The following is a 57,671-nucleotide window of genomic DNA, read 5'->3' on the forward strand; positions in this document are numbered from 1 at the left end:
AAGGCTGTCAAATCCCGGTCCAAGATTTGCCGTACTTGCTGGAACCTTGATTTGAAGCATCTCACTTTCCATCATATATGAACGACTCCCTTAATATGAGCCGCCACTGCCTTTTCATCGTTCGGCAGAACAACAGGCTTAATTGGACTTACATCTATAGCTGTGTTCGGATCTTTTAAGCCATTTCCTGTCAGTACAGCAACGATCTTGCTGCCTTTAGCAATCTTACCGCTTTGCAAATGCTTGTAAACTCCAGCGATAGAAGCACAAGAACCAGGTTCTGCAAATACGCCTTCTTTAGCTGCAATCGTACGGTAAGCAGCGATGATTTCTTCATCTGTTACTTCATCAATAATACCTTCTGATTCCTGCTGGGCTTGTACAGCCAGCTTCCAGCTCGCCGGATTTCCAATGCGAATTGCTGTTGCGATTGTTTCCGGATTTTCAAACACACGATTATGGACGATTGCTGCTGCTCCTGCTGCTTCAAATCCATGAATCTTTGGCAGTCCTGTTTGTTTTGCTTCGTTATATTCCTTAAAGCCTTTCCAGTAGGCGCTAATATTGCCTGCATTTCCGACTGGAATTGCCAAGATATCAGGTGCTGTGCCAAGCTGGTCACAAACTTCAAATGCAGCTGTTTTCTGGCCTTCTAATCTGTATGGATTGACAGAATTCACTAGCGCAACTGGTTCTGTTTCGCTGATTTTCCGAACCATTTGCAATGCTTGGTCAAAGTTTCCTTCAATCGATATAATCTCAGCACCGTACATAACAGCTTGAGCTAGTTTACCCATCGCAATTTTACCTTCTGGAATTACAACGATACAGCGCATGCCTGCACGAGCTGCATATGCTGCAGCTGCAGCCGATGTATTTCCAGTAGAGGCGCAAATAACAGTGGAATTGCCTTCCTCCTTAGCTTTAGCGACAGCCATCACCATGCCTCTGTCTTTAAATGAACCAGTCGGGTTTGTACCTTCTGTTTTTACATACAGCTCTACTCCCCATTCCTCTGAAAGCTGTTCAAGCTTTATTAAAGGAGTGTTACCCTCATTTAAAGTCAGACTTGGTGTGTTATCGTTAATTGGCAAATAATTTTTATATTCTTCAAGCAGGCCTTTCCATCTCATTACTTAGTTCCTCCTTCTACACGGTAAGAGCTTTTTACTGTACGGACAGATGATAAGTCTCTTAATTGAATTAGTATATTTTCATAGTTTAACAAGGATGCATGATGCGTAATTAAGACTATTTCTGCCATGCCTTTTTCTTTTACAGGCAATTGCAGAATCTTTTCAAAGCTCACACCATTTTTGGAGAAGATTGATGTAATTTCAGCAAATACACCTACTGCATCTTCTACTTGCAGACGAAGGAAGTATTTGGAGTACATTTCGTCCGGTTTCTTCAAGTTCTTTTTAAATTGTGGTGTAATAGCGGTTTTTCCGTTTACACCCAATCTCATGTTTTTTAGGACATTCACTAAATCAGAAACGACTGCAGTTGCTGTCGGCATGCTGCCGGCACCAGGCCCGTAAAACATCGTTTCTCCTACTGCTTCACCGTATACATAAACAGCATTAAATTCATTGTTGACTGCCGCTAGCGGGTGACTGTCAATTAAGAAGGCTGGCTGTACGCTCACTTCTACTTTTCCGTCCTGTCTATGGGCAAAACCAATCAATTTCATCGTATAGCCAAGCTGCTTGCCATACTGAATGTCTTCTTCCGTGACCTGAGTAATCCCCTCAACCTTCACATCTTCAAGGCTGATGTTCATAGAAAAGCCTAATGTAGCCAATATCGTCATTTTCCGAGCTGCATCAAGACCTTCCACGTCAGATGTCGGATCGCTTTCGGCGAATCCGAGTCGTTGTGCTTCTTCCAAGACTTCGTCGTACGCTTTTCCTTGCTTAGTCATTTTTGTCAAAATAAAGTTTGTCGTTCCATTCACGATTCCCATCAGTTTCGTAATGTGGTCTGATGCTAGGCCATCGACAAGTCCTCGAATGATAGGAATCCCGCCAGCAACGCTTGCTTCGTAGAATAAATCACAATTATTTTCTGAGGCAACTTGTAAGAGGCGCGCCCCGTAAACAGCCATTAAATCCTTGTTAGCTGTTACAACGTGCTTGCGATTTTTAAGGGCTTGGAGCAGCCTTTCTTTTGTCTCCTCTACGCCGCCCATCACTTCAATAATCACATCTATTTCTGGATCATTCAGAATCTCATCTGGATTTGTTGTTAACATGTCAGTTGCAATGGATACATCCCGGTCTTTATCTATATTTTTTACAAGTATCTTTTTTACTTTGACGGGACAGCCGATTTGGTGCATGATTTTATCTTGGTGATTTTCTATGATTTTTACAACACCTGTGCCGACAGTGCCCAATCCAAGCAGTCCAATTGATATTGTCTCCAATTTGCTATTCCCCCTAAGATGTTCTCTTTAAAAAAACAACTGTCTTTGTATAGTAGACATTATAGTGTTAGATCTGATTTTTTACAAGAGGTGAATTATATATTCTTTGAAAATTTATTCAACTCTTATTTTTGTCATTTTACTGTTTTTTCTATTATAAAGTAATTTGTAAGAAAAAGGGGAACTATTTTGGACAAGAATACCCGGCTAGAAAGCGAGCCGGGGAAAGGGTAATTGTATAAAAAGGAAGGTTAATAAAGCCAGCTTAATGTGGGGATTTTTGATTTTTTGACAGGTGCTTCAACCATCTCAAAAAAAACGCGCAGGAACTCCTCTGAATCCTTTGACTGATTTAAATATTTCTTTAATTGATCCTCTAAATAATGCCGTTGTGCCTCACTTGAGCTTGAATAATAATTTTCGACACACTCCACAAAATGGAGAGGAAACAGCAATCTCGCATAGATCAGCCTCCAGGAAAACGGGCTTAATGGTGCAATGCTTTGATAGTCATTGTAAAAATTTCGAACATCCCGATAATAGGTTTTAATATTAAGAAAATATCTTTCTCTTGTCCATTCTGCTAAATCTCTGCCGCAATGATCGAATACCCAATCAAATGGATTCTTTACATAATACTCTCCCATCCATGTTGATTTCATGAAACGGTTATGGCAAATCGTCCCGCTGTCAATCGGTGAAGGTTCATCATCAAGCTCTGTATCGACCAAATACTGAATCGCATTTTCAGAAACTCCCATATAATATGGAAATGCCTCGAGAAACAGTTTATCAAATTCGCTTTCAGGTTCCTGGTACATCTTTGTATTCCAAAAGGCCTCCATCTGGTCAATCCTCTTTTCCCACAAACCTTTCCATTGTCCCATTCGCGAAATTTTCTCGACACCAAATTGGACCGATCTGCCCCGATAATGAAACTTTCCTAATTTCCTTCCTAATTGCTTTGATTGAAAAGGCTGAACATGCTCATTCAGCATAATACAGTACGCCTGTCCTTCCACCTCTTCTCTAATATTGCCATCCTTTGATTCCAGAAATGTCCCAACTCTGTAATCACCCAAATTTGTCATATGATTTACAAGCTCATGAAGCTCTAATATCTCTTCATCCTCTTTGTTGTCTACTGGTATAAGCGTATACAGCTTGCCATCCTTTCTGCAGGCTTCATAGTGACCAAACCTCATTTCATCTGTGACCTCTACGCCATAATGACTGTGTAAGATTTTCCGAATCATCATACTCCTCCTTTTCAAAGAACGAATCTGAAAAACACCTTATAAGAAAATATATGTCGTTAAGTGATAATCTTGAGTTTTTTCTTTTATAACCTGTTGCTAAAGAAATTTTCAGTAAAGAATGACACATACCTTTATAGAAGTCCTACATATACTAACAAGTATACAGCTATTATCACAGCCTGCCTTTTACGCAATGCTCGGTAAAGCGTACAGCCAATATTGGCATAGTAAGCAATGATGACCACTGTGTTTAGATAGTGAATACAATTAGAAAAGGTGATAATATGTCAGATATTACAGAAAAAACAGCGAGAAAATGGCTTCACGAGCGCGGAGTTACCATAGAAGATATTGGAGAACTAGTTTATTTATTACAGGAAAAATATCACGAGAATTTAGAAATGGCTGAATGTATCCATAATGTAGAGCGTGTATTGTCCAAAAGGGAAGTACAAAATGCCTTGTTAACTGGCATACAATTAGATGTGCTTGCAGAAAAGAAAATGCTCGAGGCACCGCTTCAAGCCATTATCGAAAGTGATGAAAGTCTTTACGGCGTTGACGAAGTACTGAGCTTTTCCATCGTAAATGTATATGGCTCAATCGGCTTTACTAATTACGGATATGTAGATAAATTAAAACCTGGCATCCTTAAGAAGCTTAATGATAAATCGACAGGGAAATGTCATACTTTTTTAGATGATATAGTTGGTGCTATTGCTGCGGCAGCATCAAGCAGGCTGGCACATAGTGTCAGGGGTGAAAAATAGATGAAAATAAAAAAGGAAGAACACACTAAGTGCTTCTTCCTTTTTTGTTATTCCCACTCAGAAAGACTGTTAACGGAATATGTAGGTTTTTGCTCATAAGTGGCTAAATGCTCTGCTGTTGTGACACCAGAATGAACTAACAATGTATCAATTCCTGCATTTACCCCAGCTAATATATCGGTATGATAATTATCGCCTACCATAATAGCCTCATTCTTATTTACGCCAAGCAGTTTCAATGCTTGTTCCACGATGATTGCCTCTGGCTTGCCCATATTAAGTGGGGCTGTGTTTGTTGAAACTGTTATGACTGATGTAAGGGCACCGTTTCCAGGAAGAAGTCCCCTCTCCGTCGGCAAAGCTGTATCACCGTTTGTGATAATGTATTTAGCTCCGCTGCGGACAGCAAGACATGCCTGCGCCAGCTTTTCATACGTGATTTGCTGGTCCATGCCTGCTACTACATAATCAGCCTCTTCATGGTTAGCCAGTATTTGAATGTCTTTTTCTGTAAGTGCATGGCGCAAGCCTTCTTCACCTATCATATAAACACTTGCTGATTTGTTCTGTTCGTATATATATCCAGCTGCAGCCATAGCGGAAGTAAACACTTCCTCTTTTTTTGCAGGTATGTGGAAATCTCTTAACTTTTGGGCTACTTGCTCTGGTGTTTTTGTCGAGTTGTTCGTCACATATAAATATGGGATACCAAGGGCAATTAAGCGTTTGACAAATTCAGCCGCTTCTTGAATTACTTCTGTCCCTTTATACATAGTCCCATCTAGATCGATTAAGTATCCTTTATAGTTTTTCATGAATATAAAAGCCCTTTCTATTCCATTTATCATGCTAGTTTTTGAAGGCAGTAACTGGACCGAGTTCATTAATCAAGTAGTTTTTAACAGATAACGAGAAGGATTCAACAGAAGGTATTCCCTTCTCCAATGCTTCCCTGACAATCTCATGAGAGATATTCGTATAATCATGCACCAGTGTTTTTCTCAAACCTAGCAGCTCTTTAATTTCACCTGCAACGCTAACTGAAAGTACTTTTTCGTCAGTAAGAATTTCCATAATATCCTCATAGCTGCCTGGATCTCGCATGATAAAACCGTCAATCATACTGTTGCCGACATCAAGCATTGCCTCAATCATCATATGTGCAAGTCTTTCTAATGCCAATTTCTCAAGTTTGGATTCAAACGAATCCTGTTCTTTAAACATCTGAACCAATTGCTGTAAATATTGTAATTGCTGCCCGATTTTTTCCCGATCCACAAAATACATTTGAATGCCTCCTTCATTTTTTTTTTAGTATAGACAAAACCTCACACAATCGTTTGCAGATTATTGCTTAAGCTTGTCGGCCTCGCATAAAAATAGCCTTGTGCCAAATCAACCTTATTTCTTGAGAGAACAAGCGCTTCTTCCGCACTTTCAATCCCTTCTGCTACAACTATTGAACCTACTTCCTTAGCTATTAGCAGCAAGCCTTTAAGCATCGATTCTTTGACAGAATTTTTGTCAATATTCTGGATGACAGAACGGTCTATTTTAATGATATCAGGCATGATTTCACTTATCGAGTTCAAGCTTGCATAGCCTGCTCCTGTATCATCTATAGCCACTCTGAATCCAATTAGGCGCAAAAGCTTCAAGTTAGAAATGAAGTATTCTAATCCCTCAATTGAATCCCGTTCTGTCACCTCAATGGTAATCCTGTTTGGAGATATCTCTTTATATTTGTTCATCAGCTTTTTCAAGTCTTTCACAAAATGCTGATTACCTAATGTTAACGGTGTAAAATTAATAAAAATATCGAACTTCCAGGTAGTTAATTTTATTTGTTCAAGCGCTTTTTCCAATACGACCATTTCAAGGTCATAAAGATGGTTGGTTTGCCGTGCAACAGAAAACAGTTGGAGGGGATTTTCAAGCGATGTGCCGACAGGTCCTCTTGTCAGCATTTCACATGCTTTAACCTTATTTGTTTCCACATCCAAAATCGGCTGTGCTAACAAGCGAATATCTTTATTTGCTACAATTTTCCCTAACGCAAATGACATTTCATTAAATTCGGACGTTAAGCCTTTTTGGGCCATCGATAAAGCCTGCTGATAAGCAAGATAAATAGCATCCCTTAATTGGTCGATTTGCCTGTCAATAAATATATAGCCTGTGCAAAAAATCGGCTGTACCGACTGCTGCAGAGATCTCCAAACTTTTGTTTGCAGCTTTTCCAATATTAACTGGATCGTAAAATCTATGTTAGGAACAGTGTCCATCTTGTGATCAATCTTCAAGAATAAGGCAATTCCATCCTGATAATAGGCACGGACTGCTGCAATTTGGTCAGAAGGTATTTCTTCTCTAATAACGGTATGGAATGCTTCTCTCACTTGCTCCCATAATCTTTGGGATGCTGCGCTGTCCATTTCCCGTTTTAAGATGGCCAAGTTATGGATGGAAAAGACAATTACAGCCACTTCATTTCCTTTATGAAGGGCCGCACTTACGTTTTGCTCCACAGGATCCCTCAAAATAAATTGAGGAGGATAATATTTTAATTTACTGGCAGGAAAAATAATCTTCCCCCAGTTCGTTAAGCTTTTTATTTTGTTGACATACACATGGACCATCTCTTCATTTCCTCTCATACAGCAAACCTGATAAGTAATAGCAAAACAGCTCTAAAAAAAACATTTATTTTTATTAGTAAACGTTTTCCTTATTTATGAAGAAGTGCTGCAAAAAGAGTCAGCACTGTACTTACATTATTGTTTTTTTATTTTCTTAACGACAAAATAAGGACATCCGAAATTGCAATATTCATACAAATATTCTGTTAACGTACTGATTTTTGTATCAAAGCTGGATTTCTGATTTTGGTCATCAAAAAATCCTCTGAGTCTAAGCTGACCATAGCCCCAATCACCGACAATATAATCATACTTTGTTAAAATATCACTGTATCTTCCTTTAAATGCCTCCTCATTGAAGCCCTCTTTTCGTTCTTCAATAAGTTCATAACAATGATTATTTATGCAAACCAAAACCTTCACCCCACTTTTTTGAAGCTTCCTTTTTCATATGTATATATGTATGACTTTATATGTAATCCTAAATAAGTCCTATTTAAGATAAACGTGCATATAACCTAATAGGTACTATATCTCACCATTTCATTATAACCCGACAATAGACAATTTACATAGTGCTGGCAAGGAAAAATTATAATAATTATGACAAGAAATAGGAAAGGCCCTCCATTTATAACTGATTATTCAGGAAAAACAAAAACAGAGTAAACTATGCTTCCTAAATAGCAGCAAGATTTACTCTGTTCCTTTACATTATGCTTCTTTCTTTTGTCCTGAAAGCATTTGGTTTTTCTTTGCCTCACTGACTTGTTCATCCGCATGATACGAAGAACGGACAAGCGGACCTGCTTCACAGTGACTGAAGCCTTTGCTTAAAGCAATTTTCTTTAGTTCCTTAAATTCATCTGGATGATAATACTTTTGTACTTTAAGATGCTTTGCTGTTGGCTGCAAGTATTGTCCTATTGTCATGATATCAACGTTGTTTGCTCGCAAATCATCCATCGTTTGAATGATTTCTTCCTTCGTTTCCCCTAATCCAATCATCAAGCTTGATTTTGTAGGAATCTCAGGATACATTTCTTTTGCTCTTCTCAAAAACTCAAGCGATCTTTGATATTTAGCACGTGCACGTACTCTTGGCGTCAGGCGCTCTACTGTCTCAATATTATGGTTCATAATATCAGGCTTCGCATCCATTAATTGGCGCAGATTCTCCTCTATTCCTCCCATATCAGACGGAAGGACCTCTATGCTAGTAAATGGATTTTTCCTGCGGATTGCCCGTACCGTTTCAGCAAAAACAGCTGCACCGCCATCCTTCAAATCGTCTCTTGCGACAGCTGTGATAACAACGTGCTTTAAGTTCATACTAAAAACAGAATCAGCAACTCTTTCCGGCTCTTGCCAGTCAAGCTCTGTCGGCAAGCCTGTTTTAACTGCACAGAATCGGCATGCTCTTGTACAAATATCTCCTAAAATCATGAAGGTAGCTGTTCGTCTCACAGCCCAGCATTCATGAATATTCGGACATCTTGCTTCTTCACATACTGTATGCAGCTTTTTTTCTCGCATCATTTTTTTTAAACCAGTGTAGTTTTCATTCGTGTTAAGTTTGATTTTCAGCCATTCAGGTTTTCGTTGGTATTCGTCTTTTCTTTCTGCCATTTCGATTCATCTCCTAGTGATCCTTTTTTAGAACTCGTATCTTCTAGTCCTCTCTTTTCTTTGTATTTCGAAAAAAGAGACAACTGTTTGTAAACAAGTGTCGCCAGCAGCTTAAAAATGCTGCAAAGCTAGCTATACTACAACACATGTCACAATGATTTAGATGTATCTTATACACAAATACTAGGCTTGTTATTGTTCCAATGTCACTTTAACATAACCAAATCTCACCTACAAGCTGGTTATTACCATTTATTGATATTCATTTATTTTGCTGGTTGCACACAAAATAAAACGACTAGTTTTAGGAAGGAGGGATTTGATGCGAAAAATATGTTTCTTAGCTGTCTTGCTTGCATTTTTGGCGCCTAATATTGTATCTCATGCAGCGGAAAATAAATCCTCTGCTGATGATACATATTATAAAAGGATGGAGCTGTATGAAAAGATTGAAGCGGTAACACAGCTGCCATGGTATTATATAGCTGCAGTTGACCAATATGAACGAAATATACGAGCTTCACGTAGGGATCTTCCTAAAGCGACCGGCTTGACCGGCATCTATTTCCCAAAAGAAACATGGGCTGGCATCATAAATCCAGACAGTGATGATACAAATCCTAAAAGCATTGCTTTTTTCGGAGGACTTGGTGTCGATGGCAATGGGGATGGAAAAGCAGACTCTTTAAATGACGAGGATGTGCTATTTACATTTGCCAATCATATTCTTAAATTTGGCGTTGATGAAGATAACTTCCGAATTGGACTTTGGGATTATTACAAACGAGATAAAACAGTAAGCATTATTATGGGTAAAGCTGCCATTTACCGGCATTTCGGCCGCTTAAACCTCGACGATCATGCATTTCCAGTTCCGTTAAGAAGTAATTACAGTTATCGGAGTACTTGGGGAGATGCACGAGGATGGGGCGGAAAACGAATACATGAGGGAACAGATATTTTTGCCGACTACAGTGTTCCTGTCAGGGCAACATCTTATGGCATCATAGAAATGAAGGGCTGGAACAGATATGGCGGCTGGAGAATTGGAATCCGCGATATCAATAACAATTATCATTATTTTGCCCATCTAAGCGGTTTTGCGAAGGATGTGCATAATGGCATGATTGTCGAACCGGGAATGCTTATCGGCGGTGTCGGCAGTTCAGGCTATGGACCTCCAGGAACTTCTGGAAAGTTCCCGCCTCATTTGCACTATGGCATGTATAAGGATAACGGCAAGACAGAATGGTCTTACGACCCGTTCTCCCATTTAAAAGTGTGGGAAAGGCAAGAAAGAATTAAATTAAAAGCAAAAAAATAGAATATTGGCTCATGTGTCCCGCTGCTTTTAAAAGGACCTTGAGCCAATATTCATTCTTTATTATCTGCCGGTAATTCTACAGCAGGAATACTGCTCCCGCTTCCATTATAAAACTCAGGCACATCTCCTTCAAATCCTGCCATCGCAATTAATATATCTTGTTTGACAGTCGTCAGCTCTGTTGCAAACGGGATAATAATTTGAATGTCTACCTTTAACTCCACGAATGCTTTTACTACAACATAATTAATGCCGACATTCTCTGTCTCTGTCTTTAAATCTGATTTAACACTGCCGACAACATTAAATTTAATTGGTACATCAGGACCAAGATTTGCGAGCAGTGCATTATTTGTTGCTTGGCCGATCGGGACATTATAAACTATTCCTTCATCTCTTGCAGTTAAATCTTTATCTAATTTAATATCCGTTAACTCTGCTGCTGCAGGAATATCGCCCTTTTCCATCCTGTTTATGTTGTCCTGTACTAAGCTCGTAATTTCTTGTTGTTTTTTTACAACTTGTGCCGTATTGAATACAAAATTATTGCCATCTATCATTAAATTATTCTCTTCTTCTCCTGTCTCGCTTTTAAGTGCATCATTAATCACCAAAGTTGCCAGCTTCTTTGTCTGTGACTGTGCATAATAGGCCAGCGTAGGCTTTAAGCCATTATTGATAATCCAGAGGCTCAATATGGTGGAGAAGATAAAAAACACTGCTGTAATTACAAGAGTCTGCTGAAAGGTCAACGGTTTTTTCCGAGTCATCCTTTGACGAAAATAAAATTTCCGCAAAAAAATATCCCTCCTTCCCATGCTAATGTATATGCAGAAAGAGGGACATGTAGAAGGCTAAACCACATGTGAATATTCGATATTTTGCTTACCCTAAAGCCTCACAATCAATAATTGTAATTGCAAGGTTTTCCTTTAAATCAAGATCATATGGTTGTATTGCTGTTCCATTCTTTTCAATAACGCGGATGACAGGACGTTCATTAAATCCTTTGTTCTGCCTTGAAACAATGCCTTTTTCACCGCTGCTTAACATAACACTTACTCCATTTGGGTAAAGAATGATGGCATTGCGGAATGCTTCGACAATTTTCGCGTCAAAGAGTGTATCGATCCCTGTATACAGCACTTCCAACGCCTCATGCGGAAGCATTGCCTGTCTGTAAACACGATTGGAAGTTATCGCATCAAAAACATCTGCAACAGCAATGACCTTGCCGAACAGATGAATTTCTTCCCCTGTAATTCCTCTCGGATAGCCTGATCCATTCAGTCTTTCATGATGTTGATAAGCACAGTGCGCTACAATTAAAGGCATATTATGGACTTTCCTAAGCATATCAAATCCAGCATTTGCATGCTTTTTAATTTCCGTAAATTCATCTAACGTCAGCTTTCCAGGTTTGAGCAAAATCTCCAATGGAATATCCATCTTGCCGACATCATGCAGAATCGCACCAAGACCGAGAGTCTCGAGCTGCTTCCTTGGCAGCTTTAACTCCATTCCTAACGCTAAAGAATAAAGAGTGACATTCAAGCTATGTGAAAAAATATAATTGTCATACAAAAACACATCGCTCATAATAGAAAACAGTTCTTGATGTCCTTTTAGTTCCTCAAGGACTTTGTCAATAAGCTGCTTAAAAGCAGGAGCTGATTTTTCCATGATGAAGGATTTTTCCTTACTGCTGGAACCCTTCAGTTCCTTAAAGCTTGTTTCAATTGTCTGCATTGCCTCTCTCTTTAACCGATCAGAGATCGGAGCAACCGGATAGATATCATCGGTTAATTTATCATCTATATATAAATAAGCAACGCCTAACTGCACTAATCGTTCTATTAATTGTTTATCAAGCCTCACGCCGTTGTTGACGAGAATATTTCCCTGTTCATTATGTATTGGTTTCGCTAATATTGCTCCTTCTGAAAGGTATTTTGTTCTTACTAATCTCATTCCATACTAGCTCCTATTGTCAACTTGATATAAGAAAATATGTGCCATGATTACATAAAAGACATAAAAAGGAGGGAATGGTTTTCCCATCCTTTTAGATTTAATAAAAAGCTTGCACAATCTGCTACACCATCTTTAGTAATGCTTCCTTACCTATCATACCCTTATGAATACCAAGGTTTTCTGCTTCATAAGTTATCGATTCCAGCGGGGCATCAAGCAGCTGCTCGATTGTCTTTACACCGACAGCCCTCCCGGCAATTACTTTTCGATCCTTTAATTTTTCATTTAATAAACCAACATCCAATGCTCCGCACATGATATACCCTTTATCATTTTTTACTACAAGCAGGTTTGTCTTGGGCAGCTGGACGCTTACTGCTATGAATGTCTGCTCCTCTATCACAATAGGATAAACTTCCACCATGACATGTCACCCCTCTCTTTTTCCTTATATACTATTCAGCGAAAGAAAGAGGCGTGTATTACAAGAAGTCCATTTTTAACAGCTAAACGGCCATTCTCTGCAAAGCTTCTGCCAAAATATTTCTCATAAACTCAGGCAAAAAATACTGTTTTTCTGGTGCGCGATATATAGATGGAAAGAAATCGCCGAATGTGAACATATCCGGTATTGCTACAATATATTCTGCTTTCGGGTCAAGTTCTTTGCCGCCTATCCAATAGGTAATAACTTCACCATTGGTTTTTGTCTGTACACCCCTTGAAATCATTTTGCCCATTAATGTTCCTCTAAACCCTAGTCCTTTTACATGAAGGGTTTCCCATGAAGGCTGCTTCATATCTGTGAGAACTTCTTTCAATTCTGCTCCTGACAAAGTAACATTACAAGGATTGATAGGATGTGGACAGATGCTTAAAAGGTCAAAATAGCTGACCGGGCCCTTGTTTAGATTGTCAAGAATCAAACCTTCATTAAGGATAGCTATATCTGCATTACACCATGCAAGCACTGCCTCACATAAAAGGCCCGCTGTTTCCTGTTTCGTAAGCTGCTTAGACAGTGAGATCACTTCCTCAGAAAGTGCTTTTTTGCCTTCTAAATAAAGATTCTCAATATATTCCGCTTCGTTTTCTGCTGGAGGCAGCTTGCTTGTTTCATATACCTCTGCCTGTTTTGCCAGCACTTTTTTTGCATGAGGATCATATTTTATTTCAATATGTCCAGCAAATTGTCCATATTTACCAGCAGCTCCTAACAGGCTGTTATTAATGAGTTTTCCTTGATGAAAGATATGGTGTGTATGTGCTCCTAAAATTATATCAATTTCCGGATAGTTTTCAGCCATCTGCTCGTCATCATTAATTCCTAAATGCGACAAGACGATAATGATGTCTGTTTTATCTTTTAACAAACCCAGCTGTTCCTCTAAAGCCTGAAAAGGAAGTGTCAGCTTCCAGCCAAGCAATTCATATAAAGTGTGAAAATAGGCAGTCAAACCAATAACACCAATGCGTGTCCCTTTATTCGTTTCATATATCTTATGTGGGATGCACCAATCTGGCCTACTCCCATTTTTATGAAAGAGATTGGCTACAATCACATCGTAGGAAGCATCTTGATAAAGTTGATCTAGTGCATGATAGGGCAGTGTGATTCCTTCATTATTACCGATTGTTACTGCATCGAACTGTTCTATCTCCAGCAGTGTAGCATTCGCTTTTCCTTGTGTTGCCTCAGTGTATGGATGAGATAAATCTAAATGGTCACCAATATCAAATAAGAAAACAGAATCGCCTGCTTCAGTATGCCAGTTTTTTCTTTTTTGGAAAAGCTCCTTGATTCTAGGCCAGTTCTCAAAATGACTGTGCAAATCATTAGTATGATATATATGGATATTTTCCATTGTTTCGCCTGCCTATCGTATTAAAAGATTCTAGAACTAAGATGTTAAAACAAATCCAGTTGTCTAGGTGCAAGATTTCTATATTCAATGCCAAGTATTTTCATTAACTGCAGTGCATTGTCTGCAGCATCCCCGCCAGAATTATTGTTGAAAAGAACATAAACATGTTCACATTGCTTCTGTAATCGTTTAATATTCTCTGCCCATTCCTCTAATTCCTTCTGATTATATCTGTAAAGATACCGAACCTCTCTCCAGTTTGGATTGTTTTTTTGTGCCCAGCCGTAGTAGTTCCTGCCATGGAAACGGATAAGCACCTTATCGGTTCGGACAGTTTCTAGGATAGCAGGAATGGATCCTGGCATTACCTGGGGTTCATCACAGATGCTATGAATCCAATTTTCTTCCTGCATAAAGGCAAGTGTTTGCTCTCTAAATTTCTCATCAAACCATGATTGATGTCGAAATTCTAGTGCACAAGGGATGTCCTTCATCTTCGCTTTGCATACCCTTAAATAATCCACATGCGCCTTTGTGCAGTCAAACCATGGAGGAAATTGGAAAAGCACCATACTCAGCTTATTATTTTCAATATATGGTGAAATAGATTCAATAAACGCATCAAACATTTCTTCCTTCGTTGCAAATGGAAGCTCTCCTCTTTGATGGCCAGTCATGCCCTGATATGCCTTTACAATAAATTGAAAAGCCTCTGGTGTTGTAGCTGTCCATCTTTGCGCATTCTTTATTGGCTGTATAGCATAAAAAGAAGAGTCTACTTCAACTGTCGGGAAATAGCTTGCATATTCCTGCAGTTTATTTCGCGGAGAAACATGGGAGCCATACAAAGAATCATGGTCGCCCCATCCAGTTAAACCAATCTGAATCAAATGACCACCTCTACTAACATTATGTACGAAAACGGTAAAAGTTCCTAGAGCTAATGACCTATTTACCGCTTTTAATTTTCTGTTTATACAGGTTTCTAATATTATTATCTTAACATACCCAATCGTAACTTTGCTTTTTATAAAAAAAATTCGTATCTAAACTAGATACGAATTTTTTTACATTAACCGATGGAGCCTTCCATTTCAAACTTGATTAGGCGGTTCATCTCAACGGCATATTCCATTGGTAGCTCTTTAGTGAATGGCTCAATGAAGCCCATTACGATCATTTCAGTAGCTTCCTCTTCTGAGATACCTCTGCTCATCAAGTAGAATAACTGCTCTTCTGAAACTTTAGAAACCTTCGCTTCATGCTCAAGTGAAATATTATCATTTAATATTTCATTGTAAGGGATAGTATCTGATGTAGATTTATTATCCATTATTAATGTGTCACACTCGATATTAGCACGTGCTCCGTCTGCTTTACGGCCAAAGTGTACAATACCGCGGTATGTTACTTTTCCGCCTTGTTTCGAAATAGATTTTGAAACAATTGTTGACGAAGTGTTTGGTGCTAAGTGAATCATTTTTGCACCAGCATCTTGGTGCTGACCTTTACCTGCAAGTGCGATAGACAATGTCATTCCTCTTGCTCCTTCACCTTTCAAGATGACAGCAGGATATTTCATTGTCAATTTACTTCCGATGTTACCGTCAATCCATTCCATTGTAGCATTTGCATCACATACAGCTCTTTTTGTAACAAGGTTGTATACGTTGTTTGCCCAGTTTTGGATAGTAGTATAACGGCAATAAGCATCTTTTTTGATGATTATTTCTACTACTGCACTGTGAAGAGAGTTTGTTGTATATACAGGAGCTGTACAGCCCTCTACATAATGAACATGTGCCCCTTCATCAACGATGATCAATGTTCTTTCGAATTGACCCATATTTTCTGAGTTAATACGGAAATACGCTTGCAACGGCGTATCTACTTTGATTCCTTTTGGTACATAGATGAAGGAACCACCAGACCATACAGCTGAATTCAATGCAGCAAACTTATTGTCAGTTGGAGGAATTACAGTTGCCCAGTGCTCACGGAAGATATCTTCATTTTCTTTCAATGCTGAGTCTGTATCCTTAAAGACAATTCCCATATTCTCCAAGTCTTCTTGCATGTTGTGGTAAACAACTTCAGATTCATACTGAGCAGAAACACCTGCAAGATATTTCTGTTCCGCTTCTGGAATACCAAGCTTATCGAAAGTTTGCTTGATTTCTTCTGGAACTTCATCCCAAGAACGTTCTGTCTTTTCAGATGGTTTTACGTAATAAGTGATTTCATCAAAATTCAATGAAGCCAAATCTCCGCCCCATTGAGGCATTGGCATATTGTAGAAATGCTCTAGAGACTTCAAGCGGAAGTCAAGCATCCACTGCGGCTCTTCCTTCATTTTTGAAATTTCTTCAACGATTTCTTTCGTTAATCCACGCTTAGAACGAAAGATGGAAACGTCTTTGTCTGAAAATCCATATTTATAATCCCCAATATCGGGTGCTTTTTTTGCCATTTCGTTTTCCTCCATTCTAATGCAACTCCTAAGATGGGACTAAAAAGACTGCAATTAGTTAAGACCTTCGTTGAAGCCCTTTTCCATCGCTTTCCATGCCAGTGTTGCACATTTAATCCTAGCCGGGAATTTGCAGACGCCCTGAAGCGCTTCAATATCCCCTAAATCTATATCTTCACTATAGTCTTTTCCCTGCATCATTTCGGAGAAAGTATTAGAAAGCTCAAATGCTTCTTCTACTTTTTTTCCTTTAATCGCTTGTGTCATCATTGAAGCTGATGACATGCTGATGGAACAGCCTTCTCCATCAAACTTTGCGTCTTTAACAATGCCGTCCTCCACTTGCAGTGTCAGCAGGATTCGGTCACCGCATGTCGGATTATTCATGTTAACCGTCAGACTGCCTTCTAAAATCCCTTTATTCCGGGGATTTTTATAGTGATCCATAATGACACTTCTGTAAAGTGTATCTAAATTATTAAAAGACATCGCTGAAATACTCCTTTGTTTTAACAATTCCGTCAACAAACTTATCAATATCATCTTCGGAATTATAGAGGTAGAAGCTCGCCCTTGCTGTTGCAGAAACGTTCAGCCATTTCATCAACGGCTGTGCACAGTGGTGGCCTGCCCTTACAGCAATACCTTCTGCATCAAGCACTGTCGCCACATCATGAGGATGGACATCCTCAATATTAAATGTAATGACACCTGCTCTGTTTTCGGCACTTTTTGGACCGTATATTGTCAGACCCTCTACTGTAGACATTCTCTCCATTGCGTATGCAGCAAGTTTATGCTCATGCTCTGTAATATTATCAAGACCAATCTCTTCTAAAAAGTCAATTGCTGCTCCTAGACCAATAGCGCCAGCAATGATTGGCGTGCCTGCTTCAAACTTCCATGGAAGCTCCTTCCATGAAGATTCATACAAGCCGACAAAATCAATCATCTCGCCGCCAAATTCGATTGGTTCCATGTTCTCAAGCAAATGCTTTTTGCCATATAAAACACCGATCCCTGTCGGACCGCACATCTTATGGCCAGAGAAGCCGAGAAAGTCACAGTCAATATCTTGAACATCCACCTTTAAGTGAGGAGCAGCTTGAGCAGCATCTACGACAAGCACAGCACCATGTTTGTGAGCAATTGCCCCTATTTCCTTCACTGGGTTGATGATGCCAAGAACATTGGACACATATGTCACAGAAACAAGCTTAGTTGAATCTGTAATTGTTTCCTCCACGTCGGCTAAGCTGATCGTGCCATCCGCTTGAAGTGGCAAGTACTTCAGAACAGCTCCTGTTCTTTTGGCCACTTGCTGCCATGGAATGATATTACTGTGATGCTCCATCGGAGAGATGACAATTTCGTCACCCTCCTTTAGGTTTTCCATCGCATAACTTTGTGCAACCGTATTAAGGGCAGTAGTCGTACCTCTCGTGAAAATAATTTCCTCTGTAGATGTCGCATTGATAAAGTTCTTGACCTTTTCTCTTGCTCCTTCATAACCATCAGTAGCTCTTGTCCCAAGTGTATGGACACCACGATGGACGTTGGAATTATATTCTCTGTAATACTTTTCTAATGCTTCAATTACTTGCACCGGCTTTTGCGAGGTTGCAGCACTGTCTAAATACACCAAAGGATGACCGTTGACTTCTTGGTTTAATATTGGGAAGTATGGACGAACATCTTTGATATTCATTATTTTACTTTCCTTTCAATTACCTCAACCAATTGCTTTTTAACCCCTTCAATTGGAAGCTGTTCCACTACAGGAGCCAAGAAGCCATGAATAACAAGTCTTTCTGCCTCATGTTTTGGAATACCGCGGCTCATCAAGTAGTAAAGCTGCAATGGATCTACTCTTCCGACAGAAGCAGCATGCCCTGCTGTTACATCATCTTCATCAATAAGCAGGATCGGGTTTGCATCACCACGAGCCTTTTCACTTAGCATAAGGACACGTGATTCTTGCTCGGCATTAGCTTTTGTAGCACCATGCTCGATTTTTCCGATACCGTTGAAGATAGAAGAAGCACTATCCTTCATAACACCATGTTTTAAGATATAGCCTTCTGAGCTTTTACCGAAGTGTACAACCTTCGTTGTAAAGTTTTGCTTTTGCTCACCGCGGCCAACAACAACTGATTTCGTATCACCAAATGAACCATCGCCCATTAGGTTTGTTGTGTTTTCACTGATTGTGTTTCCATCGTTCATGAAGCCTAATGCCCATTCAATCTTCGCATCACGATTAGCTACTCCACGTCTGTTAACATATGTTGTAACACCTGTTGCCAAGTTGTCTACAGCACCGTATTGCACTCTTGAATTAGCATTTGCTACAACCTCTGTAATGATGTTGAAAACTGCTTCTTTCGGCTCTGCAACAGAAAGATAGTTTTCCACATAAACAACAGAGCTATTATCTTCTGCCACAACCAATACATGGTTAAACAAGTTTGTTTCCTCATCATCATGAAGGAAGATTGATTGAATCGGTTCTTCAACCACGACATTTTTCGGAATATACAGGAATACTCCGCCGTTCATCAATGCTGCATGCAAGGCAGTTAATTTATGCTCATCAATCTTCACTGCATCCTTCATGAAATATTTTTGCAACAGGTCACCGTGTTCTCTAGCTGCTGTGAAAATATCTGTAAAGATTACGCCTTTTTTCTTAAGCTCGTTAGAAACAGCTATAAAAGTAGGGCGGTTGTTGCGTTGTATATAAAGAGTTTTATTGTTTTCCAGGTCGATCAATGCTTTTGCTTCTTCTGGAAGGTCGTTTACACTGTCGAAGTCCTGGCTGCTCACGATATGTTTATCTATTTGAGTGAAGTTCCAGTTCTTGATGTTTGTTTTGTCCGGCTTTGGCATCGGCAAGTCTTCAGCCAATTCCAATGCTTTCACACGCAATTCTGTTAACCAAGCTGGTTCACCCATATCTTTTGAAAAGGAAGTGATGTATTCCTGATCAAATGGTAATTTAATTTCCGTTGTCATGGTCGGGTCCTCCTAACTATTACGCTTCTTGTTCAACTGTTTCGTCTTCAATGCCAAGCTCTTGCTTAATCCAATCGTAACCTTCTGCTTCAAGGCGTGCAGCTAGTTCAGGTCCGCCAGACTTAACGATGCGGCCTTGCATCATAACATGGACAAAATCAGGTGTAATGTAGTTCAATAATCTTTGGTAATGCGTAATAATTAAGCAACCGAAGTCTTCGCCGCGCATTTGGTTGATACCTTTAGAAACGACTTTCAATGCATCGATATCCAAACCAGAATCGATTTCATCCAAGATTGCAATTTTCGGCTCAAGCATCATCAATTGAAGAATCTCATTACGTTTCTTTTCACCGCCAGAGAAACCTTCATTCAAATATCTTTGTGCCATATCTTGATCCATTTCCAAGAATTCCATATTGCTGTCCATTTTACGGATGAATTTCATCAATGAAATTTCGTTTCCTTCTCCTAATCTGCTGTTTAGGGCAGAACGCAAGAAGTCAGCATTTGTGACACCGCTGATTTCACTTGGGTATTGCATTGCCAAGAAAAGGCCAGCACGGGCGCGTTCGTCTACTTCCATTTCCAATACATCTTCGTCATCAAGCTGAACACTTCCGCTTGTTACTTCATACTTAGGATGTCCCATGATTGCAGAAGAAAGAGTTGATTTACCTGTACCATTTGGTCCCATGATTGCATGGATTTCTCCGCCTTTAACCTCAAGGTTTAAACCCTTGATAATTTCTTTCTCATCAATTGCTACATGTAAGTCATTAATTACTAATTTAGATTGACCCATTATTTAATACCTCCACAGTAAAAGAAGTTTTGTTCACAAAATTGTCGAAACTTCATTATCAATTTATTATCATTCTAATCTTATAACAAATAAAATCTAATGGCAACCTTTGTAGCCCCAAACTTATTTGTTCATTACACATAATAATACCAAATATTATGTATTTTTTAAAATATGGCGATTTTTTCATTTTGCTGTAGTACACTAGAGGGAATTATTGTAATTTTTTCACTGTCAAACTTGAGTAGTAAAAACAATTTCCTTCCTTATTATATATTCCAAAAAAACACATCATGAAGAAGGAGCCGGAAGACGCTTAACGCTAACCCCCGGCTCCTTACTTCCTGCGTATCTTCATGCTTATTGCTGGATTGATGTAAATTCTGCCATTGCTTCTTGCACCAATGTAACAGCCTGACTCATAACAGCTCCGCCTCCGAAAGCAGCAGTGACACCAATTGCTTCGAGGATTTCTGCTTCTGTAGCGCCTTGGTCGATGCAGCCTTTTACGTGATAGATAATGCAGTATTCATCTTGAGAATACAAGCTAATTCCTAATGCGATAAGCTGCTTTTCCTTTTGCGATAAATGTCCTTCTTGGAAGCATTTCTCCGTATATGCATTAAATAATTCAGCAAGCTCAGGCATTTTTTTCGTAAATGTTCCTAATCCTTCTTTATAGTGGTGAATTGCATTTCCTATTGAACCATGTGTTTGCATATCCATCAATCATAGCCTCCATTTTTCAAAAGTTAGCACTAAATTGCAATGTGAATCGCAAACTTAGTATTGATAAATGAAGTAATTCTTATTCCTTAAAATAAAGAAACGCTCTTTAGAGATAAGAGCGTTTCTGCGTATTATTCAGATACAGGGATAACTGCACCTTTATATTCTTCGTTGATGAAATCTTGAATTTCTTTAGATTGTAATACTTCAACAAGTGTTTTAATTTCTTCTTTATTTTCGTCTTCTTTGCGAACTGTGATGATGTTTGCATATGGAGACTCGCTGCCTTCAATTTCAATGGAATCTTCAACTGGGTTTAGGCCAGTGTCCAATGCATAGTTAGCATTGATTACAACAGCGTCACCTTCGTTGTTGTTGAAGATTTGCGGCAACAATGATGGCTCATAATCAGGTTTGAATTTAATATTTTTTGGGTTTTCTGCAATATCGTCAACCGTTGCGCTTACTTTATCTACGCCATCTTTAAGCTTGATTAAACCGCCTTTTTCCAATAGTGAAAGCACACGGCCTTGTTCTGCCACAGAGTTAGAGAAAATTACTGTTCCGCCATCTGGAAGTTCATCTAAGCTTTTGTATTTTTTAGAGTAAACAGCCATAGGTTCAATGTGGATTGCTCCAGCGCTGACAAAGTCATAGCCGTTTTCTTTAATTTGATTTTCAAGGTAAGGAATATGTTGGAAATAGTTTGCATCTAATTCTTTAGATTCTAAAGCTTTGTTTGGCAAGATATAGTCTTGGAATACTTCAATTTTTAAGTCAATACCTTTGTCAGCCAGGATTGGTTTTGCTTTTTCCAAAATTTCAGCATGCGGAACGTTTGAAGCTCCAACTACTAATTCTTTTTTATCGTCGCTGCCTGATGATGAATCTTCATCTTTAGATGAACCGCAAGCCGCTAAAGCCAACACTAAAGCTAGTGCAAATAGTAATGATAATAATTTCTTCATGCGTTTTACCCCTCTTTTTGTTTTTTTATTTATCTTGCATGATTTCCGCCCACATATACAGCAGGAAAGAAAATCAAGAAAATAACATTATCTTTTATCAATTTTCGATGTGATTATGTCACCAATAAATTGGATGACGAACACGATAATCAAGATGATAATTGTCGCAATCAAAGTTACATCAGATCTGCTTCGCTGGAACCCTTCCAGATAAGCAAGATTTCCTAATCCGCCTGCACCGATAACACCTGCCATTGCAGTAGAACCAACAAGGGCAATGGCCGTTACAGTAATCCCGGAAACTAATGCTGGCAATGATTCTGGGATTAAGACCTTTGCGATAATTGTCATCGGTTTTGCTCCCATAGCCTTAGCTGCTTCAATTACACCCTTGTCCACTTCTCTCAAACCAATTTCAACAAGTCTTGCATAGAATGGTGCTGCGCCGATAATCAATGCTGGCAGGGCAGCATCTGCTCCTATCATGCTGCCGACTAGCAGCTTAGTGAATGGAATAAGCAAAACGATTAAAATGATGAACGGAATAGAGCGAAAAATATTAACGATAGCACTGATGATTTTATTGATGACCACATTGCTCCACATATTCCCTTTCGCTGTCAAAAACAATGTAATCCCTAAAACTAACCCTAATACAAATGTGATAACGATTGAGTATCCAGTCATGTAGAGCGTTTCTACTGTTGCTGTCCACATTTTCTCCCAATCTACATTCGGAAATAATTGTGTCATCCTTCAATCACCTCCACACTAATTTCTTGTGATTGAAGAAATTGCAGTGCTTTGCCAACTTCTTCTTCTTGACCATCCAAATGGATATACAATGTTCCGTATGAACCATTTTGAGTTGGTGAAATTTTTCCTTGAATGATGTTTACTGTTATTTCAAATGAACGAATCAGCTGTGTAATAATCGGCTTTTCTGCGCTTTCGCCAACAAATCCAAGCATGATGATTTTGCCTGTTGAATAGTTCGCAACAAGATGCTCGATAGTATCTTTAGCATCATCCGGCTCGATTACTTGCTGTACAAATCTTTTTGTGATGTTTTGTTCCGGCTGCTTGAACACATCGATGACAGGTCCTGTTTCTACCACTCGGCCGCCTTCCATCACTGCGACACGATGACAAATTTTGCGGATAACATGCATTTCATGCGTAATCAGCACAATCGTAAGACCTAATCGTTTATTGATATCTACAAGCAAATCCAAGATCGCATCTGTCGTTTGCGGATCAAGAGCGGATGTTGCTTCATCACAAAGCAGAACCTTCGGATCACTTGCAAGTGCTCTCGCAATGCCGACACGCTGCTTTTGCCCACCGCTCAATTGGGATGGATAAGCATCTTCTCTGCCTTCAAGACCGACAAGCTTAATCAGCTCCAATACCTTTTTCTCACGCTCTGCTTTTCCTACACCAGCAATTTCTAACGGAAAGCTGATATTCTGTTTAACTGTACGGGACCAGAGGAGATTAAAATGTTGGAATATCATGCTGATTTCCTGACGAGCCTGTCTCAGCTTGCTGCCCTTTATTTTGGAAACCTCATATCCTGCAACAGAAACTGTGCCCTCTGAAGGAATTTCAAGACCGTTAAGCATGCGGATTAATGTACTTTTTCCTGCGCCGCTGTAACCGATAACTCCAAAGATTTCTCCTTTATCTATCGTTAAGTCTACACTGTCTACTGCAGTCACTTTTCCTTTTTTCGAAGGATATATTTTTTTGACCTTTTGAATATTAATCATGTCTTACTCACCTACTTTGCTGTCTTATCAAAAGTTCCATCTACTTATTATCGTAAATAGTGTTTTACGGAATTGTCTAATCCATACTTTGGGTACAAAAAAAGCCTTCCTGCTTATATAAAATGAGCAGAAAGGCATTATGATTTAACCTTCCTCTCATCTGTCAAAGCAATTGCTTTGTGTGAATTGGCACCATGTCATACTTTGACGGTTGCCGGGCTTCATAGGGCACATCCCTCCACCTCTCTCGATAAGAGTATAGAATATATAGTTATAATAAGTTTGCTGAATAAATTTGATAGTCGTAATGTAACATGGGAAAACAGAAGGTGTCAATCATTTTTTTTAAGTTCCTAATATAGTGTTTTTTCTGAATTATATGTTTATTTATTGTAATATTTTCTAACAATAATATATATGGTTAACTTTTCTAAAAATACTGTCAATATCCCACTCAAAAGTCTTACTCGACGATAATCCTTGGAAACACTTACAATTAATTAACATTATTTCAAAATAAAAACTTCCTTTAAATTAAGGAAGTTTTTGGTTAAGAGCAGCTTTTACACCAAGCTTGTTCATTAACATTCACTAGGTGAAACAGTGATTCTAATAGCAACAGTTTTCTCAAAGATGAATGAACTTCCACATCCTGCTCTTTCTTCGCACGTCGGAGCAGCACTCTGCCTTCAAAAACGTCTTCAATGGAGTTTCGGCTGCCTTTTAATAAAATAGTGTGGTTATCAGCAGTAGGCAGTACGGTAAAAACACCATTCTTTAATTCTAAATAAAAGCTGCTTTCTCCGCTTTCAACCTTAATAATAAAAGCTTCTCTTCTAAGCAGCGGTTTTATGACATGACTTTGATTCAAATTTTTCACTAACTGATTGAAAATATGCCCCATTGCTTCACACCCTCTATATTTTCATATAGTAGGTAATTCTGTTTTCTCCCATTATTCCCTCTAAAAACACCTAAATACTTTTAGACATGTTTCACCATTTCCCGGGAAATACAAAAAATCTTGTCGAATGGAATACTTGTTAGGAAGACATTTTCTCTAATAAATGTGGCACTGATTCGAAACGGTAGATTTTTTCTGTTAATTGTCCCTCCTGAAAAATTAACAGGCAGGGTACACTTTCTATTTTATACTCCTCTGCTAACTGAGGTGCATAGTTCAAATCCATTTTCCCTATCGATACATTATTGTTCATTGCTTCAACAACAGTAAGCATTTTGCTCGCCACCATGCATGTTCCGCACATCGGTGTGTATAAGTAAAGAAAGAACGGCTCCCTTTCCCGCTCCTTTAAGGCAGACCGCAGTCCGTCTTCTGTGCATTCAATCATGACTATCTCATCCTCATATCTAAAAATTTAGGGTAGATATCTATATTCGCCTGCAGCAATGCAGCCGCAATATGATGTTCAGGCGCACTTGCAACTTCCCGATACATTTTATCAATATATATATGCTCTGCTTCTGGCAATTCCTTTCTGAAGAGCTTTCTGATTTTTTCTCCAGATGCATCTGCATCAACAAGAATATAAACATCCTTGTCAAATAAGTCTTCAATAAGATCATCTAATTTCGAAATCCCGATTGTGCCATTCGTACAAATAATATCTACTGGTTCTCTTACAATATCCTTTACTTTCCGCTTATCTGATGTACCTTCGACAATAATAATTTTTTCCATTATAATCACCTGAAGTATTATTTTTGCAGCTAGTATCCCCGCATCTTGCAAGTTATATTATGTAATACTTTAACATATTGCTAATTGGAGTGAAAGTTATCGGCATTTGAAACGAAAAGAAGCACCAAAACGGTGCTTCTTTAACATCAATCTTCGTTTGTCATTTTATCATATTGTTCTGCTGTCATTAATTGCTCTGCATCGGCAATATTAGACGGCTCAATAATAACCATCCAAGCTTTTTCATATGGAGATTCATTTACGTATTCAGGATTATCACTTAAATCTTCGTTTACTTCTACTACTTTGCCGCTGATTGGCGCATATAGTTCAGAAACTGTCTTAACAGATTCTACGCTGCCGAAAGGCTCGTTCTTTGTTACTTCGTCTCCAACTTCTGGAAGCTCAACAAACACGATATCTCCCAATTCTGATTGAGCAAAATGTGTAATTCCAATACGCACATTTTCTCCTTCAACTTTTACCCATTCATGTTCTTCTGAATAACGCAAATCTTTCGGTGCACTCATGCAATATCCCTCCAAATAGATTAATATCCTTCAAGCGGCACAATTATGTCCAGCTTTCTTTAAAATCCTCTTCCTTAAACCCTAACGTAACCTTTTTTCCATCAGTTGTGAGAGGACGTTTGATCAGCATGCCATCAGAAGCCAGTATATCTAAAAGCTCTGAATCTGACATATCCTTCATTTTATCCTTCAAGCCAAGATCGCGATAACGCTGTCCGCTAGTATTAAAGAATTTCTTTAATTCCAAACCGCTGTTTTTATATAGGTCTTCAAGCGTAGAGCGTGAAGGAGGATTTTCAACTATATGTACGTCTTTGTAACTTACCCCGTTATCATCCAGCCATTTTTTGGCCTTGCGGCAAGTACTGCATTTAGGATACCAATAATATGTAAGTTCCATATGATCACCTTACTTACTTATGTATTTTTTTGAACATATAATTGAATATTATCATAAATTAGGACAAATTCATAACAATGTCTAATAAATATATCTTTATTATAAAGTAAAAAAGAGGAAAAACCTGCCGCAATTCAGGTTTCTCCTCTTTCTCGAACTTATACGACGTACTCATTGGCTTTAATAACACTTTCGGCAGCTTCACGCTTTAACGCAATCAGCGGCTTCGGCAGGAATCTAGTATATTTTTTTAAGATCGATAACGCAAAGCGCAAATCATCACCAGACTCCATATATGAAAGAGTATTAGTTGCTTCATTATGAATGATTTGGAAAGCCTCCTGGCAATATATTTCTGTATATAGAACCTTTTGTTTTTCTTCTGTATTTGATTTGGCTATAGCCTTCTCGGTCCGTAAAATACAGGATTCCATTGCATATAAGTGGGAAATCATTGTCGCAATATGAGCAAGCACCTCTTGCTGCTGGTCTGCTTCCATCATAAATTTTTTCGCCAGTAAGCCTAACAGCATGCTCACTGCTTTTTTACCATTTGTCACAAGCAGTTTTTCCTGGGAAAGAAGGCTGTCATCAGGCTCACTTGGGATAAAGGTGAACATTTCCTTTTCAACTGCTTTTGCAGCAGCTATTAACGGAACTTCCCCTTTCAGTGCTCTTCTTAAATAGTTACCTGTCACTGCCAACAGGTTAATTTCATTTGTTCCTTCAAAAATGCGGTTTATCCTGGAATCACGATACATTCTTGATATCGCATACTCCTCCATAAACCCGTTACCGCCATGAAGCTGCAGACATTCATCAACGATTTTATCCAAAGCTTCAGACGCAAAGATTTTATTGAGGCTGCATTCCATACTGTATTCATTGACAAGCTTGGCGGGGATTTTCCAATCTTCTGTCCCCTCCAATGGATCAAGAGCTTCAGACAATAAACCAGCAGTCCGGTAAACAGAGCTTTCAGAAGCATAAAGGAGTGCTGCCATTGTAGCAACTTTTGCTTTTGTTAAGGGAAAACGTGAAATGGGGGTTTGAAATTGCTGACGATTATTAATATAAGGTATAGTTACTTTCAATGCTTCCTTACTTGCGCCAATTGCTCCCATACCTAGTTTAAATCTGCCAAGATTCAAAACATTAAGGGCAATTAAATGACCCTTGCCTTTTTCCCCGAGCAGATTCTCCTTAGGTACAAGGACATTATCGAGGATGACAGAACAAGTAGAGGAGCTTCTAATGCCTAGTTTATTTTCTTCCTGTCCAATAGATACACCAGGAAATTCACGTTCCACAATAAAAGCTGAATAGTCTTTGCCATCTACCTTGGCATACACAGTAAAGATGTCTGCAATCCCGGCATTAGTAATCCATTGTTTCTGACCTTTTAATATATAGTGCGTGCCTTCTTCATTCAATACGGCAGTTGTTTTTATTCCGAGGGCATCAGACCCGGCAGTTGGTTCTGTTAAGCAATAGGACGCAATTTTTTCACCTGTAGCTAAGGAAGGCAAATATTTCTGCTTTTGCTGAACATTTCCGAATAAAATCAGGGGCAAAGATCCGATTCCGACATGAGCTCCATGTGTAATAGAAAAACCGCCGGCTATGGACATTTTCTCGGAAATAATGGCAGAGCTAATCTTATCAAGACCTGAACCGCCAAACATCTCAGGAACATCAGCTCCTAACAAACCTAGTTCGCCAGCTTCCTTCATTAATTCAAGCACCTTTTTAAAATCATGTTTCTCCATACTGTCAAGATGTGGCATAACAGCATTTCGGACAAAATCACTCGTCATTTCTCCAACAAGTTCATGTTCTTCCGAAAAATCCTCTGGTGTGTATACATCTTTCCAGCTCGTATCTTCAAGAAGAAAACTTGCGCCTTTTTTCATCATTTCTCCACTCCTTCTTTCTTAGTCACAATGGCAGCGGTTTGCCTGCAGTCAATAAGTACAGCATTCTGCGAAGTGTCTCCCTCTCCTTCAGTAAGTCAATGAATGCCTGCCTTTCCAAGCCAAGCAAATAATCTTCCTCCACTTCTGTCTGAATAGGCACATCGCCTCCAGTCAGGACATAAGCAAGTTTAGCTGCAATAATTTCCCCATGCTTTGTGATAGCGCCTTTACTAGCAAAATCCTGCACCTTCTTTTGCAAAAGGTGGAAGCCTTCCTTGCCGGCCACTGGTATTTTCTTAACAACAGGTGGTTCATAACCTGTCTCAAACAGTTTGATTACTGTTTGCTTAGCTTCCTCCATAACATTAAGACTGTTAAAAGTAATACTATCTTCGCTGCTTAAAAAGCCAATTGTTTTCCCTTCCTCTGCTGAAGTGGATACATTGCTAGTCAATATTGCTTCAAAAGCCTTCGCTGCAGCTGTGATTAAATGACTGTGATCGATACCATCTTGTTCATCCAGCAAGTTCAAGTACAGCTCCTTTGTGCCTCCTCCGCCTGGAATCAGCCCTGCGCTTATTTCAACAAGACCGATATATGTTTCAATCGATGCATGAATTTTGGCAGCAGCAAGACAGATTTCCGCACCGCCCCCTAATGTTTTGCGATGGCTCGCTGCAACAACTGGCTTCTTACAGTATTTGATACGCTTTAGAGCTTCCTGAAACTCTTTCACCACAATTTCTAATTCTAAATAATCCTGATTTTGCCCTTCAAGCAGCATCATAGCCAAATTTGCTCCTGCACTGAAGTTCTTTCCGCTGCTTCCAATTACAAGACCTTTTATGCTGTCTGTGCTCTCTGCAATCGTTACAGCCTTATTTAGCATCTTTATCATATCCATACCGATAATATTATTTTGACTGTGCATTTCCAATAGCAGGACACCATCGTCCATATTAACTATGCTTGCTGCTTTATTACCTGCTATCACTTTTCCGCTTTGCCTTTTATGCTCTAGCCGATATTGATCGTTTGTCAGCGGTATTGGTTCATATTTGCCATTATGGTAGTAGGAGCGCTTCCCATCGACACTCTTATAAAAGCTTGTAAACCCATTTTTGATCATGTCTTCTATCCATTCTGGCAGCTTTTGGTTCTCACCCTTAAGTTTTTCGAGGGATTCCGTTAAGCCAATCTCATCCCATGTTTCAAAAGGACCTTGTTTGAAATTGAAGCCTGTTTTAATTGCTAAATCAATTTGAAAAATGTTTTCCGCAATCTCCAGTGCATGCTCACCAGAATAAAGCAGATACGGCATAACAGTTTTCCATAAAAAAACGCCTGTTGGGCTGCTGTCATAAATAAGCTCTTTCAGCTTTTCGCGGCTTTTGCTTCGTCTTGGGATTTGTTCCTCTACATATTGCATTGTATGATAATCAAGCACGAGCATTTTTTCTTTTGTTTTTTTATAAAAGCCTTGCTTTGTTTTCCTACCAAGCATCTTGTGATTAAGCATCTCCAGCAAGAAGACAGGAACCTTATACTGCTCTTTTTCCATCGTGTCTTCTGTCCTGTTCCGCACATTTTTAACAGTATGGAAAAAAGTATCTAATCCGACCATATCGAGTGTTTGGAAAGTGGCGCTTTTTGTCCTGCCAATAAATGGCCCTGTCAGCCTATCCACTTCACTTATGGTCAAATCCATTTGAACCATAGCATCTAATGTTGTAAGAAAGGCATGTGCCCCAATGCGGTTTGCAATAAAATTAGGTGTGTCCTTTGCTTCAACAACTACTCTTCCTAAGACAGTTTCAGCAAATGTTTTCATATAGGAAATTACTTCAGAGGAGGTTTTATTTGTTGGAATAAATTCAAGCAGCAATATATACCGGGGCGGGTTGAAAAAATGGGTTCCTAAAAAATGTGTTTGGAAATCCTCTGATAAGCCTTCTTTCATCTCAGTAATCGAAATTCCTGATGTATTACTGCTAATGATTGCTCCCTGTCTTCTCACTGCATCTACTTTGCAGAAAAGGGATTTCTTAGCATTTATGTCTTCTGTGATTGCCTCAATAATCCAATCAGCCTCTTTCAGGGCTTCGAAATCATCTTCCATATTGCCAATTTCTAAAAGCTGCTCGTTAGATGCCGAAGTAAGCATGCTCGGTTTGCTTAAACGGATCCGTTCAAGCGCTTGTGCAGCTAAACGGTTGCGAACCTTCTTGTCAGCAAGAGACAAATCAGCCGTTTTTTCTTCATCCAACAGGCTATCCGGGACCTTATCAAGGAGCAATGTAGAGATCCCGACATTAGCCAAATGCGCAGCAATAGCCGACCCCATGATTCCGGAGCCAATGACAGCCGCTTTCTTTATACTGTACATTCATTTTTCCTCCTTTTATTTATATTCATATGCAAATTTAGTAAATCCCTTCCTATCTACAATAAAAAACAATGATAAACTTCACAATAACCATATGCGGAAATTAGCTTACAGGAAAAAAGTTTAACCTTTAATTCTGTTCAAATAGGCCATCCTAAGGATATTAGCAAGGAGGTGACAATTATGGCTAAGATGAAAAAAAACCCTTCTAAAGGCGGAGTTAGTGCAGCTAGTGTAAAGGGAGATGCTGGCCCAACAGTAGAAAATGACGGCGGCGGCAAAAGGAACAGTCAAAACAATCAGTATAAAAAATAACAACTAGCTTTCATTCTTTATATAAACTTTTACAAGATATTGGAGGTTTTATCATGCAACAGCAATCAATGAGCAGCATGAGCCAAAATCAAGGGGTTATGATGGAGCCGCCGGAAATGGTGACAGTTAAAGATTCCTTGTACTTGGCAGATATGCTTTCCTGGAATCTCCTTGCGATGAAAAAGGCCCATTTCTTTGCTCAAAATATCCAGGATCAAAACATTAAGTTACAGGCAGAAAAATGCGGGCAAATGCATCAACAGCATTATGAGAAAATCTTAGCTCATTTAAATGAATCTAACCAAAGCAGTCTACAAGGACTGCAACAGCAGTGAACGGAGGTAGAGCATGAATCAGCAAAAAGTCCAAAATCCAGAAACACAAGTAGCCAAAACTCCACAAATGAATGACAGGGATTTCATCAATGATTTGCTGGCAACCGAAAAATACATGACTGCATCCTATTCTACAGCGCTTAATGAGGCAAGCAATGAGAAACTGTACGATGATTTGCTCAGCATTTTCACTGAAACGCAAAACATGCAGAGAGAGCTGTATGATCTCATGTTTCGTGAAGGCTGGTATAAGCTGGAATCAGCCGATCAGCAAAAATTGCAGCAAGCTTATCAGCAGTTTAAAGGATATGAGTCACAATTTCCTTATGGCAGCAGTTTGCAATAATAAAAAAATGCTAGTAGGCACAGGACTAGGAATAGTTGTCCTCCTACTAGCATCATATGATTTAATTTTTATTTTGCTTTTGATTATCATTTAAATTTTTTATTTCACTAATGATATCGACCACCTGCTGTTTCGCCTCAGGAAATTGACCATTCCAATGCTTCACTAAACTCGGCATTGATTTCGCCATCTGGTTGTAAAGCATCCAAATTTCCACTTCTTTCTTTAAGTGGTCATTTCCCTCTCCCAAAAGCAGCTCGGTATATTTTGACAGTAATGAATCAAATTTCTCGAGAAATTCCTTATCCACTATTATTGCTCCCTCCCCATTTTTTGATTTGACATTATGTTCATTATATTTTATTATAAATTTAAATCAATTGATAATGATTATCAATCTTGATTAAACCGCACTAGCAGCTCACTATTATTTTTCCCCCTCATAAAAAAATAATAGAACCTGAGTCTGTACTAGAAAAAAAGATGTCCTAAGATTAGCAAGCTCCCATGGATCAGGAGCGCTGCTTATCAAAGGACATCTTTTTTTAATGACGTTATTCATCACTTGAAAACATATATTTTTTATAATGGTATCGAATGGAGAAAATTAGCCCGATTGCTAGCATATTTCCAAGCAAAGAACTTCCTCCGTAGCTGATGAACGGCAAAGGAATACCTGTGATTGGCAAAACACCAACAGTCATCCCGATATTTTGGAACACGTGGAATGTCACCATGCTGATAACCCCAACACATATGCATGTATAAAAGGAATTTTTTGTTTCAAGTGCAACCTTCGTAATATGGTAAATGAGCAGGAAAAACAAGCTGATGATAATGCTTGCGCCAATAAAGCCAAATTCTTCTCCGACTACACTAAAGATAAAATCAGTGTGGTTTTCGGGAAGTACTACTTCATTTGTACCTATTCCCTTTCCTGTTGTTTGACCTGATCCGATCGCAAGCAAGGATTGGGTTAAATGATAACCTGTTGAACTTTGGTAGTTATAAGGATCAATCCAAGAGTATATCCGTCCAAACTGATACTCCTTCACTCCTAAGTATTTCTCCAGCCACTCAGGATGCCATATAACCATATATAAAATCGATGTAGCAAGCGTTACTCCGCCAATAAAAATGGGAGCTATTATCTTCCATGTGATGCCTGAAATGAAAATCATCCCAACCATAATAGCAATAAGTACAAGAGACGTACCTAAATCCGGCTGCTGCATGACGAGCAGCAATGGAGCAAACGTAATACCACCTATTTTCAACAGCAATAAGAAATCCGTCTGCATAGTTTTTACCAGATGCTTTTCCTGATGGTCTACAATAACTTTCGATAAAATCAGGATTAAAAATACTTTAACAAACTCTGATGGCTGCAAGGAAAAGCCCGGAAGCGTGAACCAGCTTTTTGCCCCGTTTATTTCACGAGCAATACTGCTTGGCGCAACAATCAGCAGCAATAATAAGACAATTCCAATGCCATACAAATACCAGGATAGTTTCTTAAGCTGATCAGAATCCAGCTGCATAATCCCAGCGATAATTCCAGTTCCAATAACATAAAAGACAACCTGTTTAATTACAAAACTTGAATCGGCACTGTATATGGCAATAAGACTTGCCAAGCTTAACAACATTAATATAAGTACAAGTGTAAAATCTATTTTTGAAGTATTTCTGTTTGGGGTCATATTTCATTACTCCTCGAATATGTGAAACTTTAAGGTTTTAAAATGTCAAAAAAACAAGATAAGCTCATTAATAGTTTATACAATTCTTCATTATATTTGTAATTGCAGCAAATAACAACTTTCGACAAGCATTTAATCAAAATTTAATGTTTGTTACCCCAAAAAATCTTTCCAATAAAAAAAGAAGCTTATAAAAAGCTTCTTACAGAGGCTGTTGGCAAACACCTTTAAAGTAGTAGATATCTCGCTTATGAGCTACAGAAATCACTCGCTGCTTGTGTGAGACCCAGTCTCACTAATTGAAGTAGAAGTTACCCCAATTAAACTAACTGCTCCTTTTCACCAACAAATAAAGAGAGTTACTTACGATATATTTGCGTCACTTCCACTAATTCATCTGCAATTTTTGCAAGTGATTGAGTGGACACTGTAATTTCTTCAATTGCAGCCAGCTGTTCTTGTGATGATGCGGATACATTCATGGAGTTTTGGCTGTTTTCTTTGGCAATGCTAGTAACTTGATCGACAGAACCTGCGACTTCGACAATGCTGGCATTGATGTTTTTCGCTGCATCAAGGATATTTTCCATCTGTGCGCTCATATTCTCCATGCTGCTTGAAATCATATTGAATTTTTCCTTCGTGTTGTTGGTAATATTGATTCCGTCTTTAACTTCATCTGTCACTCTTCTCATTGTTTTCACAGATGTGAGAGTATCTTTTTGAATTTCATTAACTAATACAGCAATTTGTTTAGCTGACTGATTTGATTGTTCTGCAAGCTTTCTGACCTCTTCTGCAACAACGGCAAAGCCTTTTCCAGCTTCTCCTGCTCTTGCTGCCTCAATAGCAGCATTAAGAGCAAGCAAATTTGTCTGATCAGCAATTTCTGTGATGACCTTCAAGAATTGGCCAATTTCTTGGGAACGTTCCTGCAGAAGTTCAATGGTTGTGTTCGACTCTTTCACTGAATTTTGTATTAAACTCATTTGCTGAACGGTGCTATCCACAACGGCTTGTCCTTCTTTAGCCCCCTGCACTGTTTCATTAGTAGATGTAACCATCGCTTCTGTGTTTTTTGCGATATCTCTTATTTCATTGTTAACAACAGCGACAGCGTCTGCTACACTCTCCATTCCCCTTGTCTGTTCCTCTGATCCAACTGCAACACTTTGAATCGCTGCAGAAATTTGTTCCGATACATGGCTTGTTTCAACTGCATTAGCAGTCAATATTTCTGCAGAGGAATTAACCATGTCTGCTGTTTCATTTACCTTATCAACCATTGCCTTAATAGAGTCCTTCATTAAGACAAATTCATCTGTGAGCTGGCCGATTTCATCGTTAGATTTTTTTTGCAGAGTATTATCAAGATGTCCTTGGCGTATTTCCTTAGTCGCAGCAAGCAAACTTTTAATAGGCTTAATAATAATTCTCCGCGTAAAGAAAGAAGCAATTAACGTAGTGAATACTAAGTTAATAATTGTATTAATAATCATGCCTAATTCTGGCGCAAAGATTCCTGCCTCTCTAAGCATTTCATTTAATTGTATGGAAATAGGCGTGCTTATTATTGTAGCCAACACTATAATGAAAGCTATTTTTGTTCGTAAACTATGAAACAAATTTTTCTTTTTCATATACAACCGCCCTAACTATTTGTTTTTATAGGATATTATACCTAATTATTTTAGGTAAATATAGCACGAAATTAGTATAACAGTCATCCTTTTTGCTTTTCCTTTGAAATAATTCAAAACTTTTATACTATAACCTATAAAAAAAGGACCATTATGTGCATGCACATAATGGTCAAAAGTGAGAGGAGGTTATGGGGTTACGGTATAAAGAAAAGCGCTGTATTTCTTTCGGAAAAGATGATACAAGCTATTCTTTATACTTATTAGATATGCTTTTTCTGACGAAAAGTGAGGGCTTATCCCCTTTTCAGCTGAAAAAGGGCAAGCATCTTACCTTTTCCTTTATAAGGTTTGTCCTGTCTCCGCTTCTAAACATACAAGTCAAGCCATATATTATACAGATTGTATTTACTTAGGGAGCTGTATGTAAGGAGGTTACTCTTTGGAAAAACTAAAAAGACTCACTAGTGTTCAATATTGCATGCTTTGGACATTTATCAGCACGCTGATCTTCTATGCTGCAACAGATATCTCCGTGTACACGGTCGCTGCACTAATTGCAGGAATTGTACTTTCCTTCATCAACCTGCTGGAAGATGAGGTCATCCATCAAAAAATACGTGGAGATTAATTTTTTTTTAATTTCATGTATAAAAACAAAAAAAAGGGACCACAATGTTATTACAAAGTGTAATTCCCCCTTTTGTTAAAGAGGTATTAGGCCATCATCCCCCCTAAGGATTTTTTAGCCGAATACCTCTTTTTTTTATTGCAGCAACTGCAGAAATTTTTTCGTCCTTGCTTCCTTAGGAGCAGAGAAAAACTCCTCTGGAGTTCCTTTTTCCACAATATAACCGCCGTCCATAAACAGGACTTCGTCTGCTGCTTCTCTGGCAAATTTCATTTCATGTGTGACGACAATCATCGTCATCCCTTCTTTGGCAAGATCCTTCATTACCTTTAAAACCTCACCGACAAGCTCTGGGTCAAGTGCTGATGTTGGCTCGTCAAAGAGCATTACTTCCGGCTCCATTGCCAGCGCTCTTGCGATGCCTACACGCTGCTGCTGTCCTCCAGACAGCTGAAATGGATAAAAATCAAGCTTATCAGCCAAGCCAACTTTTGCAAGAAGCAGTTCCGCTTTCTTCCTTGCTTTTTCTTTGTCTTCTTTTTTGACGATAACAGGTCCTTCCATCACATTTTGCAATGCAGTCTTATGCGGGAATAAGTTATAGCCTTGAAAGACCATGCCTGTTAATTTTCGAAACTCTGTCACTTCTCTTTTGGAAACCTTTTGAGAAAAATCGATGCTTTTATTACTGATGCCAATCGTTCCTCCTGAAGGTGTTTCAAGCAAATTTAAACAGCGAAGCATTGTCGTTTTCCCTGAACCTGATGGTCCGATTACAACAATTACTTTCCCTTTATCAACATCCAAGTTGATATCCTTCAAAACTTCCAGCTCTCCAAAGCTTTTGGACAAACCTTTAATGTTAATCATATGGCATCCTCCTTTCTGCGCAAAAGTGCGTGCCTATTTAAGTAAATGCCTGCTGAATCGATCTTCCAGCCTTTGCTGAACGATGGATAATGGGAAACATATCAACCAATAAAGCAGAGCTACTTCTGAATACAATAATAAAAACTCGTAGTTGGTGCTTGCAATCTCCTGTGCTTTCCGGAACATTTCTGTCACTAGAATTAGGGCAGCAAGCGATGTATCCTTCACCAAGCTGATGAAAGTATTAGATAACGGCGGCAGTGATACTCGTGCTGCTTGTGGAAGGATAACTCTTTTTAAATTTTGTGTATATGTCATCCCAATCGAGTAGCCTGCTTCCCATTGCCCTTTAGGAATGCTGGAAATGGAGGCACGGACAATTTCTGACGCATAAGCCCCGACATTCAAAGAAAAGCCGATAATTGCTGCCGGCACCGGATCGATTGTAAGGTGTTCAGTACTTATATTTGGAAGTCCGTAAAAAATGATAAACAGCTGTACTAATAATGGCGTCCCTCTAATGATGGAAACATATATACGTGCAATAATTTGAAAAATCTTTATGCTTGATAACCGTGCTAACGCGGTTACTACTGCGAGTATAAGACCGATGATGAATGACACAATGGCTAAAGGCAACGAATACAAAAAGGCCCCCTTCAGCAAAGGCAGAAGGGAACTTGTTGCTATATCCGTATATCGTTGGAGCTGCTCCGGATCTGTGAAGATATTATTTAAGAACATCTTCCCCGAACCATTTCTCAGATATTTTTGTGTATGTGCCATCATCGATCATATCTTGAAGTGCTTTATTGACTTCATCTACTAAAGAATCGCTGCCTTTTCTGAACATTAAGCCACTTTGTGCAACATCATCTGCTGTATCAGCAATCACGATATCTACATCAGGCTTTTGTTTTTTGTAATCTAAGAAGGATAGCTTATCATTAACTGTTGCATCAACACGGTTAGAGTTTAGCAATTCAACCGCTTGGTTAAAGCCATCAATACCGACAAGTTCAGCACCGTATGACTCTGCTGTTTTCGCATAGTTGCTTGTTAAGGACTGAGCTGATTTCTTCCCTTTAAGATCCTCAAAACTCTTAATGTCTGAATCAGACTTTGTAACTAAAACAGCAGTTGAAGAAATATATGGATCAGAGAATAGGTATTTTTCTTTTCTCTCATCATTAATCCCAACTTGGTTTGCAATCATATCAAAGCGTTTTGCATCAAGACCTGCAAAGATTGCATCCCATTGTGTTTCTTTAAATTCTACGTCGACACCAAGACGCTTGCCCACTTCTTTGGCAATCTCCACGTCAAATCCAGTTAAGTCGCCTGTTTTTTCATCATGAAAAGTAAACGGAGCATATGTACCTTCTGTACCAACGACAAGCTTTCCATCACTTTTCACTTTTTCAAGAAGATCCTCACTGCTGCTGTCAGCATTTGAATCTTCTTTTTCTGCATTGCTGCCACATGCAGCCAATGCTATAGTTAAACTTAGTAATAAGCATAGCAGTAAACTAAATTTCTTCATGCAAAAATCCTCCTAATTCCGATATGTCTTGTCAGACAAAAGCTATCATATTATATCGTGAAGTTATTTGTCAAAACATATTTACTTTCAACTATATTTTCACCAAAAGTCTGCTTGTTAACCGCATTTTTATAAAAGAGAGCAAAAAAATAACCATCATTTGATGGCTAGGAAATATGAATAAGTGCAAAAGAAAAATGAAAATAACTTAAAAGGAAGAGATAGGCTGCAAATGAAAATAATGTTGCAGTTTCCCTTCATATATATGCTCCATTTTATAATCATCAAGCAAGTCATACGGCGTTACTAATGATGGGTGCTTATTCCAATACAAAGCTCCGCTTTCATGAAGAACGGAAGCAACAAACTGTGAGCAAAAATACGCGTTTTTACGCGGAAAAGGAATGTTTAACATAATAAAGAATAAACCGAGCAAATTGTAGCGGTAACAATGCTTTTCTTTTTCAATCTGCTGAATAATCTCCTTCATCTTATCAAGCTGCTCTTTTGTGACGCGAATGCTGTAAATCGCGCAACACGCATTTCTAAAGAAGTCATCCCTTATATCTTCTCTGACAAATCCGCCTATAAACGGATTATTCGGCTTCTTTCGTCCAAAGCTGTAAACCTCAATCAACTGGGAGTCAAAAGAAATAGAGGCATGGTTATGCGGTTTTTTTGTAAAAAGCTTAATGCACCGTGTAAACAAGGTGCCAGTATCACTTAGTATTAAATAAACAATATGCTCATCCATTCTTTACCTCCACCAAAAAACCGTTTTATTGTATAACGACTAACATATGCAAAAAGTTTCCATTTATTGAAAAAATGGTTCATTTATATCAATAGGCATATATCCATTAAATGAAGCATTTTCCTATCTTTATCATATATACTAACAGCTTTTTGGTGAACAATCTTTAGTATTATCTTTGCTCGGACTAAAGTCTTAGAGTGGGATTAACACAAAAAAAGAGCGGACAGTTCTCCGCTCTTTTTCTTGCTGACATTAAGCAGTCGCTTCTGAAAATTGACTGTAATACAAATCTGCATAAAAACCTTTATGCTGAAGTAATTCTTCATGATTGCCCTGTTCAATCACTTGCCCGTGTTTCATGACAAGGATGATGTCTGCATCCTTAATTGTTGAAAGCCTGTGTGCAATGACGAAGCTGGTTCGATTTTTCATCAGCTCTGCCATTGCCTCTTGAATTTGTGCTTCCGTTCGAGTGTCAACACTGCTCGTTGCCTCATCTAGAATCAGCAGGCTTGGGTTTGCCAGCAGTGCCCTTGCAATTGTAAGCAGCTGCTTTTGTCCCCCGGAAATATTCGAACCATCTTCATTAATGACTGTGTCATAGCCTTCAGGCAATGTGCGGATGAAATGCTCGGCATTTGCAAGCATTGCAGCTCTTGTTATTTCCTCATCTGTCGCACCTTGCTTACCATACGCTATATTGTCGCGAATCGTCCCTTTAAACAGCCATGTGTCTTGCAAAACCATGCCAAACATACTTCGTAAAGCTCCTCGATCCATTGTTGAGATATCAACACCATCAATCTTAATAACCCCGCTGTCAATATCATAAAATCTCATCAGCAAGTTAATCAATGTAGTTTTTCCAGCACCTGTCGGACCAACAATTGCCACTTTCTGACCCGGTTTAATTTGAATCGTTAAATCTTTAATAAGCTCCTCATCTTCTTTATAGCTGAAGTAAACTGCATCGAAGTCTACTGCGCCCTGCGGCTGCTCTATATCCTTCACTCTGCTGGTATCTTTCGGCTCCTCTTCTTCATCGAGCAGCTCAAACACCCTCTCAGCAGAAGCAATCGTCGATTGAATGATATTTGAAATATTAGAAAGCTGCTGAATCGGCTGTGAAAATTGTCTTGCATATTGAATAAATGCTTGCACGTCCCCGACAGTAATTCTGCCTGCCGAAACAAAAATCGCCCCGATAACAACAACAAATACATAGCCTAAATTATTGATGAATTGCATCAATGGCATAATAAGCCCAGAAATAAACTGAGATCTCCAGCTGGATTCATACAGCCTGTCATTAATGCTGTCGAATTCCTCCATCGCTTTTTCCTCATGGCCGAATGCCTTAACAATCTGATGCCCGGTAAACATCTCCTCGATATGCCCATTTAACGCACCGAGTGTTGCTTGCTGGCTCCGAAATTGCACTTGTGAGCGCTTAGCGATTTTTACTGTCGCTAGTATGCTTAAGGGAATAGTTAAAAAGCATACAATGGCAAGAACAGGACTAATCGTAAGCATCATAATAATAACACCGACAAATGTAATGACAGATGTAATCAATTGAGTGACACTTTGCTGCAGCGTATTATTAATATTATCAATATCATTAATGGCTCGGCTCAATGTTTCACCATGTGGTGTTCTGTCAAAATATTTAAGCGGAAGTCTTTCCAGCTTTTCGTGCACCTCTTGGCGAAGCTGGAAGATTGTCTTTTGCGAAATATTAACCATAATGATCTGCTGTATATACATAAACAACGCACTTATAATATATAAAAGAATAAGCCAGACAAGGACCTGTCCGATTGCAGCAAAATCTATTTCTGCCCCTGGCACACCGTTCATTTTATTCATCAGCCCATTAAAAAGCGTATCAATTGCTTCAGCTAATATTTTCGGGCTGAAAATGGAAAAAACAGTGCTTAGGATCGCAGCGGCAATCACAAATAAAAGCTGGATTTTATAGGTACCAAGATAACGAGCAAGCCGTTTTAGCGTCCCTTTTGCATCCTTAGCTTTTTGAACAGGCATTCTTGGGCCACCATGTCCTCTTGAGGGAATAGGTGAAGGATGCTTGCTTTGATTATTATGTCCACTCATACTGTCTCCTCCACTACACCTTGTGACTTCACGATTTCTTGATACACACTGCAGCTTGCCAGTAATTGCTCATGTGTGCCAATCCCTGCAATCTTTCCTTCGTCTAAGACGATAATAGTATCTGCATCTTTAATGGTGCTGACCCTTTGTGCAACGATTACAACATTTGCATCCGTAATTTCCTTATTCAACGCTTTTCTTAAATTAGCATCTGTTCGATAATCAAGGGCGGAAAAGCTGTCATCAAACAAGTAAATGCGCGGCTTTCTTACAAGTGCTCTCGCAATGGACAGACGCTGCTTTTGTCCGCCTGAAAGATTTGCGCCTCCTTGTGAAAGTTCTGAATAGATGCCCTTCTCCAGCTCATCGACAAACTCCTTCGATTGGGAAATCTCCAAAGCTTTCCGTATTTCTGCCTCTGTAGCATCTTCCTTTCCAAATCGGATATTATCGGCAATTGTCCCTGTAAAAAGGACAGCTTTTTGCGGCACATAACCGATTAGCTGGCGCAGATCGCCTTGAGCATACTCCTTTATATTCATTCCATCTACAAGTATTTCACCTTTATTCACATCGTAAAATCTTGCTATTAAATGAAGGATTGTGGATTTCCCTGAGCCTGTCCCGCCAATAATGGCAGTTGTCGTTCCAGGTCTCATTTGAAACGAAAGATGCTCAAGCACTGGCTTTTCTGCCAAGGGATAAGAGAAACTCACATTCCGAAATTCTACATCTCCTCTGCGTAGCATTTGACTGTTTGTTTCGTTATCCTTCATTACTGGCGAAATTTCAAGTACCTCATTGATACGCTCTGCAGAAGCAGAAGCACGAGGCATCATTACAAATATCATGCTGACCATCATAAGAGAAAACATAATTTGCATTCCATATTGGACAAACGCCATGATGTCACCGACCTGCATATTTCCTTGGTCTACCTGAATAGAACCGAACCAAATAATAGCAACTGTAGATAAATTAAGAACAATCATCATAATCGGCATGGTAATCGCCATAATTTTATTGACCTTTAAAGCAGTAGTGGTCAAATCTTCGTTAGCATGACGAAAACGTTTCTGTTCAAACTCCTCTTTATTAAAGGAGCGAATTACACGAACACCAGTCAAATTTTCTCGAAGCACACCATTAAGGTTATCAAGCTTGTTTTGCATCACCTTAAATAATGGGATGCCCTTTTTTATAACAAGATAGATAGTAAGTGCGAGTACCGGGATGGCCACTAGGAATATCAAGGACAGCTTCGCATTTTTTGATATTGCCATTACAATCCCGCCGATACACATCATTGGCGCTAACACAACCATTCTTAATATCATCATTGTTACTTGCTGCACTTGACTTACGTCGTTTGTTGTTCTGTTGATTAGCGAGGAAATTCCTACTTGATTTGCTTCCTCTATTCCGAAGCTCTCTACCTTATAAAACATCTTTCTTCTTAAGTCCTTTGCAAAAGATGATCCAACTTTAGAGGAGTAATAGCTTGAAAAACAAGCACATACCGTGCCAAAGGCAGCGACTGCAATCATCAATCCGCCTAGTTGCAGCATTAGAGGGCGGTTGTCCTTTACAATTCCATTATCGACTATATCAGCCATAATTGTCGGCAAAAACAGTTCTGCCAGTACTCTGAACAGTGTTAATAACAGTACGATCGCAACCCCTATCTTATACGGTTTTAATCCTAGCAGCAGCTTCTTCATCCATTTCCCTCCAATCTTCCTTCATTGTTGCTATAATCTCTCGACAGCTTCACTGTATACCTCATTTAGCAACTCAATAAACTTATTATTAACTGCTATATCTCTTGCTCTTTTCATACATTTACTTTGTACTATCATTTCCTTTATCTTTTAAAGAAAACCTTTCAACCTGTCTGTTCCTATTTATAAACAAAGCGACAATTCTTCCTTTCATTAGGCAGGCTAACTAATTATAAGGAAAGGGTATTTTTGATGTCAATTAATATAGAAGAACAGCAATCTTGCACAAAAAAACCCGCTTTGCCGGCGGGTTTTTGTCTTACACTTTAAATTTATTAACAATCACAAGCAGCTCTTCTGCCATTTTTGTCAAAGCTTTAGCAGAGGAATTAATTTCTTCCATGCTGGCAAGCTGCTCTTCTGAAGCGGCTGCCACCTCTTGGGCACCTGCTGCATTGCCAAGTGCAATTGTGGCAATATCATTGGCTGAGGAGGAAACCTCTTGTAGGCCTGCAGACATTTGCTGTGCAGCCCCAGATACGTCTTCCATTTCCGGACCCATTTCTTTTGTGCTTTGTATAATTTGGGCAAACTTGTCAGATGTAGCTTCTGAGATGGATAATCCTGCTTCAGCATTTTTTGATACTTCTCCCATGATGACAACCGATTGATCTGTATCTTTTTGAATGTCAGCAATAAGGGCAGAGATAAGCTTAGCAGACTCCTGCGATTGTTCTGCAAGCTTGCGAACTTCATTGGCAACAACGGAGAAACCTTTGCCGTGCTCTCCGGCTCTTGCTGATTCAATGGCCGCATTTAAAGCCAGTAAATTAGTTTGATCAGCAATGGAGCCAATAACTTGAATGATTTTGCCGATTTCCTTGGAGCGGATATTTAATTCCTCAATCACTTTATTTGATTGCTTAATAGACTGGTGAATAAACTGCATTTGTTTCAAGTTTTTCTCAACAAATGCTCCGCCTTCTTCAGCCAAATGATGTGCATCCTTGGAAAGAGCTGCGACAGCAGTTGATTTATCTGCAATCTTCATTACATCTTGAAGAACTTCCTCTAACGAAGTAGAGTTTTGCCCAATACTTGTCGTAATGTTCTCTGCATCATGAGCAATTTGCTGCACAGATGTAGTCACCTGATTAGAAGCAGCTGTCGTTTGACCAGCACTTGCCACCAATTGTTCAGAAGAGGCAGTCACCTGCTCCATCGAATGATTCAGACTTGTAACAACATCTCGCAAGTGACTCTGCATGCTTGTAAAGCCTTTGGCAAGCAAACCAATTTCGTCCTTTGCTTTAATCGAAATATCTTCTGTTAAATCACCGGCGGAAATTCGTTCTGCACTTTTAGCCAACAGCTTCAATGGCATAATAATAGAGCGGATAATATAGAAAATAAGTGCGCCGCCAATTATAATTGCCGCAATCAGCACAATCGTTGTTGTTGAAAAAATAGTCGAAGACGCCTTTCCTATCTCCGATTGATCCATAACGCCAGCAATCTTCCAGCCTGTTTTTTCATCAGACTCATAAATTGCTAACCTCTCCTGCTGTTCGTCAGTAAAGGCTACTTCGCCTTCCTTCTCTTTATACATTTCCTGAATCCACTGTGAATTATCCTTTGCACCAGTTTTTGAATTAGGATGATAAATATAGTTTCCTTGTGCATCCAGGAGCAGCATATATCCTTGTTCACCGATTTTCGAGCCTCTGATCATATCCTTTAAAGAACTGATCTTTAAATCGATTGCAATGGCACCTTTCTTGTCATACGTGACCTTAGAGAACGTAACAATCGAATTCCCTGTTCGCTCATCCTCCCTCGGCTGGAGCATCACAACATTCCCGTCTGAATTAACAGCTTCCTTATACCAGGTTTGATCGAGAAAATCTATTCCATCTGGCACTTCCTGATTTGCATTTATGTATACTTCTCCATCTTCCCTAACATAGTAAACATTAAGAACATCTTGGTTCTGTCCTAAGTATTGGGTGAATATTCTTCTTATTTCATTTCTGTCTCCGTCGAGCATTGAATCATCAATTGCATTCGCCATAAAGGTTGCATCCTGCTCTTTCTTAGTTGTTATAGATGCAATTTCATTATGAATAAACTTGACACTTTCATGTGAGGAAACAATTAGATTTTGTTCAATTTTATCTTTTGCTATTACATAGGAAACAATGGAAATAATTAAGCTGGGAACTAGGAGAATAGTGAGAAAGGAGAATATAAGCTTTTTTCGTATAGATACGAACTTAGTCTTTGTCTTTCTATTTTTCCCCAGTCTTGCAAACACAGTATTAATTCCTTTTTTCCAGTTTCGTATGCTAGCTGTTACTTTAGTGCCACCTTCTTTCTTTTTGAAAAATTTAGACTTTTTGCTTTTCATGAATACTACTCCTTTTGGGCTATTTATGAAAATATTCATATAAATCAAATTACCTATTCATTATAGCAAAAAACTAAATTTTTCTGAATAAATTATTTATAAAAAATATTCTTTTTAGTCGTTTATTGTCACTTTATGTTGTATTTCTCCTTTTCGTAAGTAGCTTTTAATATTTCCTAGCACCATATCTCCTATTCTCGCTGAACATTCCTCTGTAGCCCCGCCTATATGACTAGAACAGATAACATTATCAAGCTCAACTAATTCAAGCACAGGCGGTTCCTTGCTAAAAACATCTAATGCAGCTCCTTTTATCTTGTTAGCTTTTAAACAGGCGATAAGCGCCTTTTCATCGATTAAATCTCCTCTAGCAATATTGATTAAATAAGCAGAGCTTTTCATTAAGGAAAGTCTCGTTTCATTTATTAAATGATAAGTTGATTTTTTTAGACTAGTGCTGATTACTACATAATCAGATGTGGCTAGCAGTTCTTCCAGACTGACAAATTGCACGCCAAGCCTTTGTGCTTCTTTTTCATCTTGGTAATTTGCAAATGCGACTATATCCATATCGAAACCTGTTGCCCGCTTGGCAACTTTTTTGCCAATTTCTCCAAATCCAATGATTCCAAGCCGCTTTCCTTCAATTTCATTGCCCATATGCAGCAGCCATTTGCCGTTTTTAACTATTTCATTTGATTTTGTTAAATTTCTTGAAACAGACAGCATCAAACCTATTGCAAGGTCTGCAACAGAAGATGCATTTTGGCCGGGAGTATTTGTAACCATAATGTCTCGTTCTGATGCAGCAGCCAAGTCAATATTATCAACACCAGTCCCAAACTTGGAAATATATTTGAGATTTGGAGCATTTGCTATCGTGTCTCGATCAATCCGCTCTACCCCAGTCACAATAATTTCTGCATCATGCAGGTAATCTGTTATACTTTCCTTTTTTGTTGTAATACTTGTTACCGAAACACCAAGCTTGCCTAATTCCTCCTCGAGCTTTCGCTTCTCTTTCGTAAAACCCTCACTTAAAGACAGTAAAATATTTGTCATGATTCTTCCCCCCATTAAATAACTGCTCACATAATAGTTGTATTATACAAAATCTTCTAACTAATTTCACATTCAATGGAATAATTTCTAACATAAAAAACCAGCTCTTTATTAGAAGAGCTGGTTTTTATGAGGATTAGTAAAAAATTTTTCGGCAATATTGCTGTAGCCTCCAATGTTAGGCAATGCTCCTGGTTCCTTGGCAATTAATGCACCCATTATGTTCCCATTGCAGGCATAATCAGCAGCCTTTTGAATGTTGGCAGGAAAACCATCTGTATAAATACTGTATAACACTGCCCCCATAAAGGCATCTCCTGCCCCTGTCGTATCAACTGCCTGTACTGCTTTGCTCTTAACATGCTGCACTTGCCCTTGAAAAACAGCATATGACCCGGCTTTTCCTGCTGTCACAAATAAAAGGGGAATATTCATTTCTTTTACTCTACTCAATGCCGCATCAAGACTTTCTTCCTCTAGTAAGAAAAGAAGCTCTTCCTCTGAAAACTTAACAATGTCAGCAATCGGCAGTAAAGACAGAATAGTGCTTCGGCAATGCTCTTCGCTCTCCCATCTTTTCAAGCGGATATTGGCATCAAAGCTAATGTAAGCACCATGGTTTTTTGCTGTCATAATTGCTTTTACTGTTGCCTCCTTTGCCGCTTCATGAAATAAGGTTCCCGAGCCAAAATAGAACAGCAATTTATTCAAGAAGGCTTCCTCTTTAATATCATCAACTGACAGGACATCATCAGGTGTCTTATTTTCATAGGAGTGGAAATGCCTGTCCCCATTTTGATCTAAATGAATGTAGACACTTGGAAGCAGCTTTCCGTTCGACAGCACACTATAATCAAGCTTAATATTTTCCTTAGCCAATTGTTCCTGTACAAACTGGCTATCTTGTTCATTTCCGAGCTTTGTCACATAAAAGCTTGGAATACCGAATCTGCTTAAATGGACTGCCAGGTTCACAGAAGCTCCTCCAAGCCGCTTTTCATAATTGTCATTGTTCTCATTAATAGACAAATAATCTATAAAAGCATCACCGATAGCAATTGCCCCTTGATGTACTATTCTCATCTTCTTATTCCTCTCTATCTGTTCATATTCTCCTATTTTATTGTAAAAACCAAATAATGTGAAACCCTTTTGGTTTTTTTCCCGTTAATATATTGGTGGACTTAGTTTAGTTCCTATGGCTTATGGAAAAGAGGGTAGATGCCTATAGAAATGGGAGTTTTTCTTTTCAAATAAATTTGTTATGATAGATAGGAGATGCGCATAAAATCAATAGATTATTAATTACATATAAAGCATTAGGAGTGGATAGTTTGGACGTTTTATGGGAAATAGTTGTCGCCATCATCTTAGGGATTGTGGAAGGACTAACAGAATTTGCACCTGTTTCCTCAACAGGTCATATGATCATCGTGGATGATTTGCTGCTTAAATCTGGAGAATTGTTTAACCCTCAGGTTGCCAATACTTTCAAGGTGGTTATTCAATTAGGGTCTATTTTAGCTGTTGTCATTCTTTTCTGGGGTCGTTTTATGAATTTACTTGGCCTGAAAAAAGATATTAACGGCAAAAAAATCGAAGGACCTAAATTAAGTCTTGTACAAATTATTATCGGTTTACTGCCTGCTGCAGTTCTTGGCTTCCTTTTTGAAGACTATATCGATTCGAAGCTCTTTGGCATTCGCACAGTCGTTTACGCATTGATTGCTGGAGCTGTTTTAATGATTATTGCTGATTATGTACAAAAAAAGAAAAAAATCACAGCAGAAACTGTCGATCAAATCACTAATAAACAGGCATTCTTCATCGGCTTGTTCCAGTGTATCGCTTTATGGCCTGGTTTTTCCCGCTCTGGATCTACTATATCAGGGGGAGTGCTGATGGGCTTAAGCCACCGCGCTGCAGCAGACTTCACCTTCATCATGGCAGTTCCAATCATGGCAGGAGCAAGCCTTTTATCACTATTGAAGAACTGGGAATACATAACTGGAGATGTTCTGCCGTTTTTCATCGCAGGCTTTATCAGCGCATTTATATTCGCATTGATTTCCATTAGATTCTTCTTAAAATTAATAAACAGAGTTAAATTGGTGCCATTTGCCATTTACCGCATCCTTATAGCGGTTATCATCATTCTTGTATTCTTCTAAAAGAGAAAGCTTTTAAGCTTTCTTTTTTTTCATATGAAAACCAATCAGTATAAAAGAACTAATTTCCTTCATTTTATGGAATACTGGCAGGAAAATACTTTTTATTTCTCCCTTATTTTGTTAACATGCAAAAAGTAAGTTCAAATCCAAGGAGCCTGCCAAAAATGCCAAACATTTCGAAGGAAACGGAAGACATCAAGGAATTGCTGCGAATGATAGACCATTTAAGGGATGAGTTGGTCCAAATTGCTTCAAGCGAAGGCTTTTCAAGTCCAAATACAATCAGGACAAGCCAGCTGCTTGATTCCTATCTAGTTAAGTACCAACGAATGTGCAAAAAAAAGAAAGATTAACTACAAAAAAACAAGTGCAATAAATGCACCTGTCCTTATATTAAATCCTATTTTTATCCTTAACCTCTAAAATATCCAATAAGAAAATAAAAATTGGGATACCTACAATCAGTCCCCATACCCCAAAGAAATGCTCTGAAAAAATCAGGACAATAAAGGTAAAAAATACAGGTAAGTCAGTTTTTGAGGACATAAGCTTCGGATTAAGTATATATGCTTCAATTGCATGCACTACCATTACAATAATAATGACTGTTACTACCTTCGCAATACCGCCTATCGAAAACGCAATGATACATAATGGAATCAACGAAATAATGACGCCCGCAACAGGAATAAGCCCTAATATGAAGATCATCATGGCAATGCCAAACAGCTGCGGGAAACCTAGAAAGTATAAGGAAATCGTCGTCAAGCCACAGTTTACTAAAGCAATAATGAATTGTGCCTCAATTACCTTGCCAAAGGTTCCAGCAAATTTACTCCCAAAATAACTCAATTCACGATAAATCGGAGCAATCTTGCTTTCATTGAACTTATGAGAAAACTGCTTGAGCCGGTCTTTCTCCAATAAGTAAAACAAGCTTAAAATAATAGCCAAAAACAGCTGCAGACCAAGTTTACCGATATTCGTAAAATAACCGAGAACGAAGGAAAAGCCCTGCTCTAAATAATTAAGGACCTGATAACGGCTAATTGTCTCTATCATGTAGTTGATAACCGGATTATCATTCGGTCTCATGTAAAAACGGATTATATTGCGCACCAATTGTTTAATTTCTTCAATAAAGACTGGCAAATAGGCGGAAATTCCGTACACTAGCGCACCTATGACAATGATATATAATGCGATGGCAATAATGCTCCGCTTTATAGGAAGTCTTTTGGAAAATAACTCGACAAATCGATCCATCAAAAAAGCAAAGATGAACGTAAATAATATTAAGTTAATCATACTGCTCACTGCATAGAGGATGACAGCAAACAAAACAAGAATAAAGAATCTCTTTATATCCTTGTTAGCAAAGATATTTTTGTACTCACCCATAAAAAGACTCCTGACACCAATAAAATAAGCGATTCAAGTTAATCACTTCAAACATGAAATTTCTTCCAGCGTTATCCAAAAATTTTTTAACTTTAAAAACTTTCCTATATCTTATTATCAATTTAGTTGCACAAAATAACAAGTGTAATTTATTAAGGATGGGAGGAAATTCGAATCATTCATCAGGACAACCCCCTTTCAACACTTGTCCTTTTCTCCTACTGTTTGGTAAATAGTGGTTGTTTTTTCACAAAGCTGTCAAACTCAGCATTTTCAAGCAATAATGTTTATATTTTTTTGAAAATTTCTTCTTTACAGTTTATTAAAATCCTAGTAAACTGGACAAAAGTTTCAACTATAGATATTTTTCGATCTATTTCGACATCAGGAGGTTCTTATGAACATTTTTCGTAAAAAAGCTGTTTCCACTAGCTCAGCTACTTCGTTAAATCGTGTACTTGGCGCATTTGACTTAACCATGCTAGGTGTCGGCGCAATTGTTGGAACAGGGATATTTGTTCTGACAGGTGTAGCAGCAGCAAAGTATGCCGGACCTGCACTTATACTTTCATTTATTATCGCTGGGCTTGCATGTACATTCGCAGCTTTGTGCTACTCTGAGTTTGCATCGATGATACCAGAATCAGGCAGTGCATACACATATAGTTATGTAGCTTTTGGAGAGGTTATTGCATGGATACTCGGCTGGGACTTAGTGCTAGAATACGGACTCGCATCGGCTGCGGTTGCAAGCGGATGGTCCGGATATTTCCAAGGCTTGCTTGCAGGATTTGGCATCCATTTGCCGACCTTCATGACAAGTGCTTATAATCCTGCAGCAGGCACGTATATTGATATCCCTGCCATAGTAATCGTATTTATTATTACACTCGTATTAACGAGAGGGATTAAAGAATCATCGAAGCTGAACATCGTGATGGTTGTCATCAAGATTGCTGTTGTTCTATTATTTATCGCAGTTGGGGTTTGGTACGTAAAACCAGATAACTGGGCACCGTTTATGCCATTCGGTTTCCAAGGTGTCGCCACAGGTGCAGCAGTTGTTGTGTTTGCATACTTCGGTTTTGACGCAGTTTCCACAGCAGCTGAAGAAGTAAAGAATCCGCAGCGGAACTTGCCGATCGGAATCATATCTGCATTAGCTATCTGTACAGTTCTATATATTATTGTATCCCTTATTTTGACTGGAATTGTGCCTTTCGCACAGCTTGACGTTAAAGATCCAGTAGCATTCGCATTGGCTTTTATAAATCAAAACTGGGCTGCCGGTCTCATTTCACTAGGTGCCATCATTGGTATTACAACCGTTTTAATGGTAATGATGTTTGGGCAAACTCGTTTGTTCTATGCAATCAGCAAAGACGGTCTATTACCGAAACCTTTGCAAAAAGTCAGCCCAAAGAGCCAAGTGCCAATTGTCAGCACATGGGTCACTTCTGCTTTAGTTGCTATTTTCGCAGGGCTTGTCCCACTTAACCAGCTAGCAGAGCTTACAAATATCGGTACATTATTCGCATTTTCAGCAGTTTCACTAGGAGTCATCGTATTGAGAGTCAAACAGCCTGATTTAAATAGAGGCTTTAGAACACCGTTTGTTCCGCTTATCCCAGGCTTGGCCATTGTTTTCTGTGTATACCTTATGCTTCAGCTAAGCTCATTTACATGGAAAGGATTTGCTGTATGGCTGACAATCGGACTAGTTATCTATATCGGATACGGCTACAGAAACAGCAAGCTTAACGCAAATAAAGCATCATCCTAATAAAAAAAACGGGAATCAGATGATTCCCGTTTTTTTTTACTCATTATTTGGCCGTTTAAATGGCCACCAGTTTGCTTCACCGAAATTCTTGACCATAACAGGGATAAATAGCGGCAGGATAATCAATGCATACAGGAACAAGCCAACTAATACAATGCTTGCTATTTGCAGCAGTGACAGCATGCCAGATGGCATCATCGCTGCAAACGTCCCACCTAAAATGACTGCTGCTGAGATAATGACAGTCCCCATTTTCTTCATTGCTTCAAGCATTGCTTCTCCAATCGATAAATCTCTGTATTCATTGAAGCGATCCATTAAGAAGATACTATAGTCCACTCCAAGTGCGACAAGAATAACAAATCCGAAGAACGGAACAGCCCAGCTTATTCCCGTGTATCCTAACAGATTGACGTAAATCGCTTCATTGATTCCCATCGCTGTATAGAATGTCAAAATAAGTGAACCGATAATATATGCCGGCATGATGATGGAACGGAATAAGAAAATGAGGACGATTCCAATTCCTACAAGCATCCACAGCACCGTTTTCGAGTAATCCTGATTAGACATTGTGCGCAAATCCGCATTGGTGCTGGTAATTCCCCCAACTGCCACTTCTGCATTTTCTAATTTCGTTCCCGTAGTTGCTCTTTCCACCGTATCCTTTATATCGTCAATTTGGTTGATTGCTTCATTAGAATAAGGGTTCGCTGAAAAGACTACATCCATTGTCATAATTTTATTATTTTTAGATAAGTAAGCATCTAAAGCCCCTTGGAAGTCATCACTTTCTAGCACCTCCTCAGGCAAATAAAATTGATTTTGGTCATTTTTGGATAAACCAGATAAATAATCTGTTGCTGAGTTCAAGCCGTCTGACACTTGATCAAGCCCGTCAGCACTTTGATTCAAGCCCTCAGTCAAATCGCCAAGCTGTCCGTTAATGTCACCAAATCCATCAAGCAGCTGCTTCTGTCCGTCATTAATGCTTGTTAACCCGCCTGTCAGCTTCGGCATATTGTCGACGATTTGGCCTTGCCCGTCAGCTAATTGGTTTAAGCCGGCTTGTTGTTGTTCGATGGCTGCGATGAGCTGTTCTAGTCCTGTACTTACAGCAGCTTGATTTTCTAAAATTTCGCCATATGTGTTGTTGGCTTCACTGACACCTGCTTGAAGTTTAACTAAGCCTGCGTTTATGTTCATAATACCACTATATAAATTAGGTAAGTTATTTTGTGCGCCCTGCACTGCCTCTTTTATACCTTTATAAGCAAGGTCACTGCTAATACCATTGTATCTTTGTTCAAGACCGGTAAAGTAATCAGGCTCAATCTTAGCAAAACCGTCATTAAGTTCTTTTAAACCATCTTCAGTCTTCTTGTAATTAGTAAGAAGTGTAGACAAGTTTGATTCTGTTTGTTCATAGCCAGCCAGCAATTGCTGATGATACTTAAGAAGATCTTCAGCACCTGACTTCGCTGTCTCCAGTCCTGCTTTAATCTCATCAGACCCAGCAGAACCTTGACGGATACCGTCTTCTATTTTAGCTAAGTTCGTCTGTATTGTACCTAAATTTGTTTTAACTTCATCAGTACCTTTAATCAAGTCATTAATGCCACTTGTTGCGTCATTTAACTGAGGTCCTGATTTGGACAGCTGATCTCCTGCTTCATGCAAGCCTTCGCTGATTTGATCAATGCCGTCCTTACCTTCGCCCAGACCTTCTTCTAATGTTTCAGCCTGCTTAGAAATATAGAGATCCTCAATTGGTTCTCCTGTTGGCCTTGTGACGGAACGGACATCTTTAACAAGGTCTACTTTCTCTAATTCCTTGCTGATGTTTTCTGCCAAGCCTAGATATTCAATAGAATCCATTTCTTCATCATTTTTAATGGTAATGGTTGTTGTCATCGATTCACCTGGACCAAAGCTGTCAGCAATTGCGTTGAAAGCTTTGATAGACGGTGCATCGTCGCCGATTTCATCCAATGAGTTAAAGGAAAGTGTTCCATCATATGTAACAAGGAATGGAACAGTGATTGCAGCAACAATGGCAAGTGCAATAATAGGGCGCTTGATGGAGAAGCGGCCGGCAATCTCCCAGATTTTACTGTCACCATGCTCTGCACTGCCTTTTGAAGGCCAAAAGATCTTCTTCCCGAGCAGCACCATAATGGCAGGTACGACTGTAAATAACGCTACTAATAATAATGCTACACCAACAGCAACTGCTGATGCTGATTGATACAGCTTAAACTGAGAGAAACCGATAGCAGCAAACCCGATCATAACTGCTATTCCGCTGAACAGCACTGTTCTTCCTGCATTTCGATATGTCTCAACAATAGCTTCTGCAATACTTTCGCTATGCATCATCTCTTCCTTAAATCTGCTTAATAAAAGAATGCAGTAATCTGTACCGATACCAAATAGAACGGCAACAAGGAAGATTTGTGTGTAATTAGAGATAGGGAAATCGAATTTATCAACAAGGATAGATACGATTGACTGGGAAGCCAAATAGCTCAATCCGACTGTTATAAGCGGTATGAACGGCGCTATAACCGAACGGAATACTATTAAAAGTACAGCAAGTATAAATACGACCGTTATACCTTCTGTCTTTTTTAAGCCTTCTTCTGAGCTTGTTGTTAAGTCTTGGTCAATCATCCAATTACTTGTATAATAATGATCTACTTTAAACTCTTCTAATTCGTCATATAATGCCTTACTGACTTCTTCTGCTTCTCTGTCATTCCAGCTGACCTTTAGTGATACAAGAATGGTTTTGCCATCGTCAGAGACAAGCTGGTCTTTAAGACTTTCATCTGTGAAAGAGGAGAGAATTTCTGTGATGCCAAGCTTTTCCTTGTCTGCTTCTAGCTTTTTAACAGCCTTCTCAGTTTCTGCCTTTTCCTCTGCAGTCAATTTCTTGCTGCTATGAAAAACAAGTGCAACTGACGACTGATCACCTTGGTTCTCTTGGCTTTGAATCTCATCCATGATTTCTGTTGCTTTTGCAGAGGAAAAAGTATCTGGCACACTTACCTGCCCTTTCTCTCTGACAAGATCCCCCATATTCGGAGCAATCATAAACAGCCCGACAATAGCTGCTATCCACAGAACAAGAACAATCCATTTTCCTTTGAGAATGCTATTCACTCTTTGACCTCCGTCTTCGTATCTTTATTTTCTTCTATTAATTTGTCCAGCTTTTCAAACGTTGCTAAAAAGCCTGAAATTTCCTGATCATCAAATTTATTGATAAGACCTCTCCACTAAGCGATGTATTCTTTCTTCCATTTTCGTAAAAATCGCATTGCCTTTTTCTGTTAATGTCAAATAAATGACTCTTCGATCTTTTTCATCCCTTGTGCGTTCAATCCATTCTTTTTCAAAAAGTCTATTAATAATAGATGTAATCGCACTTTTATTAACACCGAACACTGCAGCCAGTTCAGAAGATGTACAAACCTTCACTTGGTTAATGTGGCGCATTGTGTAGTGCTGTTCACAAGTGAGAACATCTCCGATTTCCATTCTAATGAGATTATCCAATTTCCGGTTTACAGAGAAATTGATGTCCACATACCTATCGACGACATCTTTAATTTTTTTGCTGCTGATTGCTTTCACCCCCAAATAATAGTTCAACTACTTAACTATTAAACATTTTAACTTTCTCCTTGTTTTTATGTCAATCAGTTTCTTTTTATTCTTTTATTTTTTCTCATTGCATAGAGACTATGCTATAATGACCTCAAAATGAAGGGGCTAATGCATATGAAATTCACTAATGAAAACACACTTATGGAAAGACTGGGAATTGAAATAACAGAAGTAAAAGAAGATGGAACATGCATTGCCACAATGCCTGTTGATGAAAGAACAAGACAGCCTTTTGGCTACTTGCACGGCGGCGCTTCTGTTGCCTTAGCAGAAACGGTTGCAAGCTTAGGTGCTGCAAGTCTTGTCGATTTAGAAAGCACAGCTGTCTTTGGCCAGGAAATTAATGCTAATCATATCCGCTCCAAAAAAGACGGAATCGTTACAGCAATCGCATCTGTCATCCATCAAGGAAAAAGCAGCATGGTATATGAAATAAAAATTCAGGATGAAGAAGGCAAACTCATATCGATTTCCCGCTGCACGATTGCAGTCGTGAATAAGCGTAAATAAAAGGGCGCATCCATAAGATGCACCCTTTCTTTATATGAATTAGTTTGTACTTATATCCCTGATTTCAGGCGGACTGTCCAGAACAGTTTCTATATAATTTTTACCCCAATTGTACATGCTGTCGAGGATAGGCATTAAGCTTTCCCCTTCTTTCGTAAGGGAATATTCAACCTTCGGCGGAACGACTGGATAAACGACTCTTTTTACAATAAGATCTTCCTCTAGTTCACGAAGCTGGTTTACAAGCATTCTTTGTGTAATACCTGGCATTAATGCCTTTAACTCACCAAATCTTTTCGTCCCCTCTTTGCCGAGATGCCATAAAATCAGCATTTTCCACTTTCCGCCGATAATACCTAAAGTCAGCTCTTTCTCACAATTGAAGACCTTATCTTCCATGCGGCTCATAGACACTCCTCCATTCCTTTTCCCATACTTAGTATACTTTTAGACACTATATATAAATAAAGTGCGTACTTACGTATTAAAATTATAAGCCGTATAATCGACATTGTACAAGAAATAGGAATCAAGGCGGCTTTGTTAGGCAAATAATAAAAAGCCCCAATCAAAAAAGGAGTGTTTAAAATGAAATTACAATTAGCATTAGATTTAGTAAATATCCCGCAAGCAATTGAAGTAGTATCTCAAGTAGCAGATCATGTTGACGTTGTTGAAATCGGAACACCGGTTGTTATAAACGAAGGTCTTCGCGCTGTTAAAGAACTGAAAGATGCATTCCCAAACGTGACAGTTCTTGCTGATTTAAAAATCATGGACGCTGCTGGTTATGAAGTAAGTCAAGCTGCTGCTGCAGGAGCTGACATCGTAACAATTCTTGCCGTTGCAGAAGATGAATCCATCAAGGGTGCTGTAGCTGAAGCGAAAAAGCAAAACAAACAAATCCTCGTTGATATGATTGCTGTAAAAGATATTAAAGCACGTGCTAAAGAACTAGATGAGCTCGGTGTAGACTATATTTGTGTACACACTGGCTATGATTTGCAAGCAGTCGGCAAAAACTCTTTTGAAGACTTGAAAGCAATTAAAAGTGTCGTAAAAAATGCAAAAACAGCTGTTGCAGGCGGAATTAAGTTAGATACTCTTCCTGAGGTTATTGCAGCACAGCCTGATTTAATTATTGTCGGCGGCGGCATCACAGGCCAAGATAACTTACAAGAGATTGCTGCTAAGTTTAAAGAATTGATCCTTCAAGGGTAACAGACTATGAACACAAGCGGATACTTGGAGGCTGTTTTAGCTGAGCTGAAAGAAGCCTCCACACATGTTTCCACTGAGCAGACTGACTCTCTAGTTGAGGCAATTTTGTCAGCCAAAAAGGTATTTGTTGCAGGAGCAGGCCGCTCTGGTTTTATGCTTAAATCCTTTGCAATGCGAATGATGCATATGGGCATTGATGCATATGTAGTCGGTGAAACTGTAACTGCCAACTTCGAAAAGGAAGACTTGTTGATTATCGGCACTGGATCAGGTGAAACGAAGGGCCTTATTTCGATTGCTGAAAAAGCGAAAAGTATTGGCGGCAATGTCATCGCTGTGACGATTTTTCCAGAATCCACAATCGGCAAAATTGCTGATGCAGCGATTAAACTGCCTGGATCACCAAAGGATAAAACAAACAGTGACTTTAAAACAATTCAGCCAATGGGCTCCTTATTTGAACAGCTTATGCTGCTTACACTGGACAGTGTCATCCTGAAATATATGGAAGTAAGAAATCTTGATTCCAATACAATGTATGGTAAACATGCCAATTTGGAATAAACTTATATAGGCTGCCTTATAAGCCAAAGCCAATTGATTGTATAATGGTTCCATTATATAGTATATTGGCTTTGGCTTTATTTAGTCTGTCTCTTGTAGACTTAACTAACTTGATAAAGGAGTAAATAAATTATGCAATCACTTAAAGGAAAAACGGCATTAATTACAGGTGCTGGCAGAGGCATCGGACGTGCGACTGCTATTGCACTTGCACAGGAAGGCGTAAACCTAGGATTAATTGGGTTAACAGAAGGCAATTTAAAAAAAGTTGCAGAAGAAGTAAAGCAGTATGGTGTATCTGTTGCAATTGCAACAGCAGATGT

The 57,671-nt window shown here is 38.9% G+C and carries 59 protein-coding genes and 1 riboswitch (2 of these 60 running past the window's edge); of the genes, 13 read left to right on the plus strand and 46 right to left on the minus strand.

Features of this window, described 5'->3' with window-relative positions:
* The 4 genes from thrB to yutH form a co-directional block, all read right to left on the minus strand.
* Positions 1–75, minus strand: the 5' end (the start) of a protein-coding gene (gene thrB / locus M3600_RS02855; protein WP_233316483.1) for a homoserine kinase. It extends 843 nt beyond the left edge of the window; only the first 75 of its 918 coding nucleotides appear in the window; the start codon lies at positions 73–75; the stop codon falls past the left edge of the window.
* The gene (gene thrC / locus M3600_RS02860; RefSeq protein ID WP_233316484.1) at positions 72–1,133 is read right to left on the minus strand and encodes a threonine synthase; all 1,062 of its coding nucleotides are present in this window, start codon (positions 1,131–1,133) and stop codon (positions 72–74) included. The genes thrB and thrC overlap by 4 nt, the downstream gene beginning before the upstream one ends.
* On the minus strand, positions 1,133–2,428 hold the full coding sequence (locus tag M3600_RS02865) for a homoserine dehydrogenase (RefSeq protein WP_233316485.1): 1,296 nt from the start codon (positions 2,426–2,428) through the stop codon (positions 1,133–1,135). The genes thrC and M3600_RS02865 overlap by 1 nt, the downstream gene beginning before the upstream one ends.
* A gap of 251 nt (positions 2,429–2,679) precedes the next feature.
* The gene (yutH, locus tag M3600_RS02870) at positions 2,680–3,687 is read right to left on the minus strand and encodes a spore coat putative kinase YutH (protein WP_311315875.1); all 1,008 of its coding nucleotides are present in this window, start codon (positions 3,685–3,687) and stop codon (positions 2,680–2,682) included.
* A 284-nt stretch (positions 3,688–3,971) separates the two neighbouring features.
* On the opposite strand from yutH, the gene M3600_RS02875 reads away from it, so the two are divergent.
* The gene (locus M3600_RS02875) at positions 3,972–4,457 is read left to right on the plus strand and encodes a phosphatidylglycerophosphatase A family protein (RefSeq protein WP_233316486.1); all 486 of its coding nucleotides are present in this window, start codon (positions 3,972–3,974) and stop codon (positions 4,455–4,457) included.
* A 47-nt stretch (positions 4,458–4,504) separates the two neighbouring features.
* Here M3600_RS02875 and M3600_RS02880 read toward each other — a convergent pair whose 3' ends face one another.
* The 5 genes from M3600_RS02880 to lipA all read right to left on the minus strand — a co-directional run bounded on the left by M3600_RS02880 (position 4,505) and on the right by lipA (position 8,725).
* On the minus strand, positions 4,505–5,272 hold the full coding sequence (locus M3600_RS02880) for a TIGR01457 family HAD-type hydrolase (protein ID WP_233316487.1): 768 nt from the start codon (positions 5,270–5,272) through the stop codon (positions 4,505–4,507).
* Between the two features lie 34 nt (positions 5,273–5,306).
* Complete coding sequence (gene hepT / locus M3600_RS02885; RefSeq protein WP_233316488.1) at positions 5,307–5,744, minus strand: type VII toxin-antitoxin system HepT family RNase toxin; 438 nt, start codon at positions 5,742–5,744, stop codon at positions 5,307–5,309.
* 41 nt (positions 5,745–5,785) lie between these two features.
* A complete protein-coding gene (locus M3600_RS02890) occupies positions 5,786–6,985 on the minus strand; it encodes an EAL domain-containing protein (protein ID WP_251644704.1) in 1,200 nt (399 codons plus the stop codon).
* Between the two features lie 246 nt (positions 6,986–7,231).
* The gene (locus tag M3600_RS02895; RefSeq protein ID WP_233316490.1) at positions 7,232–7,510 is read right to left on the minus strand and encodes a YutD family protein; all 279 of its coding nucleotides are present in this window, start codon (positions 7,508–7,510) and stop codon (positions 7,232–7,234) included.
* Between the two features lie 300 nt (positions 7,511–7,810).
* Complete coding sequence (gene lipA / locus M3600_RS02900) at positions 7,811–8,725, minus strand: lipoyl synthase (RefSeq protein WP_237941848.1); 915 nt, start codon at positions 8,723–8,725, stop codon at positions 7,811–7,813.
* 322 nt (positions 8,726–9,047) lie between these two features.
* Here lipA and M3600_RS02905 point away from each other — a divergent pair, with 322 nt between their 5' ends.
* Positions 9,048–10,049 carry a M23 family metallopeptidase gene (locus M3600_RS02905; RefSeq protein ID WP_233316492.1) on the plus strand — a complete coding sequence of 334 codons (1,002 nt, stop codon included), beginning with the start codon at positions 9,048–9,050 and terminating at the stop codon, positions 10,047–10,049.
* A gap of 50 nt (positions 10,050–10,099) precedes the next feature.
* Here M3600_RS02905 and yunB read toward each other — a convergent pair whose 3' ends face one another.
* From yunB to M3600_RS03010, 21 genes are all read right to left on the minus strand, one after another.
* Complete coding sequence (yunB, locus tag M3600_RS02910; protein ID WP_233316493.1) at positions 10,100–10,846, minus strand: sporulation protein YunB; 747 nt, start codon at positions 10,844–10,846, stop codon at positions 10,100–10,102.
* 88 nt (positions 10,847–10,934) lie between these two features.
* Positions 10,935–12,020, minus strand: coding sequence for an HD-GYP domain-containing protein (locus M3600_RS02915; RefSeq protein ID WP_251644705.1), 1,086 nt, complete (start codon positions 12,018–12,020; stop codon positions 10,935–10,937).
* 124 nt (positions 12,021–12,144) lie between these two features.
* Positions 12,145–12,447 (minus strand): YunC family protein, encoded by a 303-nt coding sequence (locus M3600_RS02920; RefSeq protein ID WP_233316495.1) that lies wholly within the window; start codon positions 12,445–12,447, stop codon positions 12,145–12,147.
* A gap of 82 nt (positions 12,448–12,529) precedes the next feature.
* The gene (locus M3600_RS02925; protein ID WP_251644706.1) at positions 12,530–13,888 is read right to left on the minus strand and encodes a bifunctional metallophosphatase/5'-nucleotidase; all 1,359 of its coding nucleotides are present in this window, start codon (positions 13,886–13,888) and stop codon (positions 12,530–12,532) included.
* 44 nt (positions 13,889–13,932) lie between these two features.
* Positions 13,933–14,778, minus strand: coding sequence for a DUF72 domain-containing protein (locus tag M3600_RS02930; RefSeq protein WP_233316497.1), 846 nt, complete (start codon positions 14,776–14,778; stop codon positions 13,933–13,935).
* 182 nt (positions 14,779–14,960) lie between these two features.
* Entirely contained in the window at positions 14,961–16,358 is a 1,398-nt protein-coding gene (sufB, locus tag M3600_RS02935) for a Fe-S cluster assembly protein SufB (RefSeq protein ID WP_233316498.1), read from the minus strand.
* A gap of 54 nt (positions 16,359–16,412) precedes the next feature.
* Positions 16,413–16,847 (minus strand): Fe-S cluster assembly sulfur transfer protein SufU, encoded by a 435-nt coding sequence (gene sufU / locus M3600_RS02940; protein ID WP_233316499.1) that lies wholly within the window; start codon positions 16,845–16,847, stop codon positions 16,413–16,415.
* Positions 16,837–18,066, minus strand: a complete 1,230-nt coding sequence (locus tag M3600_RS02945; protein ID WP_233316500.1) for a cysteine desulfurase — start codon at positions 18,064–18,066, stop codon at positions 16,837–16,839. The genes sufU and M3600_RS02945 overlap by 11 nt, the downstream gene beginning before the upstream one ends.
* Positions 18,066–19,373 (minus strand): Fe-S cluster assembly protein SufD, encoded by a 1,308-nt coding sequence (gene sufD, locus M3600_RS02950; RefSeq protein ID WP_251644707.1) that lies wholly within the window; start codon positions 19,371–19,373, stop codon positions 18,066–18,068. The genes M3600_RS02945 and sufD overlap by 1 nt, the downstream gene beginning before the upstream one ends.
* Positions 19,374–19,392: 19 nt before the next feature.
* Complete coding sequence (gene sufC, locus M3600_RS02955) at positions 19,393–20,178, minus strand: Fe-S cluster assembly ATPase SufC (protein WP_233316502.1); 786 nt, start codon at positions 20,176–20,178, stop codon at positions 19,393–19,395.
* Positions 20,179–20,538: 360 nt separating this feature from the next.
* The gene (locus M3600_RS02960; protein ID WP_233316625.1) at positions 20,539–20,904 is read right to left on the minus strand and encodes a carboxymuconolactone decarboxylase family protein; all 366 of its coding nucleotides are present in this window, start codon (positions 20,902–20,904) and stop codon (positions 20,539–20,541) included.
* A 134-nt stretch (positions 20,905–21,038) separates the two neighbouring features.
* On the minus strand, positions 21,039–21,875 hold the full coding sequence (gene metQ / locus M3600_RS02965) for a methionine ABC transporter substrate-binding lipoprotein MetQ (protein ID WP_237941851.1): 837 nt from the start codon (positions 21,873–21,875) through the stop codon (positions 21,039–21,041).
* 87 nt (positions 21,876–21,962) lie between these two features.
* On the minus strand, positions 21,963–22,628 hold the full coding sequence (locus M3600_RS02970) for a methionine ABC transporter permease (RefSeq protein WP_233316504.1): 666 nt from the start codon (positions 22,626–22,628) through the stop codon (positions 21,963–21,965).
* Complete coding sequence (locus tag M3600_RS02975) at positions 22,625–23,647, minus strand: methionine ABC transporter ATP-binding protein (protein WP_233316505.1); 1,023 nt, start codon at positions 23,645–23,647, stop codon at positions 22,625–22,627. The genes M3600_RS02970 and M3600_RS02975 overlap by 4 nt, the downstream gene beginning before the upstream one ends.
* Before the next feature lie 153 nt (positions 23,648–23,800).
* Positions 23,801–23,904: riboswitch (SAM riboswitch) on the minus strand.
* A 293-nt stretch (positions 23,905–24,197) separates the two neighbouring features.
* Complete coding sequence (locus M3600_RS02980) at positions 24,198–24,551, minus strand: hypothetical protein (RefSeq protein WP_233316506.1); 354 nt, start codon at positions 24,549–24,551, stop codon at positions 24,198–24,200.
* A 139-nt stretch (positions 24,552–24,690) separates the two neighbouring features.
* On the minus strand, positions 24,691–24,999 hold the full coding sequence (locus tag M3600_RS02985) for a thioredoxin family protein (protein WP_251644708.1): 309 nt from the start codon (positions 24,997–24,999) through the stop codon (positions 24,691–24,693).
* Between the two features lie 2 nt (positions 25,000–25,001).
* Positions 25,002–25,349, minus strand: a complete 348-nt coding sequence (locus tag M3600_RS02990; RefSeq protein WP_233316508.1) for a toprim domain-containing protein — start codon at positions 25,347–25,349, stop codon at positions 25,002–25,004.
* 146 nt (positions 25,350–25,495) lie between these two features.
* On the minus strand, positions 25,496–25,879 hold the full coding sequence (gcvH, locus tag M3600_RS02995; RefSeq protein ID WP_233316509.1) for a glycine cleavage system protein GcvH: 384 nt from the start codon (positions 25,877–25,879) through the stop codon (positions 25,496–25,498).
* 43 nt (positions 25,880–25,922) lie between these two features.
* Positions 25,923–26,279, minus strand: coding sequence for an arsenate reductase family protein (locus M3600_RS03000; RefSeq protein ID WP_233316510.1), 357 nt, complete (start codon positions 26,277–26,279; stop codon positions 25,923–25,925).
* A 158-nt stretch (positions 26,280–26,437) separates the two neighbouring features.
* Positions 26,438–28,192 (minus strand): acyl-CoA dehydrogenase family protein, encoded by a 1,755-nt coding sequence (locus M3600_RS03005; protein ID WP_396953780.1) that lies wholly within the window; start codon positions 28,190–28,192, stop codon positions 26,438–26,440.
* A gap of 25 nt (positions 28,193–28,217) precedes the next feature.
* Positions 28,218–30,581 (minus strand): 3-hydroxyacyl-CoA dehydrogenase/enoyl-CoA hydratase family protein, encoded by a 2,364-nt coding sequence (locus tag M3600_RS03010; protein WP_237941852.1) that lies wholly within the window; start codon positions 30,579–30,581, stop codon positions 28,218–28,220.
* 183 nt (positions 30,582–30,764) lie between these two features.
* On the opposite strand from M3600_RS03010, the gene M3600_RS03015 reads away from it, so the two are divergent.
* The 3 genes from M3600_RS03015 to M3600_RS03025 are packed head-to-tail and all read left to right on the plus strand — an operon-like array spanning position 30,765 to position 31,577.
* Positions 30,765–30,896, plus strand: a complete 132-nt coding sequence (locus tag M3600_RS03015; protein ID WP_233316513.1) for a YuzL family protein — start codon at positions 30,765–30,767, stop codon at positions 30,894–30,896.
* A gap of 53 nt (positions 30,897–30,949) precedes the next feature.
* Positions 30,950–31,231 (plus strand): hypothetical protein, encoded by a 282-nt coding sequence (locus M3600_RS03020; protein ID WP_233316514.1) that lies wholly within the window; start codon positions 30,950–30,952, stop codon positions 31,229–31,231.
* A gap of 13 nt (positions 31,232–31,244) precedes the next feature.
* A complete protein-coding gene (locus tag M3600_RS03025; protein ID WP_237941854.1) occupies positions 31,245–31,577 on the plus strand; it encodes a spore coat protein in 333 nt (110 codons plus the stop codon).
* Between the two features lie 61 nt (positions 31,578–31,638).
* Here M3600_RS03025 and M3600_RS03030 read toward each other — a convergent pair whose 3' ends face one another.
* From M3600_RS03030 to M3600_RS03040, 3 genes are all read right to left on the minus strand, one after another.
* Positions 31,639–31,887 carry a DUF2573 family protein gene (locus M3600_RS03030; RefSeq protein ID WP_233316516.1) on the minus strand — a complete coding sequence of 83 codons (249 nt, stop codon included), beginning with the start codon at positions 31,885–31,887 and terminating at the stop codon, positions 31,639–31,641.
* A 244-nt stretch (positions 31,888–32,131) separates the two neighbouring features.
* Positions 32,132–33,280, minus strand: a complete 1,149-nt coding sequence (locus tag M3600_RS03035) for an FtsW/RodA/SpoVE family cell cycle protein (protein ID WP_251644709.1) — start codon at positions 33,278–33,280, stop codon at positions 32,132–32,134.
* Positions 33,281–33,639: 359 nt separating this feature from the next.
* Positions 33,640–34,920 carry a methyl-accepting chemotaxis protein gene (locus M3600_RS03040; RefSeq protein ID WP_233316518.1) on the minus strand — a complete coding sequence of 427 codons (1,281 nt, stop codon included), beginning with the start codon at positions 34,918–34,920 and terminating at the stop codon, positions 33,640–33,642.
* Between the two features lie 442 nt (positions 34,921–35,362).
* On the opposite strand from M3600_RS03040, the gene M3600_RS03045 reads away from it, so the two are divergent.
* The gene (locus M3600_RS03045; protein WP_233316519.1) at positions 35,363–35,551 is read left to right on the plus strand and encodes a hypothetical protein; all 189 of its coding nucleotides are present in this window, start codon (positions 35,363–35,365) and stop codon (positions 35,549–35,551) included.
* Between the two features lie 135 nt (positions 35,552–35,686).
* Here M3600_RS03045 and M3600_RS03050 read toward each other — a convergent pair whose 3' ends face one another.
* The 9 genes from M3600_RS03050 to M3600_RS03090 form a co-directional block, all read right to left on the minus strand.
* Positions 35,687–36,421 carry an amino acid ABC transporter ATP-binding protein gene (locus M3600_RS03050; RefSeq protein WP_233316520.1) on the minus strand — a complete coding sequence of 245 codons (735 nt, stop codon included), beginning with the start codon at positions 36,419–36,421 and terminating at the stop codon, positions 35,687–35,689.
* A 33-nt stretch (positions 36,422–36,454) separates the two neighbouring features.
* Positions 36,455–37,165: an amino acid ABC transporter permease gene (locus M3600_RS03055; protein WP_233316521.1), complete on the minus strand. Its 711-nt coding sequence runs from the start codon at positions 37,163–37,165 to the stop codon at positions 36,455–36,457.
* Positions 37,152–37,964, minus strand: coding sequence for an amino acid ABC transporter substrate-binding protein (locus M3600_RS03060; protein ID WP_233316522.1), 813 nt, complete (start codon positions 37,962–37,964; stop codon positions 37,152–37,154). Before M3600_RS03060 ends, M3600_RS03055 begins: the two co-directional genes overlap by 14 nt.
* 208 nt (positions 37,965–38,172) lie before the next feature.
* Entirely contained in the window at positions 38,173–38,718 is a 546-nt protein-coding gene (locus M3600_RS03065; protein WP_233316523.1) for a hypothetical protein, read from the minus strand.
* 255 nt (positions 38,719–38,973) lie between these two features.
* On the minus strand, positions 38,974–40,836 hold the full coding sequence (locus M3600_RS03070; RefSeq protein ID WP_285854675.1) for an ABC transporter ATP-binding protein: 1,863 nt from the start codon (positions 40,834–40,836) through the stop codon (positions 38,974–38,976).
* On the minus strand, positions 40,833–42,557 hold the full coding sequence (locus M3600_RS03075; RefSeq protein WP_237941856.1) for an ABC transporter ATP-binding protein: 1,725 nt from the start codon (positions 42,555–42,557) through the stop codon (positions 40,833–40,835). Before M3600_RS03075 ends, M3600_RS03070 begins: the two co-directional genes overlap by 4 nt.
* A 319-nt stretch (positions 42,558–42,876) precedes the next feature.
* Positions 42,877–44,964 carry a methyl-accepting chemotaxis protein gene (locus tag M3600_RS03080; RefSeq protein WP_251644710.1) on the minus strand — a complete coding sequence of 696 codons (2,088 nt, stop codon included), beginning with the start codon at positions 44,962–44,964 and terminating at the stop codon, positions 42,877–42,879.
* A 114-nt stretch (positions 44,965–45,078) separates the two neighbouring features.
* Positions 45,079–46,026 carry a phosphoglycerate dehydrogenase gene (locus tag M3600_RS03085; RefSeq protein WP_251644711.1) on the minus strand — a complete coding sequence of 316 codons (948 nt, stop codon included), beginning with the start codon at positions 46,024–46,026 and terminating at the stop codon, positions 45,079–45,081.
* 111 nt (positions 46,027–46,137) lie between these two features.
* Positions 46,138–47,109 (minus strand): carbohydrate kinase family protein, encoded by a 972-nt coding sequence (locus tag M3600_RS03090; RefSeq protein ID WP_251644712.1) that lies wholly within the window; start codon positions 47,107–47,109, stop codon positions 46,138–46,140.
* Between the two features lie 251 nt (positions 47,110–47,360).
* Here M3600_RS03090 and M3600_RS03095 point away from each other — a divergent pair, with 251 nt between their 5' ends.
* Together M3600_RS03095 and M3600_RS03100 are read left to right on the plus strand one after the other, a co-directional pair.
* A complete protein-coding gene (locus M3600_RS03095) occupies positions 47,361–48,197 on the plus strand; it encodes an undecaprenyl-diphosphate phosphatase (RefSeq protein ID WP_251644713.1) in 837 nt (278 codons plus the stop codon).
* Between the two features lie 164 nt (positions 48,198–48,361).
* Complete coding sequence (locus tag M3600_RS03100) at positions 48,362–48,550, plus strand: aspartyl-phosphate phosphatase Spo0E family protein (RefSeq protein WP_233316529.1); 189 nt, start codon at positions 48,362–48,364, stop codon at positions 48,548–48,550.
* Between the two features lie 40 nt (positions 48,551–48,590).
* Here M3600_RS03100 and M3600_RS03105 read toward each other — a convergent pair whose 3' ends face one another.
* Positions 48,591–49,598, minus strand: coding sequence for an AI-2E family transporter (locus M3600_RS03105; RefSeq protein ID WP_233316530.1), 1,008 nt, complete (start codon positions 49,596–49,598; stop codon positions 48,591–48,593).
* 397 nt (positions 49,599–49,995) lie between these two features.
* On the opposite strand from M3600_RS03105, the gene bcaP reads away from it, so the two are divergent.
* Positions 49,996–51,381: a branched-chain amino acid transporter BcaP gene (bcaP, locus tag M3600_RS03110; protein ID WP_251644714.1), complete on the plus strand. Its 1,386-nt coding sequence runs from the start codon at positions 49,996–49,998 to the stop codon at positions 51,379–51,381.
* A gap of 36 nt (positions 51,382–51,417) precedes the next feature.
* Here the strand turns inward: bcaP and M3600_RS03115 are convergent, their stop codons facing one another.
* Positions 51,418–54,546 (minus strand): MMPL family transporter, encoded by a 3,129-nt coding sequence (locus M3600_RS03115; protein ID WP_251644715.1) that lies wholly within the window; start codon positions 54,544–54,546, stop codon positions 51,418–51,420.
* Between the two features lie 96 nt (positions 54,547–54,642).
* Positions 54,643–55,038 carry a MarR family winged helix-turn-helix transcriptional regulator gene (locus tag M3600_RS03120; RefSeq protein WP_251644716.1) on the minus strand — a complete coding sequence of 132 codons (396 nt, stop codon included), beginning with the start codon at positions 55,036–55,038 and terminating at the stop codon, positions 54,643–54,645.
* Between the two features lie 129 nt (positions 55,039–55,167).
* On the opposite strand from M3600_RS03120, the gene M3600_RS03125 reads away from it, so the two are divergent.
* Positions 55,168–55,563, plus strand: coding sequence for a hotdog fold thioesterase (locus M3600_RS03125; RefSeq protein WP_396953776.1), 396 nt, complete (start codon positions 55,168–55,170; stop codon positions 55,561–55,563).
* A gap of 39 nt (positions 55,564–55,602) precedes the next feature.
* Here M3600_RS03125 and M3600_RS03130 read toward each other — a convergent pair whose 3' ends face one another.
* Complete coding sequence (locus tag M3600_RS03130; RefSeq protein ID WP_233316535.1) at positions 55,603–55,971, minus strand: winged helix-turn-helix transcriptional regulator; 369 nt, start codon at positions 55,969–55,971, stop codon at positions 55,603–55,605.
* Positions 55,972–56,151: 180 nt separating this feature from the next.
* Here M3600_RS03130 and hxlA point away from each other — a divergent pair, with 180 nt between their 5' ends.
* The 3 genes from hxlA to M3600_RS03145 form a co-directional block, all read left to right on the plus strand.
* Complete coding sequence (gene hxlA / locus M3600_RS03135) at positions 56,152–56,784, plus strand: 3-hexulose-6-phosphate synthase (protein WP_251644717.1); 633 nt, start codon at positions 56,152–56,154, stop codon at positions 56,782–56,784.
* 6 nt (positions 56,785–56,790) lie between these two features.
* On the plus strand, positions 56,791–57,348 hold the full coding sequence (gene hxlB, locus M3600_RS03140) for a 6-phospho-3-hexuloisomerase (RefSeq protein ID WP_233316537.1): 558 nt from the start codon (positions 56,791–56,793) through the stop codon (positions 57,346–57,348).
* Between the two features lie 132 nt (positions 57,349–57,480).
* Positions 57,481–57,671, plus strand: the 5' end (the start) of a protein-coding gene (locus M3600_RS03145; protein WP_233316538.1) for a 3-ketoacyl-ACP reductase. The gene runs 526 nt beyond the window's last position; only the first 191 of its 717 coding nucleotides appear in the window; it begins with the start codon at positions 57,481–57,483; the stop codon falls past the right edge of the window.

The sequence above is a fragment of the Niallia sp. MER 6 genome, from assembly GCF_023714395.1.
Taxonomy (GTDB): Bacteria; Bacillota; Bacilli; order Bacillales; family Cytobacillaceae; genus Niallia.

Coding starts and splice junctions, on each gene's coding strand:
- M3600_RS03010 (WP_237941852.1), bottom strand. CDS start 30,581: ATGTACAGTATAAAGAAAGCGGCTGTCATTGGCTCCGGAATCATGGGG.
- sufU (WP_233316499.1), bottom strand. CDS start 16,847: ATGTCTTTTAATAATTTAGATACACTTTACAGAAGTGTCATTATGGAT.
- M3600_RS03090 (WP_251644712.1), bottom strand. CDS start 47,109: ATGAGAATAGTACATCAAGGGGCAATTGCTATCGGTGATGCTTTTATA.
- M3600_RS03070 (WP_285854675.1), bottom strand. CDS start 40,836: ATGAGTGGACATAATAATCAAAGCAAGCATCCTTCACCTATTCCCTCA.
- M3600_RS02945 (WP_233316500.1), bottom strand. CDS start 18,066: ATGAATATCAAAGATGTTCGTCCATACTTCCCAATATTAAACCAAGAA.
- M3600_RS03125 (WP_396953776.1), top strand. CDS start 55,168: ATGAAATTCACTAATGAAAACACACTTATGGAAAGACTGGGAATTGAA.
- bcaP (WP_251644714.1), top strand. CDS start 49,996: ATGAACATTTTTCGTAAAAAAGCTGTTTCCACTAGCTCAGCTACTTCG.
- M3600_RS02920 (WP_233316495.1), bottom strand. CDS start 12,447: ATGGTGGAAGTTTATCCTATTGTGATAGAGGAGCAGACATTCATAGCA.
- M3600_RS03105 (WP_233316530.1), bottom strand. CDS start 49,598: ATGGGTGAGTACAAAAATATCTTTGCTAACAAGGATATAAAGAGATTC.
- M3600_RS02985 (WP_251644708.1), bottom strand. CDS start 24,999: ATGATTGAATGCACAGAAGACGGACTGCGGTCTGCCTTAAAGGAGCGG.
- M3600_RS02980 (WP_233316506.1), bottom strand. CDS start 24,551: ATGGGGCATATTTTCAATCAGTTAGTGAAAAATTTGAATCAAAGTCAT.
- M3600_RS03020 (WP_233316514.1), top strand. CDS start 30,950: ATGCAACAGCAATCAATGAGCAGCATGAGCCAAAATCAAGGGGTTATG.
- M3600_RS03040 (WP_233316518.1), bottom strand. CDS start 34,920: ATGAAAAAGAAAAATTTGTTTCATAGTTTACGAACAAAAATAGCTTTC.
- M3600_RS03005 (WP_396953780.1), bottom strand. CDS start 28,192: ATGAAAAAAGGCGCAAGTTTTCTTCTTGAAGATACGAGCTGGAAAGAT.
- M3600_RS03130 (WP_233316535.1), bottom strand. CDS start 55,971: ATGAGCCGCATGGAAGATAAGGTCTTCAATTGTGAGAAAGAGCTGACT.
- metQ (WP_237941851.1), bottom strand. CDS start 21,875: ATGAAGAAATTATTATCATTACTATTTGCACTAGCTTTAGTGTTGGCT.
- M3600_RS02925 (WP_251644706.1), bottom strand. CDS start 13,888: ATGGAAAATATCCATATATATCATACTAATGATTTGCACAGTCATTTT.
- M3600_RS02880 (WP_233316487.1), bottom strand. CDS start 5,272: ATGAAAAACTATAAAGGATACTTAATCGATCTAGATGGGACTATGTAT.
- M3600_RS03060 (WP_233316522.1), bottom strand. CDS start 37,964: ATGAAGAAATTTAGTTTACTGCTATGCTTATTACTAAGTTTAACTATA.
- gcvH (WP_233316509.1), bottom strand. CDS start 25,879: ATGAGTGCACCGAAAGATTTGCGTTATTCAGAAGAACATGAATGGGTA.
- M3600_RS03085 (WP_251644711.1), bottom strand. CDS start 46,026: ATGACAAATATTTTACTGTCTTTAAGTGAGGGTTTTACGAAAGAGAAG.
- M3600_RS03035 (WP_251644709.1), bottom strand. CDS start 33,280: ATGACCCCAAACAGAAATACTTCAAAAATAGATTTTACACTTGTACTT.
- M3600_RS03055 (WP_233316521.1), bottom strand. CDS start 37,165: ATGTTCTTAAATAATATCTTCACAGATCCGGAGCAGCTCCAACGATAT.
- M3600_RS03025 (WP_237941854.1), top strand. CDS start 31,245: ATGAATCAGCAAAAAGTCCAAAATCCAGAAACACAAGTAGCCAAAACT.
- M3600_RS02905 (WP_233316492.1), top strand. CDS start 9,048: ATGCGAAAAATATGTTTCTTAGCTGTCTTGCTTGCATTTTTGGCGCCT.
- sufC (WP_233316502.1), bottom strand. CDS start 20,178: ATGGGTCAATCTAAATTAGTAATTAATGACTTACATGTAGCAATTGAT.
- thrC (WP_233316484.1), bottom strand. CDS start 1,133: ATGAGATGGAAAGGCCTGCTTGAAGAATATAAAAATTATTTGCCAATT.
- yutH (WP_311315875.1), bottom strand. CDS start 3,687: ATGATGATTCGGAAAATCTTACACAGTCATTATGGCGTAGAGGTCACA.
- M3600_RS03065 (WP_233316523.1), bottom strand. CDS start 38,718: ATGGATGAGCATATTGTTTATTTAATACTAAGTGATACTGGCACCTTG.
- hxlA (WP_251644717.1), top strand. CDS start 56,152: ATGAAATTACAATTAGCATTAGATTTAGTAAATATCCCGCAAGCAATT.
- hxlB (WP_233316537.1), top strand. CDS start 56,791: ATGAACACAAGCGGATACTTGGAGGCTGTTTTAGCTGAGCTGAAAGAA.
- M3600_RS03050 (WP_233316520.1), bottom strand. CDS start 36,421: ATGATTAACATTAAAGGTTTGTCCAAAAGCTTTGGAGAGCTGGAAGTT.
- M3600_RS03075 (WP_237941856.1), bottom strand. CDS start 42,557: ATGAAGAAGCTGCTGCTAGGATTAAAACCGTATAAGATAGGGGTTGCG.
- M3600_RS03000 (WP_233316510.1), bottom strand. CDS start 26,279: ATGGAACTTACATATTATTGGTATCCTAAATGCAGTACTTGCCGCAAG.
- sufB (WP_233316498.1), bottom strand. CDS start 16,358: ATGGCAAAAAAAGCACCCGATATTGGGGATTATAAATATGGATTTTCA.
- M3600_RS03100 (WP_233316529.1), top strand. CDS start 48,362: ATGCCAAACATTTCGAAGGAAACGGAAGACATCAAGGAATTGCTGCGA.
- M3600_RS02990 (WP_233316508.1), bottom strand. CDS start 25,349: ATGGAAAAAATTATTATTGTCGAAGGTACATCAGATAAGCGGAAAGTA.
- M3600_RS02960 (WP_233316625.1), bottom strand. CDS start 20,904: ATGGATATGCAAACACATGGTTCAATAGGAAATGCAATTCACCACTAT.
- M3600_RS03015 (WP_233316513.1), top strand. CDS start 30,765: ATGGCTAAGATGAAAAAAAACCCTTCTAAAGGCGGAGTTAGTGCAGCT.
- M3600_RS02975 (WP_233316505.1), bottom strand. CDS start 23,647: ATGATTAATATTCAAAAGGTCAAAAAAATATATCCTTCGAAAAAAGGA.
- lipA (WP_237941848.1), bottom strand. CDS start 8,725: ATGGCAGAAAGAAAAGACGAATACCAACGAAAACCTGAATGGCTGAAA.
- sufD (WP_251644707.1), bottom strand. CDS start 19,373: ATGACAACGGAAATTAAATTACCATTTGATCAGGAATACATCACTTCC.
- M3600_RS02915 (WP_251644705.1), bottom strand. CDS start 12,020: ATGAGATTAGTAAGAACAAAATACCTTTCAGAAGGAGCAATATTAGCG.
- hepT (WP_233316488.1), bottom strand. CDS start 5,744: ATGTATTTTGTGGATCGGGAAAAAATCGGGCAGCAATTACAATATTTA.
- M3600_RS03080 (WP_251644710.1), bottom strand. CDS start 44,964: ATGAAAAGCAAAAAGTCTAAATTTTTCAAAAAGAAAGAAGGTGGCACT.
- M3600_RS02970 (WP_233316504.1), bottom strand. CDS start 22,628: ATGACACAATTATTTCCGAATGTAGATTGGGAGAAAATGTGGACAGCA.
- M3600_RS02875 (WP_233316486.1), top strand. CDS start 3,972: ATGTCAGATATTACAGAAAAAACAGCGAGAAAATGGCTTCACGAGCGC.